This is a genomic window from Asaia bogorensis NBRC 16594 (assembly GCF_001547995.1).
GTDB classification, from domain to species: Bacteria; Pseudomonadota; Alphaproteobacteria; order Acetobacterales; family Acetobacteraceae; genus Asaia; species Asaia bogorensis.
In genome coordinates this window covers 645,172-702,842 of record NZ_AP014690.1, presented here as the reverse complement: position 1 = coordinate 702,842, position 57,671 = coordinate 645,172, and the positions used below count along the sequence as shown (strand labels likewise).

General features: G+C 60.0%; 44 protein-coding genes and 1 tRNA gene (2 of these 45 only partly in view). 21 read left to right on the top strand and 24 right to left on the bottom strand.

The window, feature by feature from the left end; all coding sequences use genetic code 11:
- The 7 genes from Asbog_RS03090 to Asbog_RS03060 form a co-directional block, all read right to left on the bottom strand.
- Positions 1-481 carry the start of a glycosyltransferase gene (locus Asbog_RS03090; RefSeq protein ID WP_062165682.1) on the bottom strand. 743 nt of this gene lie to the left of the window's left edge, so the window shows 481 of its 1,224 coding nt (coding positions 1-481); its start codon is at positions 479-481; its stop codon lies beyond the left edge, outside the window.
- 164 nt (positions 482-645) lie between these two features.
- Positions 646-1,575 (bottom strand): hypothetical protein, encoded by a 930-nt coding sequence (locus Asbog_RS03085; RefSeq protein ID WP_062164055.1) that lies wholly within the window; start codon positions 1,573-1,575, stop codon positions 646-648.
- 114 nt (positions 1,576-1,689) lie between these two features.
- Positions 1,690-4,629 carry a glycosyltransferase gene (locus tag Asbog_RS03080; RefSeq protein WP_062164054.1) on the bottom strand — a complete coding sequence of 980 codons (2,940 nt, stop codon included), beginning with the start codon at positions 4,627-4,629 and terminating at the stop codon, positions 1,690-1,692.
- Positions 4,622-6,379: a tetratricopeptide repeat protein gene (locus Asbog_RS03075; protein ID WP_062164053.1), complete on the bottom strand. Its 1,758-nt coding sequence runs from the start codon at positions 6,377-6,379 to the stop codon at positions 4,622-4,624. Before Asbog_RS03075 ends, Asbog_RS03080 begins: the two co-directional genes overlap by 8 nt.
- Positions 6,380-6,409: 30 nt before the next feature.
- Positions 6,410-7,864 carry an HlyD family type I secretion periplasmic adaptor subunit gene (locus tag Asbog_RS03070; protein ID WP_062164052.1) on the bottom strand — a complete coding sequence of 485 codons (1,455 nt, stop codon included), beginning with the start codon at positions 7,862-7,864 and terminating at the stop codon, positions 6,410-6,412.
- 3 nt (positions 7,865-7,867) lie between these two features.
- Positions 7,868-10,030, bottom strand: a complete 2,163-nt coding sequence (locus Asbog_RS03065) for a peptidase domain-containing ABC transporter (RefSeq protein ID WP_083510926.1) — start codon at positions 10,028-10,030, stop codon at positions 7,868-7,870.
- Positions 10,031-10,302: 272 nt separating this feature from the next.
- Complete coding sequence (locus Asbog_RS03060; RefSeq protein ID WP_062164050.1) at positions 10,303-10,668, bottom strand: hypothetical protein; 366 nt, start codon at positions 10,666-10,668, stop codon at positions 10,303-10,305.
- A gap of 266 nt (positions 10,669-10,934) precedes the next feature.
- Here Asbog_RS03060 and metH point away from each other — a divergent pair, with 266 nt between their 5' ends.
- Both metH and Asbog_RS03050 read left to right on the top strand, forming a co-directional pair.
- Positions 10,935-14,435, top strand: coding sequence for a methionine synthase (gene metH, locus Asbog_RS03055; protein ID WP_371861660.1), 3,501 nt, complete (start codon positions 10,935-10,937; stop codon positions 14,433-14,435).
- A gap of 147 nt (positions 14,436-14,582) precedes the next feature.
- Positions 14,583-15,335 (top strand): YdcF family protein, encoded by a 753-nt coding sequence (locus tag Asbog_RS03050; RefSeq protein ID WP_062164048.1) that lies wholly within the window; start codon positions 14,583-14,585, stop codon positions 15,333-15,335.
- Between the two features lie 51 nt (positions 15,336-15,386).
- On the opposite strand, the gene Asbog_RS03045 is transcribed toward Asbog_RS03050, so the two are convergent.
- Both Asbog_RS03045 and Asbog_RS03040 read right to left on the bottom strand, forming a co-directional pair.
- Positions 15,387-16,259: a hypothetical protein gene (locus Asbog_RS03045; RefSeq protein WP_062164047.1), complete on the bottom strand. Its 873-nt coding sequence runs from the start codon at positions 16,257-16,259 to the stop codon at positions 15,387-15,389.
- Positions 16,260-16,346: 87 nt separating this feature from the next.
- On the bottom strand, positions 16,347-17,426 hold the full coding sequence (locus Asbog_RS03040) for an alkene reductase (RefSeq protein WP_023979120.1): 1,080 nt from the start codon (positions 17,424-17,426) through the stop codon (positions 16,347-16,349).
- Between the two features lie 124 nt (positions 17,427-17,550).
- On the opposite strand from Asbog_RS03040, the gene Asbog_RS03035 reads away from it, so the two are divergent.
- Together Asbog_RS03035 and Asbog_RS03030 are read left to right on the top strand one after the other, a co-directional pair.
- Complete coding sequence (locus tag Asbog_RS03035; protein ID WP_062165681.1) at positions 17,551-17,847, top strand: ArsR/SmtB family transcription factor; 297 nt, start codon at positions 17,551-17,553, stop codon at positions 17,845-17,847.
- Positions 17,848-18,179: 332 nt separating this feature from the next.
- On the top strand, positions 18,180-20,135 hold the full coding sequence (locus tag Asbog_RS03030) for a hypothetical protein (RefSeq protein ID WP_062164046.1): 1,956 nt from the start codon (positions 18,180-18,182) through the stop codon (positions 20,133-20,135).
- A 108-nt stretch (positions 20,136-20,243) separates the two neighbouring features.
- On the opposite strand, the gene Asbog_RS03025 is transcribed toward Asbog_RS03030, so the two are convergent.
- Entirely contained in the window at positions 20,244-20,627 is a 384-nt protein-coding gene (locus tag Asbog_RS03025) for a hypothetical protein (RefSeq protein ID WP_146926466.1), read from the bottom strand.
- 33 nt (positions 20,628-20,660) lie between these two features.
- Between Asbog_RS03025 and Asbog_RS03020 the strand changes: the two genes are divergently transcribed.
- Entirely contained in the window at positions 20,661-21,644 is a 984-nt protein-coding gene (locus tag Asbog_RS03020; protein ID WP_062164044.1) for an RluA family pseudouridine synthase, read from the top strand.
- Positions 21,645-21,956: 312 nt separating this feature from the next.
- The gene (gene rpoH / locus Asbog_RS03015) at positions 21,957-22,871 is read left to right on the top strand and encodes an RNA polymerase sigma factor RpoH (RefSeq protein WP_062164043.1); all 915 of its coding nucleotides are present in this window, start codon (positions 21,957-21,959) and stop codon (positions 22,869-22,871) included.
- Positions 22,872-23,044: 173 nt separating this feature from the next.
- Here the strand turns inward: rpoH and Asbog_RS14475 are convergent, their stop codons facing one another.
- Entirely contained in the window at positions 23,045-23,191 is a 147-nt protein-coding gene (locus tag Asbog_RS14475) for a hypothetical protein (RefSeq protein WP_171840656.1), read from the bottom strand.
- On the opposite strand from Asbog_RS14475, the gene Asbog_RS03010 reads away from it, so the two are divergent.
- Positions 23,190-23,846 (top strand): CPBP family intramembrane glutamic endopeptidase, encoded by a 657-nt coding sequence (locus Asbog_RS03010; RefSeq protein ID WP_062164042.1) that lies wholly within the window; start codon positions 23,190-23,192, stop codon positions 23,844-23,846. The two genes, Asbog_RS14475 and Asbog_RS03010, sit on opposite strands and share 2 nt — an antisense overlap.
- Before the next feature lie 77 nt (positions 23,847-23,923).
- On the opposite strand, the gene Asbog_RS03005 is transcribed toward Asbog_RS03010, so the two are convergent.
- A complete protein-coding gene (locus tag Asbog_RS03005) occupies positions 23,924-24,805 on the bottom strand; it encodes an NAD(P)-dependent oxidoreductase (protein ID WP_062164041.1) in 882 nt (293 codons plus the stop codon).
- A gap of 123 nt (positions 24,806-24,928) precedes the next feature.
- Between Asbog_RS03005 and Asbog_RS03000 the strand changes: the two genes are divergently transcribed.
- On the top strand, positions 24,929-25,711 hold the full coding sequence (locus tag Asbog_RS03000) for an AraC family transcriptional regulator (protein ID WP_062164040.1): 783 nt from the start codon (positions 24,929-24,931) through the stop codon (positions 25,709-25,711).
- 176 nt (positions 25,712-25,887) lie between these two features.
- Here Asbog_RS03000 and Asbog_RS02995 read toward each other — a convergent pair whose 3' ends face one another.
- The 7 genes from Asbog_RS02995 to argC all read right to left on the bottom strand — a co-directional run bounded on the left by Asbog_RS02995 (position 25,888) and on the right by argC (position 36,385).
- Positions 25,888-28,539: a Hint domain-containing protein gene (locus Asbog_RS02995; RefSeq protein ID WP_062164039.1), complete on the bottom strand. Its 2,652-nt coding sequence runs from the start codon at positions 28,537-28,539 to the stop codon at positions 25,888-25,890.
- An 837-nt stretch (positions 28,540-29,376) separates the two neighbouring features.
- Positions 29,377-30,666 (bottom strand): adenylosuccinate synthase, encoded by a 1,290-nt coding sequence (locus tag Asbog_RS02990; RefSeq protein ID WP_023979133.1) that lies wholly within the window; start codon positions 30,664-30,666, stop codon positions 29,377-29,379.
- A 12-nt stretch (positions 30,667-30,678) separates the two neighbouring features.
- Positions 30,679-31,818, bottom strand: a complete 1,140-nt coding sequence (locus Asbog_RS02985) for an ATP phosphoribosyltransferase regulatory subunit (RefSeq protein ID WP_023979134.1) — start codon at positions 31,816-31,818, stop codon at positions 30,679-30,681.
- 2 nt (positions 31,819-31,820) lie between these two features.
- A complete protein-coding gene (locus Asbog_RS02980; protein WP_062164038.1) occupies positions 31,821-32,981 on the bottom strand; it encodes a phosphoserine transaminase in 1,161 nt (386 codons plus the stop codon).
- A 129-nt stretch (positions 32,982-33,110) separates the two neighbouring features.
- Positions 33,111-33,194: transfer RNA gene (locus tag Asbog_RS02975), tRNA-Leu, on the bottom strand.
- Between the two features lie 105 nt (positions 33,195-33,299).
- Entirely contained in the window at positions 33,300-35,273 is a 1,974-nt protein-coding gene (locus tag Asbog_RS02970; RefSeq protein ID WP_062164037.1) for a putative bifunctional diguanylate cyclase/phosphodiesterase, read from the bottom strand.
- A 206-nt stretch (positions 35,274-35,479) separates the two neighbouring features.
- Positions 35,480-36,385: an N-acetyl-gamma-glutamyl-phosphate reductase gene (gene argC, locus Asbog_RS02965; RefSeq protein ID WP_062164036.1), complete on the bottom strand. Its 906-nt coding sequence runs from the start codon at positions 36,383-36,385 to the stop codon at positions 35,480-35,482.
- A gap of 67 nt (positions 36,386-36,452) precedes the next feature.
- Here argC and Asbog_RS02960 point away from each other — a divergent pair, with 67 nt between their 5' ends.
- The 8 genes from Asbog_RS02960 (at position 36,453) to Asbog_RS02925 (ending at position 45,785) form a co-directional block, all read left to right on the top strand.
- Positions 36,453-37,829, top strand: a complete 1,377-nt coding sequence (locus tag Asbog_RS02960) for an amino acid permease (protein WP_231944646.1) — start codon at positions 36,453-36,455, stop codon at positions 37,827-37,829.
- A 101-nt stretch (positions 37,830-37,930) separates the two neighbouring features.
- Entirely contained in the window at positions 37,931-38,782 is an 852-nt protein-coding gene (locus Asbog_RS02955) for a class I SAM-dependent methyltransferase (protein WP_062164035.1), read from the top strand.
- A gap of 54 nt (positions 38,783-38,836) precedes the next feature.
- A complete protein-coding gene (mazG, locus tag Asbog_RS02950) occupies positions 38,837-39,664 on the top strand; it encodes a nucleoside triphosphate pyrophosphohydrolase (protein ID WP_261763182.1) in 828 nt (275 codons plus the stop codon).
- A 682-nt stretch (positions 39,665-40,346) separates the two neighbouring features.
- On the top strand, positions 40,347-40,973 hold the full coding sequence (locus tag Asbog_RS14160) for a spore coat protein U domain-containing protein (protein WP_083510683.1): 627 nt from the start codon (positions 40,347-40,349) through the stop codon (positions 40,971-40,973).
- Between the two features lie 10 nt (positions 40,974-40,983).
- Positions 40,984-41,514 carry a Csu type fimbrial protein gene (locus tag Asbog_RS02940; RefSeq protein WP_062164033.1) on the top strand — a complete coding sequence of 177 codons (531 nt, stop codon included), beginning with the start codon at positions 40,984-40,986 and terminating at the stop codon, positions 41,512-41,514.
- On the top strand, positions 41,508-42,269 hold the full coding sequence (locus tag Asbog_RS02935) for a fimbrial biogenesis chaperone (RefSeq protein ID WP_062164032.1): 762 nt from the start codon (positions 41,508-41,510) through the stop codon (positions 42,267-42,269). The genes Asbog_RS02940 and Asbog_RS02935 overlap by 7 nt, the downstream gene beginning before the upstream one ends.
- A gap of 229 nt (positions 42,270-42,498) precedes the next feature.
- Entirely contained in the window at positions 42,499-44,805 is a 2,307-nt protein-coding gene (locus Asbog_RS02930) for a fimbria/pilus outer membrane usher protein (RefSeq protein WP_171840654.1), read from the top strand.
- Positions 44,806-44,816: 11 nt separating this feature from the next.
- A complete protein-coding gene (locus Asbog_RS02925; RefSeq protein ID WP_062164030.1) occupies positions 44,817-45,785 on the top strand; it encodes a Csu type fimbrial protein in 969 nt (322 codons plus the stop codon).
- A 114-nt stretch (positions 45,786-45,899) separates the two neighbouring features.
- On the opposite strand, the gene Asbog_RS02920 is transcribed toward Asbog_RS02925, so the two are convergent.
- Positions 45,900-47,165 carry an autotransporter strand-loop-strand O-heptosyltransferase gene (locus tag Asbog_RS02920; RefSeq protein ID WP_062164029.1) on the bottom strand — a complete coding sequence of 422 codons (1,266 nt, stop codon included), beginning with the start codon at positions 47,163-47,165 and terminating at the stop codon, positions 45,900-45,902.
- Positions 47,166-47,390: 225 nt separating this feature from the next.
- The gene (locus tag Asbog_RS02915; RefSeq protein ID WP_231944645.1) at positions 47,391-48,020 is read right to left on the bottom strand and encodes a TetR/AcrR family transcriptional regulator; all 630 of its coding nucleotides are present in this window, start codon (positions 48,018-48,020) and stop codon (positions 47,391-47,393) included.
- A gap of 183 nt (positions 48,021-48,203) precedes the next feature.
- On the opposite strand from Asbog_RS02915, the gene Asbog_RS02910 reads away from it, so the two are divergent.
- Complete coding sequence (locus Asbog_RS02910) at positions 48,204-48,950, top strand: glucose 1-dehydrogenase (protein WP_062164028.1); 747 nt, start codon at positions 48,204-48,206, stop codon at positions 48,948-48,950.
- A gap of 98 nt (positions 48,951-49,048) precedes the next feature.
- On the opposite strand, the gene Asbog_RS02905 is transcribed toward Asbog_RS02910, so the two are convergent.
- Positions 49,049-50,857 (bottom strand): DUF885 domain-containing protein, encoded by a 1,809-nt coding sequence (locus tag Asbog_RS02905; RefSeq protein ID WP_062164027.1) that lies wholly within the window; start codon positions 50,855-50,857, stop codon positions 49,049-49,051.
- 189 nt (positions 50,858-51,046) lie between these two features.
- Positions 51,047-52,633, bottom strand: a complete 1,587-nt coding sequence (locus Asbog_RS02900) for an FAD-dependent monooxygenase (protein ID WP_062164026.1) — start codon at positions 52,631-52,633, stop codon at positions 51,047-51,049.
- Positions 52,634-52,683: 50 nt separating this feature from the next.
- On the opposite strand from Asbog_RS02900, the gene Asbog_RS02895 reads away from it, so the two are divergent.
- From Asbog_RS02895 to Asbog_RS02880, 4 genes are all read left to right on the top strand, one after another.
- Positions 52,684-53,370 carry a TetR/AcrR family transcriptional regulator gene (locus Asbog_RS02895; protein ID WP_083510679.1) on the top strand — a complete coding sequence of 229 codons (687 nt, stop codon included), beginning with the start codon at positions 52,684-52,686 and terminating at the stop codon, positions 53,368-53,370.
- A gap of 166 nt (positions 53,371-53,536) precedes the next feature.
- Positions 53,537-54,490 carry a metallophosphoesterase family protein gene (locus Asbog_RS02890; protein WP_062164025.1) on the top strand — a complete coding sequence of 318 codons (954 nt, stop codon included), beginning with the start codon at positions 53,537-53,539 and terminating at the stop codon, positions 54,488-54,490.
- 181 nt (positions 54,491-54,671) lie between these two features.
- Entirely contained in the window at positions 54,672-55,949 is a 1,278-nt protein-coding gene (locus Asbog_RS02885) for an anthranilate synthase component I family protein (protein WP_062164024.1), read from the top strand.
- Entirely contained in the window at positions 55,946-56,749 is an 804-nt protein-coding gene (locus tag Asbog_RS02880; RefSeq protein WP_062164023.1) for an aminotransferase class IV, read from the top strand. The genes Asbog_RS02885 and Asbog_RS02880 overlap by 4 nt, the downstream gene beginning before the upstream one ends.
- A 9-nt stretch (positions 56,750-56,758) precedes the next feature.
- Here Asbog_RS02880 and cls read toward each other — a convergent pair whose 3' ends face one another.
- Positions 56,759-57,671: the 3' portion of a cardiolipin synthase gene (gene cls / locus Asbog_RS02875; RefSeq protein ID WP_062165677.1), read on the bottom strand. The gene runs 536 nt beyond the window's last position; only the last 913 of its 1,449 coding nucleotides appear in the window; its start codon lies beyond the right edge, outside the window — the gene reads right to left on this strand; the stop codon is at positions 56,759-56,761.

Here is a 57,671-nt window from a genome sequence, read left to right as displayed (position 1 = left end):
CATGCTGGTTCAGGTTCAGGGCAAGGAGATTGATGGCGTTCTTGACCCGGACATTGGGCGCCAGATCGGGCCGGGGCGGAAATTCCGGATCGAAATCAACGTCATTCTTGTCAGTATGATAGAAGAACTCGAAATAGCCGAGAATGGGCGTTGAGGGATACACATCGACCAGGTTGAGCAGTTCGCCCCAGCCATGATGCCCGATAATGATATCAGGGGTGTATCCAAGACCCTTGAGTGTCTGCGCTGCCCTTGCAACGGCTTCCGCTCGGCTCAGCCCCATCTCAAGTTCGCGTAGCGAAGGATGGGTATGAGGCGATACCACACGTTCCTGACGATAGAGAACGCGCCTGACCCCCGGCAGATATCCTTCATTGGCCTCGGAAATGAAAACGATCTCGTGGCCTCCCTGCTCATGAAGATGCCTGACCAGATGAAGAAACTGACCCGGGAAATTCTGGTGCACGAACAGGAAACGCAAGACGACAAAGCCTTCTGGCTGGCAGGGACACAGGGAACGGCAGGGCAGCATCCGCGCGCATCGGTGCGGGACGCCGTTTCAGCCATTCGTCAGATCTGAGAGTGACAGGAAATCACGGCAAAAAAACAGCCCCGATACCGACCGGTACCGGGGCTGGCCCAAACTCAGGCGTCGCTTGTCTTGCGACGCGAGACGGGCTTTTTAGCAGGTTTGGCGGCTCGCTCTTCCTTGGCAGCAGGGGCCACCGCACCGTTACGAGGCAGGATTTCAAGATGGAATGCCTCGAGCGGTGCAAGAGACTCGGCTTCCAGCGTTACGCCACCCGCGACCGGCCCGATGCGCGTGCCATCCGTGAAGGTCGCGCTGATCGCGATATCGTATTTTTCCTCGGCACCATTCTTGAGACGTACGCATAGGCCCAGAATCGGCAGGGCCATGCCGCGCGATCCGCAATATTGACCGGCCTCGGCCCAGGGGGAGAGCCACCCCTTACCAAGAACAGCCTGATACTCGATATCCTCAGGTGCAACGAGAGATTGCGGCGCAATGCCAAAACCCTCAATCCAGTTCTGGCTGCCCGGCTCACCCATCCACTCCCCGATCTGGGCCAGTACGTCGCCACGACGCTGCACATGGGCGGCAAGTTCAGGCTTGAAATCAGGGTTGCTCGCAGCAGCAGGTGCAGCTTGGGCAGGCTGGGCAGCGGGCGCAGCAGCCGGCGCGGCGGCTGCCGGATCGCCCGAGAGACGCGCCACCTGGATGCCAGGGGCAGGCAGCGAGCTGTCAGGGGCCTGGTATGTCGTCACCATAACCTGAGCAGGACCACGCGCGACACGAACAAGCGCTGCACCGGCACCTGCGCCGTGGCTGCTGCTGATCACACCATCATCTTCGAAGGTTTTGATCGTCACAATGCCGTTGGGCATGTTCGGCGCCTGCGTGACGGTCACCGCGGGATAGCCGTTAACGCTCTGGACCGCGTATTCCGGCGGCAGGAACACACAAAAAAGACCGGCGTCAAAGGTCATCAGAGAAGCATGAACCTTGAGCTGAACAACCTGCTCCGTCCCTGAAGAACTCGCGGAATTAGACATCTATATCGACCCATCTTTGATTTAGGTGTGCATTTGGGAATTTTGCACAATGTGGCTACAGAACTCTCCAAAGGAATAATCGGATGTATAGCACTACATACTACCCAGTAAAAGCTATATCATTTGATGTGAAAAGTGTAGCAACACATTACTCAATAGCGACACAGGCATACCGAGCGGCACCACAGACCCCCTGCCCTCACGCTGTATTCGCTCCGATTGCGCGCCAAGGTCGAAACTTACGGCGCGTAGCCGGGCATTCCAGAGATTGGAGAGCGCGAAACACCAGGTTTCCGGCCATATGGAGGGAATGAGGCCCAGATCGCAGTCAAACGACTCGATAACGCTGACAGCCTCGTCTTCGCGATACTCACCGGATATCTGGACATGACCCGTTGCCATGAGACGGTCATCGTCGATGGTATAACCCGCGATAATATAATCGAGAGGCAGATTACGCTTTGCCGCATCCTCGGCCAGTTGCAGCACAATATCATAGCCCTTCTCCCGGCCGATCGCGCCAGGCACGCAGATACGCCGCCTTCCGCCATCCAGCGCGCGAGCGGGCTTTAAAGGCGGATAGTTACCGGCCTCCAGCGGTTCGAGCGTAACGTCCAGCCCGGCAAAATGCCGCCTGAAGCGTCTCTGTAGATCGAGCGATCCGGCCACAACCTTGTTGGCCTGCCGCAGACTCTGCTCGGATTGCGCCACGAGTTCCGCCACTGAGAGGCGCTCGTCAATCAGCGAGCCCTGCTGCGCTACGCACGCTTCGCATCCGGCCAGAGCAGGCTCTCCACAATAATGGTCATTCGGACCAACCAGGCAGATACGCGGGCAGAACCAGATATAATCGTGCAGGACGACATCCCATTTCATGCCCAGCGCACCCGCAAGATCATGCATGACCGGCGCGTGACCGAGCAGATGGTGCCATTCGATACGATCAGCTTTCATGCGGCGCAGGATCGATACGAAATCCAGCCATTCCTGCGGCAAATCAAAAACGAGATTGACCGTATCCCCGCCGCAATCCTCAATGCGACACCCCCGTTCGTGGGGACGCAGGATCAGAACCTGCTCCTTCCTCGCCTCTGCCTGCTGACGCCGGTGACTGATCACCCGCTCAACCCCTCCGCCGGAATCATGCGTTACCATGATCAGACAGGACGCCGCTGATTTGCGCCTTGCGATCATTCGCACAAGCCCGGCATTGCGTCGTATCAGACGCAGGGGGTCTTCAGCGATGAACACAGCGACCTGCTCATCATAACCAGGATGCAGCATGTTGAGCATGCGCAGATTGCGTTCCAGAAGCAGGCTGCGTGTCCGACCGAACGAGACCGAGCCGACATGCCTGACAAAAAGATCCGTTGCTGCCACATGACGCCACCCGAGGGCTGAGGCACGGCAACAGAAGTCATTCTCCTCACCGTAGCCCTGCGCGAAGATATCGACATTCAGCAGCCCGGTTTCCTCGAGACAATCCCCGCGTATTGCCATGCAGAATCCGTTACCGGTCGGCAGATCGATAAGCGCAGTTTTTGGAAGAGAGGCGAACACCTTGTCCAGCGACAGGGCTGTACGCCGATCCGGCACAGGGTTCGGCCGCGTCACACAGGGATAGGACAGAATGCTCGCATCGTTGGAGAAAGGGGTAACCGTGCCAACACGATCTGCGCGATCAAGCCATGCCCGCAGACGGGCAACTCCCCCTTTGGGCAGCAGGGCGTCACTATTGAGCAGGATCACGTCGCGCCCTTGTGCGCAGGCCAGCCCGGCATTGGCGCTGGCCGTGAAGCCACGATTCTCTTCCTGAACGATAAGTGTTATCGCGCCCTTTGCAGCAAATTCTGCGAGCATGCTGCGCAAAGCTGGCTCAGGAGAGCAATCATCGACGACCAGGCATTCCAGATCGTCGCTCTTGTCGGTCAGCACAGCCTCAATACAGCGTCGGGTCAGACCATGATCGCGATAAGCAGGTATGACCACAAGGCATCCCGGCACACGGCGTTTCATTGGAGGACGGCGCGGCCGGTTGGTAACGACGACTTCATCCTCAGGCGCCTGAAAGGCGTGCGTCGTACCAGCATGATCGAGAAGTGCCATCGCCGCGGGCGCAAGCGGACTACCCGTCAGGGATTGACCGTAACGATCCCGCAGGTGAACCACCCCCTTGGGCAAGGTGTCGAGCGCAAGCGCGAAATGGCGTGGCCGTGCGAGCGGTTTTTCAAGCAATGTCGCCTGTTCGAGCTGCGACGCGGTGAGATCGAAATGGCTGTCGCCGGCCTCGACGAAGACATGCGGCGTGAAATCGGGATCTGCCGGATACCAGATCCAACCGTCTAGCGCATGGCGACGCACTGACACAAAACCCTGCATATGGCGTATGGCCGTCAAATCGATCGGAGCGCCATAAAGCAGCTTGCCGCCGCACTGCGCGCTCAACATCGATGCCTTCATCCACCTCTCGGGCAGAACAAAGGGAAGCGCGACATCAGTGGCAACGATCTCGCCATCGAGGCTGATCGTGACCAGCCCCTGCGCTTCGCCGCGCATGACCCCCTCATTGCTCGTCGCGCACCACCCAGGGCAGCCCGACCGGGCAGAAAAATGCCGCGTCCAGGGCAGCACCTCATCGGCGGGGGCATAATGCGCCAGCATACGACCGAAGATACCGACGGCTTCATCCATGCGGCCGAGATGAGACAAGGCGATGGCTTGGCCCACCAGCGCCTTTCGCATGACAAAGCGCTTGGCGATCCACGCGAAACGCGTGACCGCCTCTTCCCACCGCGAGGCCGAAAGCAGCGCCATGCCATAGGCAAAGATCACATTGGGATCATGATGCGCCATGCGGGCTGCGCGCCCGAGCCAATAAAGAGCCGCCTGTGCGTCGCCGTTATTCGAGGCATCCGTGCCGCGGCGATAAGCATCCTGCGCCCGGGCGTCGTGCCACCTTTGCCAGTCGGCCCGGTCTCTGGCTGTCACCACATGGCCATAGCCCGACTGGACCGGAGGTGGCCGGCGGGTTGAGGGCTTGCGCCCTTCAGCCATGTCCACCCAGACGGCGTTCGAGCTTCGCAAGTTCTACCGCAGCATCATTCACGCCCTGAGCCTGGGCACGCTCAAGCCATATACGGGCCTCGACCGGATTGACCTCACCAGCAAGACCCCGCTTCAGATAACGGCCCAGCATCAGTTGACCAAGCGCATGGCCACGTTCGGCCGCGCACCTGAACCAGTGCTGCGCCTCGCGGCGGTCAACCGCGACATCGTGGCCGCCACCCAGCATGGCACCGGCAGAGAACATGGCATCGACATATCCCTGCTCGGCAGCCTGCCGATACAGGGCAAGCGCGCGCTGATGATCTTTCCCCTCAGGCGCCCGACCCGAAACCAGGATCTGCGCGAGCAGGGTCATGGCTTCAGACATGCGCGCCTGCGCCGCCCGATCGAGCCATCGCAAGGCGAGATCCATGTCATGCGGGACACCCCGCCCCTCGAGATACATGCGCCCGAGCCAGTATTGCGCATTCACGACGCCATCGGCTGCGCGCTGCATCCAGTATGCAGCCTGAGTGTCATCGCGGTCGATCCCGACCCCCTCGGCATAGCACACGCCGAGATTGAACGCGCCCACGAGGTCGCCCTTCTCGGCCGCCTGAAGGAAGCGCTTGCGCATGGCATCACGGTCCTGCTCGGAACCGACACCGGTCAGTGCAAGATTGCCTAGATCGGCATCGGCCACCCGGTCGCCGCACTCCGCAGAAACACGAAACCACTTTGCAGCTTCATCCGGGTCCCGCTGCACCCCTGTGCCAGTCAGATAGAGCAGCCCCAGCCCTCGTGCAGCAGCCCCATGACCCAGTTCGGCAGCAATCTGGTACCAGGTTGCTGCCTCCAGATAATTCGGGGCCATTTCCTCACCCCGAATATGCAGATCGCCCAAAAGCGCCGCAGCCTCGGCGTCCCCCCCCATCGCAGCGCGGCGAAGCCAGGTCTCCGCACGGTCCAGCCTGCGCCGAACGCCCTTGCCTTGCAGAAGATAGAGCGCATAGCGCGTTTGTGCCTGAGCGACACCGCGTTCAGCAGCCTTTTCGAAATAGCCGGCGGCTGCAGTGAAGTCAGCCTCCTGCCCGATGCCTTGCTCGTTGATCCAGGCGAGGAAATAAAAAGCCGTCGCAAGCCCTGCCTGAGCGGCGAGTTTTAACTCGGCGGTGCCTCGTGCCAGATCATTGTCTGCGGTCGGGTTGGTATGAAGAGCCATACCCAGACCGAGATGCCCCTGGGCCGAACCCGCAGCCGCAGCTTTTTCGTACCACTCCCGCGCCTGTGCAGGATCGCGCAGATCTTCGGGGCCGTTTGTCAGTATATAGCCAAGTAGCGCCTGAGCATCGGGCTGGCCTTCATCGGCCGCCAGACGACTCCAATGCGCCGCCTGATGAAAGTCAGGAATCCGCTTGTGTTCACGGTTGTCGATCAGGATTGCCGGGCGGTTTTCGTCGAAACCTTCGGGAAAGCCCATGAGATAGAGTGTGCCCAGCATGAGCCGGGCCTGCACATGACCGCCTTGGGCAGCCTTGCGCATCCATTTCGTGCCATCTTCAAGACTGGGGGGGGTTCCCCAGCCTTCCAGATAAGCCTTGCCGATACGATACTGTGCCTCGACGCTCCCCTGCGTCGCGAGCGGGCCGAGCAGGGCAAAACCCTGAACGGCGTTTTCGCCAGATTCGATCTGGGTGATCGCATAATTGAGTCTCGCATCACGCGAGACCATTGATGCGAGACGGGATTTTAAAGCCACCCTGCTCTCCTCTGGAGAAATCGTCTTCGGTTAGTTTGGCTCGCGCATACCATTCGACATGGCGGGAATGACCTTGCTGAACAGCCACTGGATCATCGTGCGTTTGCCCACCTGAATATCGGCCGATACAGACATGCCTGGCGTCGGATGGAAGAAGCTCGGCACGCCATGAAGCGTATAACGGTCGATACGTAGGCGAACACGGTAATAACCACTCTGCGAAGGATCTTCGTCACCAGCCGCCATCTGCCCCATCGCAGCGTTCTTCGCATCAGATGCGGTGAATGCGTCTGCACTGATCAGGCGCACCGTACCCTCAGCTCCGCCATACTGCGTATAGGGGAAGGTCGCGAACTTCAGCAGCGCATGATCACCCAGCTTCACGAAGCCTGCGTCATTGCCCTTCAGAACAGCTTCGACTTCGAGTGCGGCGCCTGTGGGCACGATCGACATCAGAACCTGGGCAGGCGAAATCACGGAACCCACGGAGAGTTTCGCGATGTTCAGCACCACGCCTTCATCGGGCGACTTGAGCAGAACCAGCTTGTTCCGCAACGCGGCTTTCTCGTAATCCCCGACAGATTCATCAAGGCGATGCTGAACTTCGGTGATCTGCGTATAGACCTGCGCCTTCCAGCTCTCGATATAACCGTCGCGCTCCGCCTGGATCGCGGCAAGCTTGGACTTTGTTGACGCTGCCGTCTGCTGAGCCTCAATCTGCGCTCTTTCCGCATCCATCAGCTCGCTCTGCGCTGCAAGGGTAGAAAGCTTGCTCCCCACCTGATCAGCTTGGAGACGACGACGCATCTGCAGCACTTCATTCGCAACACGACCACGACTCTGATGCATGGCCGCGCTGGCGAGAGAGCCGTTGATCTGGCTCTGCAAAGACGCGATCTCCTGATCGAACTGATTCACCTTTGCCGTGTACTCGGCTTTGCGACGGGCATATGAAGCCGCCTCGCGAACCGAATAACTGTCGTTAAGATCCGGCGTGAATGTCTTCCCCTCGGCCTCGGCATGAAGACGATTGATCGTCGCCTGGTAGGAATCACGCTGGGCCTTGAGATTGACGATATCGGCTTTAGTGATCGTCGGATCGAGATGGGCGAGCACCTGTCCTTTCTTCACATACTGACCTAGCTCGACATCGATCGAACGAATGATCGACATTTCCATCGGCTGGATGACGAGGTTGTTGTTCACAGCCACCAGTCGACCCGGCGTGCTCACCACCTTGTTCAGCGGGAACACCGACGCCGCGATAAGGCTCGAGAAGAACAGGGCACCGACCAGCCAGATGATGTAACGCGCTGACGCTGTAGGCGGCAAATTGACAAGAGCCGCACTCGGGGAGTGAAACTCCAGCAGCGCCAGAGGCAGCCCCTGGGGAGAGAACGGATCATCAGCCGCCCGCGGGACGTGCTGCTGGACTTCAGTGACTTCCTGGTTCCCGTCTTCGGGAACAATATCCTTGTTGCTCATGGCTTATTCCTCATCCATCAGCATGGGATCATCATTCTGATCGGTGTTCTTGTTATGGGCGGAATGCTCGTGACGATTCTGCTGCATCCAAAGCATGCGATAGATCTCGCAGCGTTCAAGCAGCACACTATGGGGCGCCACATCGACCACCTTGCCCTTGTCCATGACACAGATCTGATGGCAATCGACCAGGGAGGACAGACGGTGGGAGACGATCACCATCGTACGGCCCTTGCCGATACGCTGCAGATTGGCATTCACCAACGCTTCACTCTCGGGGTCGAGCGCCGAGGTGGCCTCATCAAGAATCATCAGTTTCGGGTCGCTGATCACGGCGCGTGCGATGGCCAGGCGCTGCCTCTGACCGCCCGAGATATTGGTAGAACCTTCCTCGATCGGGGTATCATAGCCGGCGGGCATGCGATCGATGAATTCCTCTGCCCCCGCCAGACGCGCGGCGCGGATCACGTCGTCCATCGTGTAGCCCGGACGTCCTGCAGTGATATTGTCGCGCACTGTGCCACGGAACAGGAAGTTATCCTGGAGCACGACACCGAATGAGCGGCGCAGATGGCTGAGATTGATCTCACGCAGTTCCACGCCATCGAGACGCAGATAACCCGTATAATTTCGGCTGACACCCTGAAGCAGACGGGTGACGGTCGATTTGCCCGAACCCGAGCGCCCGACCAGCCCCAACATGGTGCCAGCAGGGATTTCGAAATTGACGTTGTTGAGGGCCTTCATGGTCGAGCCGGGATAACTGAAGTCGACCTGGGCAAAAGACAGCGCGCCCTTGATTGGCGGACGCAGACCGGAGGTCAGCGCCTTTGTTTCGGTCGGCTGATTGAGCACAAGTCCGGCTTCACCAAGCGACGTCATGACTTCGTTCACGTCTTCAAGGATCTTGGCCAGTCCGACGAGCGGCGCCGCCACACGACCACCAAGCATCATGAAGGCCATCAGGGCACCTGGCTGGATGCTGCTCGATCCGGTCAGGATCAGATAGGCGCCAGCAAGGATGATGCCGCGATTGATGAACATGTCGAGCGGCATGACCAGTGTGCTCGGCCAGTTCTGCATACGCCCTGCAGCCAGTTTCCAGCGAATAACTTCAGCGGTGGTCTCATCCCATTTCTCACGACGTGTCGGCTCCAGCGCCAGTGTCTTGACGGTACGGATACCTGCTACAGTCTCATAAAGGATCGAGCTACGCTCCATCTCGGCGCGGATCATCTTGTTATAGACGCGTGTCATCGGGCCCAGGAAGATCACGATGATCAGGCCGATAAGACCCGCACAGGCAACTGTCATCCAGGCCAGTGTCGAGCTCATCCAGAACAGGATGGGCAGGATGACGAGGAGTGTGAACATATCCAGGAAGGTGGACATGAGCTTGCCGGTAAGGAAGTCACGCACCCTGTAGATGGACATGTAACGCCCGAGAATTCGGCCGGTCTGTTCACGCTCGTAAAATTCGAGTGGCAAGGCGAGCAGCCGGTTGAACGCATGCAGCGAGATACGGGTATCGACACGCGTCGTCATGACCAGAGTCAGCTCGCGCCGGCCATAGGTCAGCAAGGTCTCATAGAAGCTGAGGATCAACACAATTGCCGTGATGGATACCAGAGTCGACATCGAGTGATAATTCACCACACGATCGAGCACCTGCATGACGATCATGGCAGGGAAGATCTGAAGTACCGACAATACCATCGAAGCAAAAAGGATGTCGCGTAATGACTGCTTTTCGCGCATCACGACGCGGACGAACCACATCAGATCGAAAGGGGCATCAGCCTCGGACAGGTCGCGGCGACGCTTGACCAGAAGGATATCACCCGTCCAGACCTGCGTCAGTCTGAGCTCGTCCACTGCCACCGGCACACTGCCTTCATCACCCAGCGGGTCACGAAGCCAGACGATATTCTTTTCCGGATCGGCACGCACCATAAGCGCCGCAGAGCCGTCGCGGAACATCAGCACAATGGGCGGCGTGTTCTGCATGCGAACAAGATAGCGCCACTTGATGCGCATCCCCTTCGCCACGGCGCCGTTCTCGTTCAACCATCGTGCCAACGCCGCTGGTGAGGGCGAGTCCTCGCCCGGCTCGGCAGCGAAATCACGCATGTCGAGGTCCAGCCCATGGAACTTGGCAGCAGCCATGGCGGCGCGTAGTCGGATATAGACGGGATTCTGGTTTTCGCTGTCCGCAGCGACGCCATCACGATGCTTCACGAAGCTTCCTCTTGTGTTTCACTAAGCCGCTCAGACTTCAGGCTGCCCGAATAGCGCGAATACCCCTCCCCCTGTCGAGCGAGAATCTTCGATTTTTACCATAAGTCATAGAAATCACTGAACTTGGCGTGAGGTCACTACATATTCCGTCAAAGTTACTATGTAAATTCCAAACCAACCGGCCAAAAAATACATAGAATTTAAATTCGGTAACGTGATCTGACCATTGCATCTTGTTGCAGCAACTCCGCCATATCCCGCACGCGACACGCCTGACAGGTGAGGATTACGAAAGCAAAGTATCGGGACGTCCCGCGTATCCTGTCGAGAAAGAGCTGGTCGAGGGCAGAGGCAACAGGGCTGCGCCCGGCACAGCATGCGCAAAACCGGGCATGAACCCGCCCAGGCAATGCGTTTGCGGCGATGCGCCGATAGACTGCCCAGCCGCCAGGCCGCTCGGTATCAACGGCCAGGCAAGCACCTTCACCCTGAATCCGGACCAGTTCCTGCGGCATCGCATCGCGCTCACTCAGTATATAGAGAGGGATGCGTCCATCACCTGACATGGCTGTCTCTTCCTTTGCTGGGGCGAGCCGGCGACTATGAAGCCCCTTTCGAGTGCGCCGAACAAGCTCTGAAGGGCTGCTCCTCGAGGCGCCAATCGGCCTCAGGCTTATTCTGTCTCCTCCCGCTTCGTCACAGCCGCTTGAGGATCAAGCCTCGCATCATACTGGACAGACGCCGTAGCCTCTGAAAAAAGGCAGGCAGCCGTAGCGCCCAGTCGCGGCTTCGCCCCTGCCGCCTGACCCATACAGCGAGACTGACCGCCATCATGACACGTCCTCATCTTCTCGACGCCCTGCGTGAACATGTCCTGCTTTGCGACGGCGGGATGGGGTCACGCATCCAGATGCTCGATCTGGAAGTGGAACGCGATTACTGGGGGCAGGAAAACTGCACCGAGATCCTGACGCTGTCGCGACCCGAACTGATCCGCGAGATTCACCGCGGGTATTTCGAGGTCGGCGCGGATATGGTCGAGACCAATACGTTCGGTGGCTCGATCGTCACCCTTGCCGAATTCGGCTTGCAGGACCGCGCCCGCGAGATCAACCGCAGATCTGCCGAGCTGGCGCGCGAGGCCGCCGAGACCTTCAGTGACGGGCGTCACCGTTATGTTGTGGGCTCCATCGGCCCGGGCACCAAGCTGCCCAGCCTCGCCAATATCGATTACGATACCCTCGAGGCCGGGATCATCGAGCAATGCCGCGGCCTGATCGATGGCGGGGTCGATGCGTTTCTGATCGAGACCTGCCAGGACACGCTCCAGATCAAGGCCGCCGTGAACGCCGCCAAGGCCGCAAAGCGAGAACTGGGCTCGGATGCCCCGATCTTCGTGCAGGTGACGGTCGAGACCACCGGTACACTTCTTGTTGGCCCCGATATCGCCGCGGCAGCCACCACCATTCATGCGCTGGACGTGCCTCTCATCGGCATGAATTGCGCCACCGGCCCGCAGGAAATGGCGGAGCATGTGAAATGGCTGTCCGAGAACTGGCCCGGCCTGATTTCCATCCAGCCCAATGCAGGCCTTCCCGAACTGGTTAACGGCACGACGCATTACCCCCTCACCCCTGGTGAAATGGCAAGCTGGGTCGAGCGCTTCATTGTGGAAGACGGGCTCAATCTGGTGGGCGGATGCTGCGGCACCTCCACCCCGCATATCCAGGCGCTGGACGGGATGCTCCGCAAGCGTGGCGGGACCAGTCATCGCCCCGCCCCGGTCCAGCGCATCCATCACTGGGTGCCGTCTGTCGCAAGCCTCTATACCCAGACCCCGCTACGTCAGGAGAACTCCTATTTCTCCATTGGCGAGCGCTGCAACGCCAATGGCTCCAAGAAATGGCGCGAGTTGCAGGAAGCTGGCGACTGGGATGGCTGCGTTGCCGTTGGGCGCGAGCAGGCCGCCGAGGGCTCCAATGCGCTCGATCTCTGCACCGCCTTTGTCGGACGCAACGAAATTGCCGAGATGAATGAGGTCGTCACGCGCTTCACGTCTTCAGTGAACGCGCCCCTGGTGATCGACTCAACCGAGACCCCGGTCATCGAGGCCGCGCTCAAGCTGCATGGCGGCAAACCCATCATCAACTCGATCAATTTCGAGGACGGTGAAGGCCATGCCGAAGACCGCATGATCCTGGCGCGCAAATTCGGCGCCGCGGTGATTGCGCTCACGATCGATGAAGTGGGCATGGCCAAGACGCCGGAAGACAAGCTGCGTATTGCCGAGCGTCTGGTCGATTTTGCCTGCACCAAGCATGGTCTGCCGCAATCCGATCTGATGATCGATCCGCTGACCTTCACCATTGCCACAGGTGTGGAAGATGACCGCAAGCTGGGTGTCTGGACGCTGGAAGGCATCCGGATGATCCGCGAGCGCTTCCCCGAGATCCAGATCATTCTAGGCCTGTCAAACATCTCCTTCGGCCTCAACCCGGCGGCGCGCGCCGTGCTGAACTCGGTCTTTCTCGATCATGCGGTCAAGGCCGGCATGACCGGCGCCATCGTGCATGTGAGCAAGATCCGCCCGCTGCATCTGATCGCCGCCGAGGAGGTGAAGGTCGCCGAGGATCTGATCTTCGACCGACGCAGCGAGGACTACGATCCGCTCCAGAAACTGCTGGAACTCTTTGCAGGCCGGAAGGCGGCTGATGCCGTTCAGAAGCGTCGCGCCGAGACACCGGCCGAACGTCTGAAGGATCGTATCGTTGATGGCGACCGCAAGGGCATCGAGGATGATCTTGCTGCGGCAATGGAAGAGATGCCCCCGCTCGACATCATCAACACCGTGCTTCTGGATGGCATGAAGGTGGTGGGCGAGCTGTTCGGCGCAGGGAAGATGCAGCTCCCCTTCGTGCTGCAATCGGCAGAAACCATGAAGACCGCCGTGGCGTGGCTCGAGCCGTATATGGAGCGTGTCGAGGGTCAGGCACGGGGTACAATGGTCCTTGCCACCGTCAAGGGCGACGTCCACGATATCGGCAAGAACCTTGTCGATATCATTCTGACCAATAACGGCTATCGGGTCATCAATCTGGGCATCAAGGTGCCCCTGGCTGACATGATCACCGCTGCACGAGAGCACAACGCTCAGGCTATCGGCATGTCGGGCCTGCTTGTGAAATCCACCGTGATCATGCGCGAAAACCTCGAGGAGATGGCGCGTCAGGGTATCGATATTCCTGTCTTTCTCGGTGGCGCGGCACTGACGCGCAACTATGTAGAAGATGAATGTGCCCGCTCCTACGGGATCGAGACCGCAGGGCGCGTCGCCTATGCGCGCGATGCCTTTGACGGGCTGTCGCTCATGGACAAGGTGGTGAACAACCAGTTTGACGACTACCTAAGCGCCATCCAGACGCGTCGGGCGGGCAAGCAACGCAAGGTCGAACGGGCGCCCGAGCTGGCCGAGACACGTGGCTTCGCGCCTATCGACAAGGAAGCGGCGCGCGCTCGTCGTGCCCGCGTGGCCGGAACGCAACCTGTGCCTGTGCCGCCCTTCTGGGGCGCCCGCGTGGTCGAGGCCGCACCCGCTGCTGTGCTGCCCTTCCTGAATGAGCGCTCGCTCTATCAGTTCCAGTGGGGTTTCCGTAAGCAGGGGCGCTCGCTCGAAGAGTTCATGACCTACGCCAAGCAGGAACTGCGCCCGGTGCTCAAGCGTATGCTGGCACTTTGTGCGGAAGAAGTCATTCTCAAGCCTCAGGCCATCTATGGTTACTGGAAGGCCGCGGGCGAAGGAAATGACCTCGTGCTCTTCCATGAAGATGGCGTGACCGAGGCCGCACGCTTCGCCCTTCCCCGCCAGCCCCGTGAAGATGGCGAGTGTATCGCTGACTTCGTGCGGGATATCGATGATGCCGAGCGCGACGTGGTGGGCCTTCAGGTCGTGACAGTGGGCCAGAAAGCGTCCGATCTGGCGCGGGACTGGTTCGAGGCCAATCGCTATCAGGATTATCTGTATCTGCACGGGCTTTCGGTCGAAATGGCCGAAGCCATGGCAGAATACACGCACAAGCGCATCCGTGCCGAACTCGGTTTTGCGGGTGAGGATGATCGCGACATGGAAAAGATGCTGGCGCAATCCTATCGCGGCTCGCGCTACTCCTTCGGCTACCCGGCCTGCCCGCGTCTGGAAGATCAGGAACCCATTCTGAAGCTGCTCGATGCCGAGCGCATCGGGGTTTCGCTATCGGATGGCTATCAGCTTCACCCCGAGCAATCGACTTCTGCGCTCGTCATGCTCAACCCTCGGGCCAAGTATTTCACGGTCTGACCCGAGTGTGATGCCGCGTTTTCCCAAGCGCGAGAGCATACTTACCGGGAATTGAAATTGGCCCCGCATCTCTTCAGGAGCTGCGGCGCTACCCTGGCCGGCCACTCCCTTGACCGGTGAAGGGAGAGAGAAGGCGTTGGGACAGAGATGACACATCCGGATTTTTCCGCTTTGGAACAACCCGAGATCAGAGGAGCCGCCGATCGCATCGCTGGCTATCTGGCTCTGACAAGTGTCGATGATGCGCCAAACCGGATCGACCTCATCTGTCTTGCGGGCAATGGCGTGCTTGCCTGTGTTGATCATGCCACGAGCCTGGCGCGCCAGCACGACTGCCTGTTGCTGATCACAGGTGGTATCGGGCATTCGACCCCGCCGCTTGTGGCAGCTCTTGCCTCGCGCCTCGACTGCGCACCCTCTGCCCTCGCCGATCTTTCGGAAGCCGAATTGATCTCTCGGCTGATTGCAGCGGATTCCCTCATCGCACGTGACCAGATCATTCTGGAGACCCGCTCGACGAATACTGGCGAGAACGCGGCTTTTACACGCGACACACTCGACGAGCTTGGGCTGAAGCCGCATCATGTCGTTCTGGTGCAGGACCCGCTTTTGCAACGCCGCACGGATGCGACATTCCACCATGTCTGGCGCGAACAACCGACCCTGTTCTTTTCGTCCCCGCCTTTCACGCCCCACCTTGGAGAGGCGGTAACGTCAGAGTCCTGGACGGAGGCGCGCTACCTGTCCCTGCTTCTCGGGGAAATTCCCCGGCTACAGGATACGGCTACGGGTTATGGCCCAAAGGGACGCGGCTTTATCGGACATGTTGATATCCCCCGGATGATCCTTGAGGATCACGCGCGGCTTACGGCTCTCTTCACGACGCAAGCCGCGCGCTGATCTGATAACCCGGCATGAGGAGACATTCCTGTGCCGGATTACCCTGCCGCCTCAATACGCGTAGGCGAGACCTGCACGCAGGGTCAGGCCGTTCTGGATGCCGCTTGAGGTCCAGCGTCCCGAGACCTGCCCCTCGCTCATGTTCTGGTAGGCATAGCGGTATGTGTCATGGCCATAGGATGTATAGGCGTAGTCTCCGCCGGCCGTCAGATGCCAGTGGCGGGTCATGCGGTAATCCGCCCCAAGACTGCCCTCCCAGCGCGGCCGCGTCGAGGCACCATTCACGCGATAGGTCCCTGTGTCGAGAATCTCGGCCCAGCCGAACCGACCGCGCAGAACCAGACGATCGGTCAGCGCATAATCCGCATTCAGGCCGAGCCCAACAAAAAAGGCATTCTGCCCACCGAAGCTATTGTAGCCATAGCTGTCATATCCCCCCTGGACGAAGGGGGTGATGAGTGCCTTGTCATGCAGAACTAGGAAACCCTTGCCGATTTCGCCACGGCTATAGGTCGAGTTGGCACTCTCCCCACCGTTGGTCTGCCACGCGTCGCTGCCATAGGACGAGCTGTAGCTGCTCGCATATTTGTTATTGCGTGTTCCCGAGCCGAGCCGGAAAAGCGCGGAGGCATACAGGTTTTCTATCCGCCCCAGAGAGACCATGGTCGAGGCGTCCACCTGAAACCCCGGGACCCAGCCGATACGGCGGGAGCGTGATTGCGACGCGGAGTGATAGGGGCGGTACCACTGACCACCCGTCGTCTGATACTGGTCGCCATAGCCCCCCACGAGATTATCAAAGATCCCGGCCATTGAGAGACCGATCTCCCGGTTGACAGCGACCACAGGTAGCGGGCCGGCAAGAGCCGTAGACACAGTGAGAGCTGAGAGGAAGGCTGCGGCGAAAAGAGACGTGATGCGCATCGGGGTTCCAGAAAGAAACGAAATGTATCTTCCTGAAACCCGAACACGTCACGAGGTCAACACACCTCGGCAGGCTTTATGGCAAAGTCACGATTCGTTATAAAAAGGGTAATCGATGTATCCCTCGTCCCCACGACTGTACCATGTCTTGATGTCGTCTGACTGAAGCGGAAGATCCTCAGACAAACGGCGTGGAAGATCAGGGTTGGCAATGAATTTACGGCCAAATGCGATGGCATCGGCCGTCCCGTTGGCGACGGTTTCAAGAGCCTCCTCACGTGTGTAGTCCTGATTCAGAACCAGAGGATTCCGGAATACTTCACGAATCGGGCCATGCAGCTTGGGTTGGTCAGTCTTGCCAAACGTCCCGTTCGTGCCGGGTTCACGCAGCTCGAGGAAGCCTATGCCGAGGTCATTGAGCAGCTTTGCTGCTGGCACGAACACGGTCTCGGGCGCGCTATCGATGCAACCCTGCGTATCGCCATTCGGTGAGAGACGCACGGATGTCCGTTCTGCCCCGATGGTGGCGATGACGCGTTCTGTCACTTCACGCAGGAAGCGGATGCGGTTTTCAGGCGATCCGCCATACTCATCCTCGCGATGATTGGTGCCGTCACGCAGGAATTCATCAATCAGATAGCCATTGGCGGCGTGGATCTGCACGCCATCGAACCCGGCTGCGATGGCATTGCGGGCAGCAACCTCGTACTCGCCCAGAATACGCGTGATATCGGCCTTGGTGAGTGCGCGTGCCTGCTCCGGCTCCTGCTTGCCATCATAAGTATGCAGCGGCGCTGGTGCAGAGGTGGGCGAGCTGGAGACCGGCTGCTGACCCGTTACGCTGGAATGTACCATGCGCCCCATATGCCAGAGCTGGACGACGATCTTGCCGCCCTTGTCGTGCACCGCCCTGGTGATCGGCTTCCAGGCCTCGACCTGTTCCTGCGACCAGATACCGGGTGCGTAGGGCCAACCCAGTCCCTCGCGGCTGATACCGGTTGCCTCAGAGATGATCAGTCCGGCGCTGGCGCGCTGGGCATAGTATTCTGCCATGACCGGCGTCGGCACATGCTCACGTGTGCCACGGCCACGTGTGAGCGGTGACATCAGGATCCGGTTCTTCGCGTCGATGGCGCCAAGCTGGATCGGATCGAACAGAGTTGTCATAATGCTAAGTCCTCATGAACCCGTGGGGGTTTAATTCGATTTTTGTCGAACAATATCAGGAATGGGGATGCGTCGTCGTGACGACAACCCCTCCCCTCCTGTTTTTTGGAACCGGACAGCCCAGATGCCTGACTACGATCACCCCCCTGTGGAGAGCCTCACCCTGCTGGGAGTCCTGCGAGGGCTGGCAGATCCGATCCGTCTTGAAATCGTTCAGCACCTCGGTTCGGTTCCCGAAGCGAGTTGCGCCGCACTGCTTGGTGATCGGCCACGCTCAAGTATGTCTCACCATTTTCAGGTACTGCGTGAGAGCGGGCTGCTCCATACGCGCATACAGGGCGTGCAGCATTTCAACTCACTCCGCAGAGACGATCTCGATGCGCGTTTTCCCGGATTGATGCAGGCCGTCCTCGCGGGGTAGATCGCCCGGAACTCTTGAGGGCCTTGATGCCAAACATGCTGCGCGACAACGCTGCAACACGAAGAACAGAACGAGGCTGCTGCACAACCCGGCGCCAGGAGATCTTTCACCTATGGCCATGATCCTGCTCACCTGGCATGGCGCCGTTGTATGTTCTGAAGGCGGCCGCCTGTTTCCCGCTCCCATCGCGGACGTGCTGTCCGGGAATGCCTTGCCCCTCGATCCCGGATACCGGGCGCGTTCTGAATCCGCGCCCCTTCCGTTCGAGGTTGTGATCATAGCCCCTGCACCGGGCATGACCATGGACGATACGCCCGGTCATAGCACCATTGTTGCCCTGCGGGGGGGGGGCGCTCACAATCAGCTGTCGCGAGGGAGAGACATTCCGTGCCGTCGGCCACTGCGCGGAATGGGAGCATTTTCTCGCCCTGGACGCCGGGCATCTGAGCGTCCTGCATGCCGCGCTTTCACGGGACTGGAAACTCGACAACGGCGAGACGATCCGCCCCGGACGAGACGGCTTCAGCCTGACCCTTGGGCCAACCCGTTTGGGCCTGAGTGACCTCTCCCTGACGGAAAACGGACAAACCCTCTGTCAGGCCGATAAGCCGGTTGCCACGGCTTGGCCCAATGCTGCCTTTCATCGCGCCATAGAGGCTGCGACACAGGCCATGCAGGATTTGCAGACGAATGCTGTCGGGGGTCGCTCACCCTGGGGCGAGCCTGACGATTTTCCCCGGCAGCTTCTTCTGACCATCACAGACTATAACGAGCCCCGTCATATGATGTTTCTGGCGCGGCTCTGCCTCCTCATCGGGCTGGATGACGTCGCCCTGCTCTGCCTCGATGTGCTCGAAAACAGCGTCCTCCGGACAGACGCCCTGATCCTACGGGCCATCCTCGCACGCCTGCAGCATGACGAGCCCGCCTGCCAGGAAGCCCTGATTGCGGCCATCACGGGTGCACTGCCAGAGGATGCTCAGACCCCTGTCGTGATCGATCGGTTTCGGGCGCGCCTTGCCAAGCCCGAAACCTTTCTAACGCTTTGGCCCACGCTTGAGCGTGCGATAGGACGGCCGCTCGATCCGTCATACGAGGATCTGCTCATCCCGGGCTGGCTTCCTGCTGACGGAGGCTTTGCCGAACAGACGCCTTATTACCATCGCCTCGAGGAAAAATGGACACAATGTCCGGCAGAACGGCGACAGATTTTCCTCAACGAGGAGCGACGCCTCAATGGTCCTTCTCATGCCCTCGCCATACTGGAAGGCCACAAACACTGGCTCGATGGCGAGCAGGAGGAAGCCAATGCCCTGTATGACACGGCACGCAGCCTCTCGCTGCAAAACCAGCGCTATTTCATTCACTTCAACGGTGGGGTCTATACATGGCAAGGCCACGCCACGCGTCCGGCTGACCCGCACCCACTCAGTATTGACGCATGGCGATGGGCGGGACTACCCGATGAGGAAGAGGGCGCGGGCGGCTCAAGGCCGGAACTCACCCTGATCGCAGGCGGAGACAGGCGCTATTTTGCCTTCATCCCTGGACTGATCGCCTCACTAATCCAGGCCTGCGATGGCGCTGAGGCGCCAGGACATGTGAGGCTGGTTCTCGGCGTCGCCCATGCCTCGGACGAGCAGGTTGCGTTCCTGCAGGACGTCGCTTCGGCCCTGCGCAGAGAAAAAAGCATGGTCTCGCTGGTCTTTGCCTATGGCAGCCTGTCGCATTCCGATGGCGCGAGCTTTTCCTGCATCCGCTATCTGATGATGCCGCGGATCGCCCGTCTCGCTGACGGGCCGATCATGACAATCGACATGGATGCCATGATCCCGGTCGATTTCCTGTCTCTCGCACGCGACATGCTTGGGAATTATGACTACGGCTTCAGACTTTATGCCTATGATCGCGACGGTCGACAGTGCGGTGGTGAGCCGTGGGGGTTCGGCGCTGGCGTATCCTATTTTGGCGAGAAGCCTCTTTTGCCCGTCATCGCACAGGCGCTGAGCGACTACATCATCAGTGCCTATCATGGCGCCAATCCCACCAACTGGTGCATCGACCAGTGTGCGCTCTCGGCCGTCTATCACCGGCATATCGCACCGCGTTGGGCGACATTACGCATCAAATTCATGGATGATCCGCCACCGCTCGTGGTGATGCCGCACCATCTGGGCATGGACAAGAAAAGCTTCAGCCACTGGACGGGACTTGTCGAGATGGGGCCGGTCTATGAGCGCCTTGGCCTCGAGGCGGGGCGTGCCGAAGCTCTCGTCGTACTGACCTGACCAGAACCGGCGGGACGTTTGGGGCGCGTCGTATCGCGTGCGAGACCACACTCCGGAGCACCCATTTTGGTGTCTCCCCCAGGCTCCCGGCGCGGGAGGAAGATCATCTCAGGGACTGAGAGCGAAGCGCGCCATCACACGATTGGACTCAGGGCTCCAGATGACAATCTGCTCGCCTTCGGGGGTTGCGATCAGCAGTGACAGGCTGCCATCGGGGCGCACGATCTGTGAGAGCACATGCCCGCCACCGTGAAGGGTGAACACCGCGGCCCCATCCCCCCGTTTCTGACTGGCCCCGGATTCCACGATGTTGCCTTGCCCCGGCATTGGGGAAGCAGAAACCTGTCTCTCCTGCAGGATCGCCTGATGGGGATGCATGGCACGATGGACCACAACGCCAATCAGCCCGGCCGTGCCGATGACGATCATCACGCCCATGCCGATAACCGCAGCCATCAGAACACGTGAAACAGGGGGCGGCGGCGTAGTCATGGCGGCGAGTGATCCTAATTGCTAAAGGGGCGCATGACCGATGCCCATGTCCCCGATGAAAACCGATTCGAGTTTGTTGTCACGCCAGAGCAGGCAGGGCAGCGGCTCGACCGCTTTCTGGCCGATTCTATCGGCACGCTCTCCCGTTCACGCGTCAAATCCCTGATCGAGGCCGGGCAGGTTTTCTGCGACGGCGCCATCATACGCGAGCCTTCGGAAACCACCAGAGCCGCGCGACGCCTCGTGCTGGTCGTGCCGCCAGCCACCCCTGCCCGCCCGCAGGCCGAGGATCACGCCCTTCCGATCCTGTTCGAGGATCGCGACCTGATCGTGCTCGACAAGCCAGCTGGGCTGGTGGTGCATCCGGCGCCGGGTAACGAGACAGGCACATTGGTCAACGCCTTGTTGGGTCATTGCGGTGAGGATCTGGAAGGAATCGGCGGCGAAAAGCGCCCCGGTATCGTGCATCGTCTCGACAAGGATACGTCGGGGCTGATGGTCGTCGCCAAGACGCCGCTCGCGCATAATGCGCTTTCCGATGCCTTCGCCGCGCGTGATATTGATCGAGCCTACAAGGCGTTGGCTTGGGGGCTTCTGCCAGCCACCATCAGTTATGATGGTGCGATCGGGCGGGACAAGCGCGACCGCAAACGCATGACAGTCGTCACCCAGGGGGGCAAGCACGCCCTGACCCATGTGCGCTGCCTCGAAGCCTTCGACGCCTCCGTAAGCCTGATCGAATGCAAGCTCGCGACGGGTCGTACTCACCAGATACGCGTGCATCTCTCTCAGGCTGGCCATCCGCTGCTTGGCGATCCGGTCTATCTGCGCCGCATCCCCGCGGCCGCACGTGGGTTGCCCGAGGCAGCAAGAAGGACAGCGCTCGACTTCCCTCGTCAGGCTCTGCACGCGGCGCGGCTCGGTTTCACCCATCCCCGGACAGGAGAGAGCCTGCTATTCACCTCAGAGCCGCCAGAGGATTTTCAGTCACTCCTGCGTGCGCTGCGAGGGCGCTGATCAAAGCGCGCTTTCATCCTGCTTCAGGCTGGATAAGGACTTGCGCACCCCGTGAACTATCGTCCGGGTTAAATAGGAGTAATGTGGTACGTTTTCTTGACTCGGAAAAAGCTGTATGATCCACTCATAGCCAATCCGACGAGCTGACGCGCCGCCGGAACGGACGTGCCGCCTGATATCGCTCAATGGGAGGGTATCGTGCGGTGACGTAAGTCCTTCCTTATCCATGCGTCACCCGCCAGCGGGAACCAACAGGGTGAATACCCGTATATCTGGTTCCTTCTCTGTCCGGGCGAAAGGAGTTGCAGCCCAATGGCCTCTTCCGCCGTCATGTCTATCGGCCCTGAAAACAACCTCACACGGTACCTTCAGGAGATCCGTAAATTCCCCATCCTGTCGCCGCAGGAAGAAGTCGAACTTGCCCGCCGCTGGCGTGACACGGAAGACGACGTTGCTGCCCACAAGCTCGTTACTTCCCATCTGCGCCTCGTTGCCAAGATTGCCATGGGCTATCGTGGCTATGGCCTGCCGCTGAACGAACTGATCAGCGAGGGCAATATCGGCATGATGCAGGCCGTTAAACGCTTCGATCCCGACCGTGGCTTCCGCCTAGCTACTTACGCCATGTGGTGGATCCGCGCAGCGATGCAAGAGTACATCCTGCACTCATGGTCGCTCGTGAAAATGGGCACCACCGCATCGCAGAAGAAGTTGTTCTTCAACCTGCGTCGTCTGAAAGGCCAGATGCAGGCCATCGATGATGGTGACCTGAAACCGGAGCAGGTCGACAAGATTGCCACGACGCTTGGTGTACCTGAGCAGGATGTGGTGTCGATGAACCAGCGCCTCTCGGCACCGGATCACAGCCTCAATGCCCCCCTCCGTAGTGACAGCGAAGGCGAGTGGCAGGACTGGCTGGTTGACGATCAGGAAAGCCAGGAGACGACGCTGGGTGAAGCGGAGGAAATGAGCGGACGTCAGGCCCTGCTGACCGAGGCCATGAAATCGCTGAACGACCGTGAGCGGCATATTCTGACCGAAAGACGCCTCAAGGACGATCCGTCGACACTCGAGGAGCTCTCACACGAATATGGCGTGTCGCGTGAGCGTATCCGCCAGATCGAGGCGCGTGCGTTCGAAAAGCTTCAGAAGGCGATGGCCGCCGAAGTCGAACTGCGCCGCAAACAGGACGAAGGAATCTCCCTGCATCATCATGTGCAGGCCTGATCCGATCCCGCTGGGTTTGCAGTCATCCTGCATCCCCAGCGAGAGAGCCGTTTCTTTCTGTCCAACATACTCAGCGTCGCCCATTACTGGAGCATCGCGTGCGATGTTTCAATGCGCTCATGTCGAGAACCCTTCGCTGCGTTGTCGTTACCCTCTCGCCGGTGGCATGTCAGTCACGGAAGAAGCTGGATAACTGGCGGCGCGTGCCGCGCCCGCGTTGCTCGCAGCATGTCGGGCTCGGCCTGACGCGGCCTACTGCCATTCAATCGGGCGTTTTCATCGCGACGGTAACAGCCTGTCCCGAAAAGGGGTAAAGCCATGACGCCCTCCCACCGTGCCCCCTTAAAGCGTCTCCTGCCTCGGGCGCTGCGTCTGAGCGAATTTCTCGCACTCTACGGGGGTGGCCCGCTTCTTGTGCTGGCCCTGCGTCAGCCGGGAATACTGTTCGCCGGGCTATGGGTTGGCGCGATCATCGCGTGGCGTTCCATACGTGGGCGTCTCCCTGTATCGCATGACGTGCACAGGGAAATACGGGCCGTCTTTATACGCTTCGGGATTTTGGGGAGCGCGCTCACAATTCTGGCCTATTTTCTCTGGCCCACCCATTTCCTGGACCTCCCCCGACACTGCCCGGGCTTCTGGCTGGTCATCATGGGCCTCTATCCCCTGCTTTCCGTCTGGCCGCAGGAGATGCTCTACCGGGGCTTCCTGTTCTATCGCTATCAGTCACTGTTCGTGACCCCAACGCGTCGGATACTGGCCAGCGCAATCACCTTTGCCTTCGCTCATGTCATCTTCCTCAACTGGATTGCCATAGCCCTCACCTTTGCTGGCGGCTTTCTGTTTGCCCGCGATTACGAGCGTCACCGCTCGTTGCGCCTCGCCTGTCTGGAACATTCCCTTTATGGCTGCCTGATCTTCACCATCGGTATGGGGCGATTTTTCTACACGGGTGCGGCCTGGCATCACGGCTGAATGGCAGGGCTGCGCATGGCGGACCGGCAGGGGGTGGAAATCCTCTTGCGGGATCGCCTCCCCCTCCACATACCGGCTCAGCCTTGCTTGAGCCCTGCCTTGACCCGCTCCCGCAGAACCACAAAGTCCCGTTCCCCGTCTCCCGCTTCGATGGAAGCCGCAAGACGGTCATGCACGATATCGGCATAAGGCAGGTCCAGGCCGATTTCATGCCCGGCTTGCAGGAACATTTTCACGTCTTTGAGGCCCAATGTGACAGGTGCCCCAGGATAATCATAGGCGCGGTCAACCATAAGCTGACCGTAATTTCTGTGCACCGGGGCATTGCAGAAGCTGTTGGTCATGATCTCGAACACCAGTGCCGGATCTGTCCCCATTTGCTCGTTGAGTGCAAAGACTTCCGCCATCTGCTCAATGGTCGAGTAGATCATGAAGTTGAGACTGAGCTTGACGAGATTCGCCTGCACCGGGTCATCCCCCACCCGGAAAATCCGCTGGCTGAACGCTTCCATGACTGGGGACACGCGATCCAGCACGGCCTGCTCACCGGCGATCATGGCATAGAGTTTTCCAGCCTCGGCGGCGGGCGGCCGACCCAGCACATTGGCGCTGACATAATGCTGACCACGCGCCGCATGACCATCGCGCAGCCGGCGCGCCTGATCGAGTGAGAGCGTGCTGCAACAGACATGAACGGCGCCTTCACGCATGGCTTGCGCAAGTCCATCTGGTCCAAAACTGGCTTCCTGAGTTGTGGCATCGTCAAACAACATGGAAAATACGACATCTGCCTGCCTCGACACCTCGGCAGGTGTGTCGGCCACCACGGCGCCGTGCGCGACGAGGGCGTCGGCCTTTGAGCGGGTGCGATTATAGACCACCAGATCATGCCCAGCCTCAAGCAATCTCATGGCCATAGCATGCCCCATAGCACCAAGGCCGATAAAACCTGTCTTCATAAGCGTGTCTCCCGAATGATCACCTCATGACACCCAAAGGCGAATGAACTGAGCCTAGCGGCTTATTTGCTGGCGTTCCTGCGCCTATGCGCCATAAATCAGTGCATGGACGCCAAATGCAGCATGGTCCCGCACGAAGTCACAGCGCATGACGCCCCCTGGATTCTCGGGGGCCATATGGAACAGGGCGAGCGCCGTGAGGCCCGTCCGCATGTCCATGAACGCGGGCAGATTTTCGGTATTGCGCGTGGCGTCATGGCGCTGCGCACGCAGGCAGCTCAGTGGTTGATCGGCCCTGGGCAGCTATTATGGCTCCCGCCATCCCTGACTCACGAGGCTCGCTCCCACGGCGCGGTCATGGGCTGGAGCCTCTATGTCCATCCTGAGCGATGTCAGGCCCTGCCAGCCTATCCATTTTTGTCGCGCGGGAGCGATCTGCTCAATGCACAGGCCGTGCGCCTCGCCCGTCAGGCCCGCAATCCGCTATGGACACCGGTGGTGGCACGACTGGCGGAGAGCTTCTGGGATGAATTCCTTTCCCTGCCGCAAGACACGGGAGCCCTTCCTTTCCCGCAGGATGCACGGCTCAGGCGTGTGGCGCAGGCTTTGACAGACAACCCGTCGGACCGTCGAAGCCAGCCAGAATGGGCACGACTGGCCAATATGTCGCAACGCTCTTTCGTCCGTCATTTTGCAGGAGATACGGGCCTGAGCTTCTCGGCATGGCGGCAACGCCTGCGCATCGCGCATGCCTATGAGAAGCTTGCCCAAGGAGAAAGCGTCGCCAGCGCGGCGATGAGTGCAGGTTATGAAAGCTTCGCTGCCTTCTCGAAAGCCTTCATCCGTCTTACCGGCGTGCTTCCGTCAGGCGTCAGAGGCGAGGCCCCTCCAAGAGGTCCTCGCTGAAACCGCCCCGAACGGTACGGGTCCGGGACACTGGGGAAGGGCGATGCGTGAGGGGGGCACTGCAAAGAAGAATTCCAGCGCAAAGACCGCCGCGCCATACCCAGAAGCATCTTTCTAAGTCTGAAGCGCTGAGATCAGGATGCTCGATAAACGAGCCTCCCGACTTCAGCCTTTTTTCAGCCCGCGATTGAGGCCATCCCAGCCTCGTATGGCTCGGACACATACGGACCTGCCGCGATCACCTCAACGCACAGGATAACCGAATTCGTTACTCCACCCTCATCCGTCAGTGGCAGCCAGCCGAACCCGTCTGTCCAGCGGTACCCCCCCTCTCCCGGATACCATCCCGAGACAGCCTCGGCGGTCAGATGAGAGGTCACGGCCATCTGGCCATCGCAGGAAAAGCCTGTGATTGCACCAATCAACACGCCGAGGCGACGGCGATCATCAACATAAGGTCCGATGCTGTCGCAGGGGCGCGATGCCCGTGAGGCGATATGAACCCCAGACGTGCCGGGCGGAACCTGGAACACATATTTCGTACCGTCGCGGCGCACGGGACGGATCTCACGCCCTGCCGCATCGACAAGGCGCAGGTCCGGCTCATCGGTGACAATCGGCGTTTCGACGCCCGCCGTCTTACGGGCAAAACGCTCGTGAAGCGGCTGTGCATAGGCACGATCAACGCATAGAGGCAGGGCATAACGCGGCGCCGGCTCAGGACGCAGCGCGACGACATTGCCAGACTCCCTGAAAATATGCCTGTTCCCGGTGTCGGGATAGCTTTCGGTCGGGGTATTCTCAGCGAGGATGATCGAATGCTCCGATAGCTCGATATGGAAATATTCGTAGCTCTGGATTGCGGTGTCATAGCGTATGCTCCTGCCGTTCACGAGCATACGGATCGGCAGCATCCGCCCTTCAAATGCAAAACAGTGTTCTGGGGTCACGAGAAGATCGCGCGAGGGTATGCCGGGCTCGAAGGCATTAGCCTCGATCCGCACCGGATAGCCCGCCAGATCGACAGGCTGCCAGGGTTCGAGGCGGTTGAACCGGCTACCAATCCAGATAATCGGACGAAAGACCGTCTGACCGTTCACCAGACACGCAACAGCCTCACCAAGCTGGAGCGCCTCGACAGGGATCTCGCCACGGGCTGTCAGGATATGCGTCCCCTTGAGGAAGCAGACTTCAGTCGCGGCCTTGTCAACCACAAGATACCCGCCATTTCCCACCGAAGGATCCTGAACAACGGAGCCCGACACAGCAGAGAGGATACCCCCTGACCCGACTTGACCGCCAATCAGCGAGCCGCCAGCCTGAACAAGCGTGATGTTCTTGTCATAGCCACTGTTATAGAAAATATCGTTGACGGAGCTGCCCCCTCCAGCAATCGTCACCGGGTCCGAGTTGAACTGGTTGCCGCTCGTGATACCACCCGACGAAACAAAGACAGAGCCATTGGCAAGATAGGATCCAGCGAGCGTCCCACCACTTTGAACATAGACGGCGTTTGCATAGCCCGAGAGGCCGCTGGCCGTCGCACCGCTCGTAACCCAGAGCACCGCCCCGTTTCCGAGCGTGGCAGGAGCCTGCACGAATGTCACACCGCTTTTATAGACCGTGACTCCGCCGGAATTGACGGCACTCCAGGTGCCGGTCAGGACCGTCCCTGAAGGGGGCGCGGGCGTTGATGGCACCGTAACCGTACCGCCGATCGGCGTGTATGTGGCCAGATAGGTCCCGGCATCGGAATGAAATCCCGACAGATCGACATCTGCTGCGATGACGGCAGACCCGCCAGAAGCCACATGAACGCCGTTCAGGGTTGCTCCCGTGGCCGCGCTGATGGTCGTGTTGCTGGTGACATTCGCATTGGTGATGGTGGCACCGCTGGCCACCTTGACGCTCTGCACGGCGAAACCATACCAGGAATAGGTATCGTCGGTTGAACGCGCGCCCGTGCTGAGCGTGACATCGCAACCATCAAGCTGATTATCGCTGAGAACACCTCCATTATCCACGCGCACATAGGTACGGGTGATATGGGAGTCGAGCACGGTACCGCCCGAGTATATGCTGATCGTCGGGATCGTGTTGGAGATACAGGTGAGACCAGAAACTATCGCACCGCTTGCTACATAAAGTGTGGCCCCGTTGAGAATCACAGGATCACTGACTGTCGTCGTGGCGTTCTGGTAAACCGTCTTGCCGTTGACGTTGACCGCCGACCATACCCCGTTCAGGATTGCGCCAGTTGAGACCGTGGTTCCATTGCCGGCATAGCCGGAAAAGACCATCGTCCCTGACTGAAGATAGCCGCCATTGACTGCATGAAATCCGTTGGTTGTCCCCGCGGCAAGAGAGGCGGACCCGCCATCGGCGGCAGTGATGTTCGATCCGGTGGCGCCTGCCTGCAATTGCAGATATCCGCCACTCCCCACGGTTGCGCCTGTCACGGTCGCACCGTTGAGGGCGTAGGACCACGTACCCCCTGCCGCGCCCTTCAGATAAGTATCGTTGATGGACTGGGCACCAGAACTCAGGGTGGTCGCGACACCGCTCAGAATATTCCCGCTCAATATGCCGCCGCTGGCAACTCTTAGTGTACCGGCTGTCAGGGTGGCGTCGGTGACGACACCGCCCGCCTGCACCGTTATCGTCAGTGACGTTCCCGAGAGCGATGTAACGGTTGCGCCGTTCGTAACCGTAATGGATGCATTGGCAGCGAATGACGCAGGCTGTCCTACGGTTGTCGTACCGCTTTGGTAAACTGTCTGACCGCTAATGTTCACCGCCGACCACGTGCCGGACAAAGTTGTCGCCATGACAGCGTTCCTTATGCTTTGGCGCCCAATCGCTGAACCCGAATGGCACCTGGGCTGAAAAAGGGCATTTCTCGAAATGCATGTGCATCGCTGGGTGAGGAGCACCCGGGACAGATCAATGCCGTGAGGCATAAACCTAAATTTTTTGAGAACCTTAATAAACACTCAATATATATCAAAGTTATTGATAGAAAAATCACGAAACAATGTAATATAATCTATGATTATTATGATTTGAATCAGAATCAACATATAAAAAAAATACTGCTTCTTATTCATTCCGTACTGTGTCGATACATGTATTATCAGATAAAAACTCACGCCATCCATGTCGACGGGAAGGGAATTTCAATCACCCGATGACATCACTGATTGGCACCCGTGTAGCAATCTCCATGAGCTTCACCGGAGAGATCGAAAAGATACGCACGGAACGCGTATGTGCACGGCTTCTGCCTCTGCATCCTGTAGCGAAAGCGCGGTGGGCGGTGGGCAGCGCTTACCCAATAACAGAGGGTTCATATCATCGCGGCGGAATGAAAAGGCCCAACACGAAGCGGGAGGCGACACGACCAGGGCGGCCACGCTGTGTGCCAGATGTCGCGAGGCAGATTGCACCGGGACGATTGCAGCGGAGCTATCGTCGTGCTCCGTCACGGTCCTGAAGGACCGTGGGGATCTGATCATGGCGAGCGTCATGGCAATGACGCTCTGGCCAAGCGTCTGTTCAAGTGTCGGCCCTCCTATGAGAAGAGTTGACTGCGGGATCATGGCGACGGAGCCAATGACCCGCTTTGTACCGGATGGCTACGGGCCTGCCGGCCCGCGCCGGTAGGCTCAATCCTCGAAAGGATCGCGCATCAGAATGGTGTCATCGCGCTCGGGGCTGGTGGAAAGCAGCGTTACCGGTGCTTCAATCAGTTCCTCGATACGGCGAATATACTTGATGGCTGCCGCAGGCAGATCGGCCCAGCTACGCGCCCCGAAGGTCGTTTCCTGCCAGCCCGGCATGGATTCCAGAACGGGCTTCAGCCTTGCCTGAGCGGCAGGGCTGGACGGGAAGGAGGTAATCACCTTGCCATCAAGCTCGTAACCCACACAGATCTTCACTTCCTCGAAGCCGTCCAGAACGTCGAGCTTGGTCAGGGCGATACCGCTGACACCGCCCACACGGGCAGCGCGGCGCACCAGTACAGCATCGAACCAGCCGCAACGACGGGCACGCCCGGTGACCGTGCCGAATTCACGACCGCGTTCGCCAAGATCCTGCCCGACCTGATCGAACAGCTCGGACGGGAACGGCCCCTCGCCCACACGGGTGGTGTAAGCCTTGGCAATGCCGAGCACGAAACCCACCGTGCCGGGGCCGACACCACTGCCACTGGCCGCGACAGCCGCAACCGTGTTGGAGCTGGTCACGAAAGGATAGGTGCCATGATCGACATCGAGCATGACAGCCTGCGCCCCTTCAAACAGGATACGACGGCCTGCACGACGGGCCTCGTCCAGACGCTCCCAGACCGAACAGGCGAAGGGCAGCACGCGCGGGGCCAGCTTCGCCAGATGATCCAGGATTTCCTGCTTCGTGAAAGTCGGCGCGCCGAGACCAGCAAGGAGCGTGTTGTGATGAAGCAGCAGCTCGTCCAGCTTCCAGTCCAGCGTCTCGGGCTCGGAGAGGTCGCACAGGCGGATGGCACGACGGGCCACCTTGTCCTCATAGGCCGGTCCGATGCCACGCCCCGTGGTCCCGATCTTGCGGTCGCCGCGTGCGGCTTCACGCGCGCGGTCGGTTGCAACATGCAGCGGCAGGATGAGCGGCACGTTGTCGGCCACCCAGAGGGTCTCGGGATTGACCACCAGCCCCTGCGCGGACACGCGGTCGATTTCGGCAAGCAGCGCCTCGGGGTCGACTACCACGCCATTGCCGATCACACCGGTCTTGCCGCGCACGAGGCCGGAAGGCAGCAGGGAGAGCTTGTAGACCTGATCGCCCACCACCAGCGTATGACCGGCATTGTGACCGCCCTGAAAGCGGACGACGATATCCGCACGGCTGGCCAGCCAGTCCACGATCTTTCCCTTGCCTTCGTCACCCCACTGGGTGCCGATGACGGTGACGTTGGACATGCTCTTTTCCTTTTACAGCGTGATGAGTTCGTCAGCGACGAAAACAAAGGGGCAGTTCAGACGACGCGCTTCAGCAGCCAGATCCTCGACGCTGTCGAGACCGGCAACCGTGGCATAGCCCTCCCTGCGCAGTCGTGCCGCTCCCTCGGAATCCTGCGATTCCGGTGCGATATAAACCCGCGGACGGAGTGTGATCGGTCGGGCCGCCCGCAGCAGGACCTCCGGGCGGAATGTCAGACCGCAGGCAGGTTCCTCACCCTGCGCCTGGTAACGCCCGCCACGGCCCAGCTCTTCGCGCTGGCTCCGGGCAAACACGGTCATGCAGACACCGGTGTGATACTGCCAGCCACGGAATTCAGCCGGGTCGACGGTCAGGCGCAGCCCCGGTGCACGGGCATGAATGGCGCGTACCACAGCCATCAGACGCTCGGCATGGACCCTGATCTCGGGCGGCAATTCGAGCTTTTCCAGAATAGCCAGCGCCGCATCGGACGGGCCGCAGGCCTCGACCAGTGCCGTCAGCACAGCAGCGACCGGGCCGCCCAGCTCCGCAACGGCGGCCATATCCTTGCGATCGAGCGCATGAACGAGTGCGGCGCGCCGTGTGCCGGTATAGCCCGAGAGCTGGACAAGCGCCTGAACAAGGGCGGGGCAGGAAAGATCGAAGGAGTAATCCGCAATACCCAGTCGTTCGAGCGCTTCGGCGGCAATCAGCACGATCTCGCAATCGGCCTCGACGGAATCGACCCCGATCAGCTCGATCCCCGCCTGGCTGATCTGACGCTCGCCCTCTCGCCCGGGCGTACCGACCAGAATACAGGCCCCAGCATAGGACAGACGCAGCGGGCGCGCCGTTCCGGCAAGGCGTGTGGCCGCAATGCGGGCAATCTGGGTCGTCATGTCAGGGCGCAGGGCCATCATGCGACGGGACTCTGGGTCCATCAGGCGAAAGCTCTGCTCCTCAAGCGCCTGACCGGCACCGTGGAGCAGGGATGTCTCGAATTCGAGCAAAGGCGGTCTGACGCGCTCATAGCCATGAGCGGCAAACACATCCATCACGGATTCAATACCCTGCGCTTCGGCCTCGGCCTCGTGCTGGAGAAGGTCGATAAACCCCGAGGGCAAAAGAGCGGTATCAGGCTCGTCAGTCATTTTCATGCGGCGTATTCCATGCTGACCGTCTCATAGGCCCAGTCGAGCCACGGTAGAAGAGCCTCGATATCGGCGGCGTCGATCGTAGCGCCCCCCCAAATGCGCAGCCCCGGCGGTGCATCGCGATAGGAGGCAAGGTCAAAGCCTGCACCGGCTTCAGCCACGAGGCCCGTCAGCGCCTTGACGATCTTGTGCTGGGCTTCGACCGGTTGTGCGGCAAACCAGGGCGCGACAATACGCAGGCAGATGGAGGTGCTTGAACGCCGCGCCGGATCAGCTGCCAGAAACGCCACCCAGTCGGTGCGCTCGACCCATTGGGATACAATATCGAGATTGGCACGCGAGCGGGCCTTCAGCGCCGGCAGCCCGCCGATGGACTGAGCCCATTTGAGGCTGTCGAGCGCATCCTCGACGCAAAGCATGGAGGGCGTATTGATGGTATCGCCCGAGAAAATAGCGTCGATCAGCCCCTTGCTGTTGGTCAGGCGAAAGATCTTGGGCAGTGCGCGGGGCGTTGCAGCCTCAAGGCGGGCCACCGCACGGGGGCTGAGGGCCACCATGCCATGCGCGGCCTCACCGCCAAGGGCCTTCTGCCACGACCATGTCACGACATCCAGCCGATCCCAGGGCAGATCCATGGCAAACGCCGCCGAGGTAGCATCGCAGATGACCAGCCCCTCATGCACTGCCGGAACAGCCTCGCCACCCGGCAGGCAGACGCCCGAGGTTGTGCCGTTCCAGGTCAGCACCACATCATGCGACCAGTCGATGCGCGTCAGGTCGGGCAGTTCCCCGTAAGGGGCCTCATGCACGACAAGATCATCAAGTTTCAGCACATCGCGCAGGTCCTGCGCCCAAAGTCCCGAAAAACTTTCGAAAGACAGCACCTCGATCGGCCTGTCACCCGCCAGCGCCCAGAGGATCATCTCCACGGCACCGGTATCGGAAGCCGGCACGATACCGATCTTCCAGTCTGAAGGTGCACCCAGCACCTCATGCGAGCGGTCAATGACGTCCTTGAGCCGTGCACGCCCCTCCGGAGCACGATGGGACCGGCCAAGCAGCGCGCCATCAAGCGCGTTCAGCGTCCAGCCCGGACGTTTCGCGCAGGGGCCCGATGAGAAGAAAGGGCGGGCGGGTTTTCTGTCAGGGCGTTGGGGCATGATCGGTCCGGTAAACTGGCAGGCAGGCAAACTGAAAGAAAGTTTGCGAGATATGCCGGACCCGGACAGCAAGGCGCAAGTCACGGCCCGGTCAATAGCCTGTTTTCAGCCTGTTTTCGGTGAAAAATCTGGTACGAGAGGGGGGATTCGAACCCCCATGCCTTGCGGCGGTCGATTTTGAGCCGACTACGTCTACCGTTCCGTCACTCTCGCCTGATGGCCGGATTGTTAGCGAGTATCCGGACAAAAGGCAATCTATACCCTCCTTCGTCATGCGTTACCCGACCGAGCCCCAAGACACGTCGTGGCGAAGGAAGGTCACGGTATCAGCGAGCGCCCCTCAGAGAGCAGTCGCGCAAAGCCGCTTGATGCCACGGGTGGGGAAAACAGATATCCCTGCCCGATGGGACAGCCGATGCGCTGGAGAATAGCCAGCTGGTCAGCGGTCTCGATGCCCTCAGCCACAACCTCGACCGAAACGGCCTCGCCGAAGCGAATGATCGCTTCCACAATGACCTCCATTGAGGGCTCTGTGCAGATCTGACGGACAAAGCTGCGGTCGATCTTGATCGACGAGATCGGGAAATCACGCAGGAAACTGAGCGAGGAATAGCCTGTTCCGAAATCATCCAGCGTGATGCGCATCCCTGCGCGGCGCAGCACAGTCAGGGCGCGATGCAGATAATGCTCACTGTTCTGATAGAGAACATGTTCGGTCAGTTCGAGCTCGATCAGCCGGGCCGAGAGACCGAACCTGTCCAGACGGGCAAGCAGTTTCTCGGCATAGTCATCCTGCATGAACTCGACGGGGGCGACATTGATCGAGATATGGGGTGGCTCAAGGCCTGTCCTGCGCCACAGGGCGATGTCCTGGAACACCCGCTCCTGCACCCTGGCCGACACACGCGTTGCAAGATCATAGGAGCGGAAGATTTCAGGGAAGGATTCCGGCCCGCAATCCACCACACCGTCGCGGTACCAGCGCATCAGGGCCTCGGCCCCGACAATATGCCCGTCAATCAGACTGACCTTGGCCTGATAGGCGGGGTAGATCAGGTCATCGCGCAACATGCCCCGGATCAGGTTTGATTGGGCGGTCACACCATCGCCGAGCCTGATCATGGACGGATCGAAAAGCCGGTATCCGCCGCGTCCACGGGCCTTGACGTCATTGACCGCCAGCAGGGCGTGGTGCTGAAGCCGCCCAAGTGTGTCGCCATCGCGAGGGTAGAGCGAGGCGCCGATGCTGAGCCCGAAGGTGATCTGTTGCGTCCCGATACGCACGGGCAGATCAACGAAACTCAGGAGCGCCTGAGCATGAGCGGCAAGTGTGGCCGCATCGACGCTACCTGTCACAAGAACCGAAAACTCGTCATCGCCACTGCGGGTAATCAACCCCTCGCCAGCCGTCAGCAAGGTCAGGCGGTCAGCGACCAGCCTGAGAACGAGATCACCGATATCACGCCCGTACAGATCGTTGAGATCGCCGAGATAATCGATATCGACCAGCAGGAAACCGAGGTTCTCCCCGGAACCGGCCGCGTGCTCGAAGTGCCTGCCTGCCTCCCTCTCGAAATGACGCCATGTGGGAAGGCCGGTCAGCACATCATGCGTAGCCCCCTCGTGCCGACCTTCGGCAGAAAGCCCTGTGACGGTGCCAGTAGAACGATCCTCTCCAGCCGCGTCACCCGATGGAGACCGCATCAGCCGGTGCGTTGCCGTCGCCCGCCGCTGAGCGTCGAGAATATCGGGGGATGAAAGAGGCAGGGTAAGCCCGCCAGGATCGCTGCCAGCACTGCTGTCAGAGGCGAGACCCGATGCCGCGAGACCTGCATGACCGGCAGGCAGGTGAGCGCCACGAACCTGGGTACGAGGATTCTCTGCCGCCCCGGTTTCCGGCGCGGTGGTGCGAGGTGAGAAAGCATTGAGCAGAGGGAAATCTGCCTCGGGATGACCAAAAAGAAGCCAGCCCCCTCCTTCGTTCATGCCCAGCTTTTGCCAATGCAGATCCGTCTGAACGGGCGCACCATCATGGTGCCGAAGAGTGACATGGCGCTGAACGCAGTATTCCGTCTTGTCCGGACAGCGACAGGGAAGCGACTGCTCCGAACTGTCGATCAGATCGGTCCAAAGAAATGGGGCAACACGCCCTTCAAAACCCGAAAACCGTGACCAGTTCCTGTTGAGATAGGACACACGTCCATCAGGATCGACATGACATGCCAGAAGCGGCAGCCAGTCGAGCACATGACCTCCGGGTTGGATTACAGTGTTTGCCGTTGTGTCGCTCATGCACCACCCATCATGCCGCACAGGGTCATTCGCATGACGTACCCCGCGCGGACAATGGCACCCGGGCATCGTTCTCTCACGATGCGGTCACGATTTCTGCGCTCGATGGGGGGTGGGAGCATAGGGATATCATGCCTTAATCGAGATCAAACGCGCAGCCACGGTCTAGGGTTTAACGCCTATTATCGGGATCATTAGTGGATAGTTCAGCCCCCCAGCCCGCACATGATAGAAATATTTTGTAACGCCGCTCCGGCAGCCCCCTTGCCCAGATTATCGAGACGCGCCGTCAACACCACATGACGCCAGGTTTCGCTGCCATGGACGCGCAGTTCCATCGTGTCCTGATCAGCAAGCGCAGCGGCGTCGAGACGCGCCACATCGGCTGATTCGACACTGATCTGACGCGACCCGGCGTAGTGATTGCGCAGACAAGCCTCGATATCGGATATGCGCACATAACCGGGCAAATCAGCCAGTTGCAGGGGAATCGAGACGATCATTCCTTGGGCGAAATGCCCAATGGACGGCACAAAAAGCGGTCGCCGGGTCAGGCCGGCATAATGCATGATCTCTGGCACGTGTTTGTGTTCAAGTCCCAGCCCGTAAAGCTCGAATGCGGGCCCGCCATTCTGTTCATGGGCCTCGATCTCGGAGCGCCCTCCGCCACTATAGCCACTGACAGCGTTGATGGTGATGGGGTGATCGGCCGGCATCAGGCCTGCATCGATCAGGGGGCGCAGCAATCCGATTGCACCGGTCGGATAGCATCCCGGATTCGCGACGTGACGCGCCGTAGCGATGCGCGCCGTCTGCCCGCCATCGAGTTCTGGGAAACCATATTCCCAATGCGGGGCGATACGATGCGCGGTGCTGGCATCGAGGATGCGTACGGTATCCAGAGTCGCCGCGAGGGACACAGCCTCACGGGCCGCATCATCTGGCAGGCACAGAATCACAAGATCGGCACCCTGCATCATTTCCAGTCGTGCCTGCGGGTCCTTGCGTTTGGCAGGATCGATCGAGAGAACCTCGACAGGCAGGCCGCGCAGGCGATCCCTGATGCCCAGTCCTGTCGTTCCAGCCTCACCGTCGATGAAGACCCGTGTCATCAATTCATTCCTTCTTTAAAATATTCCATCTGGACGAAGTAAGCATTTACATGGCTTTGTCCAACATATGATGGAAAAAGATAATCTTTCACACCATGGATTTTCGCGCGAGGGTGAGCCGCCTCTTTTGCATGGCGGCAAGCTGAAAGACCGACATATTGCCATGATCGCCCTTGGTGGCGTGATTGGCGCAGGGCTGTTTATCGGCAGTTCAGCCGCCATCGCCGCGGCAGGTCCGGCTATCCTGCTGACCTATATCGGCACCGGCCTCCTCGTCGTCATCGTCATCCGCATGCTGGGCGAGATGCTGCTTGCCAGACCCGGAATCGGTACGTTCATCGACTGCATCCGCACAGCCCACGGGAACTGGGCAGGGTTTCTTTCGGGCTGGCTCTACTGGCTGTTCTGGGTCGTCACCATTGGCGCCGAAGCCATTGGCGGTGCCATTGCCATGCAGGACTGGGTAGCACTCCCCGTCTGGGTACTGGCACCTGCCCTCATCATAGCGGTCAATCTCATCAATCTTGTCTCGGTGCGTGTTTTTGGCGAATGCGAGTTCTGGCTTTCGCTCATCAAGGTCGCGACCATCATTGCCTTCTGTGCCCTCGGGATACTCAGCCTGAGCCATTTCGTCGGCCCGCATCCACGCATCGTGCATAACGTGTTCAGCCATGACGGCTTTTTCCCGCATGGCTGGGGTGCCATTCTGGCAACCGTTCCCACCGTACTTTTCTCCATGATTGGTTCAGAGTCCGCCACTGTGGCAGCAGCGGAATCGGAAAACGCCGAAGAAAATCTGGCCCGTGTAACGCGCACCATCGGTGTGCGAGTCACCCTTTTCTATATCCTGTCGGTTATCCTGATCCTGACGCTTGTACCCTGGACAGCCATCGAGCCGGGTTATTCCCCGTTCGTGACCGTCATGCGTCACATCGGCGTTCCGGGTGCGGCGACCCTGATGCAGATCGTGGTTTTCACAGCCATTCTCTCCTGCCTGAATTCAAGCATTTACATCACGTCGCGCACCCTGCGCGGCCTTGCGGAGCTGAATGACGCACCCACCTGGTTTGCCATGCTTTCCAAAAGCCACGTTCCCCAGCGTGCCGTCACCTTTTCCAGCATTATCGGTCTGGTCGTGGCCTTCTGCTCGATCCTGTCGCCCAAGCTAATCTTTGCCTTTCTGCTGGGCGCGACGGGCGCTGTCATGCTGCTTATCTACGGGCTGATCGTTTCGTCGCATCGCATCCTGCGTCTTGAGGACCCGACCAACAGGGCTTTCACCCTGCCTTTCGGCTCGGTCCTCAATCTCGGCACGCTTGGCGCGATCGGGCTGGTTGTGCTCGCCATGATGGCGCAGGCCGCGCAACGCCAGACCATTCTTGCGAGCCTCGCCAGTGTCGTAGTGATCCTCGGTCTCTATGCCTTGTGCAGACGGGGCAGATAAGACAAGCTTCACCCTCTTCGCATTCCGCGTCTCCGGCGTGGGCTTGGCAGATTTTCCGCTCCCCTGCCCCGCGCCCGGACTTCACTGACAGGATTATACCCATGAAGGTTTCCCCTCTGCGACGTGGTGCCTTCAGGGCATCAATCATTATCCTGGGGAGCGTGCTTGCGTCAGGCGCCCAGTCATTGGGCACCCCTGTGCTGGGTGGCATGGCCCTTGCCGCTGAATCGTCAGGCCGGGGACAGGTCGCCCTGCAGAAGCCTGACGCAGGGCTGCTTGCCTCACCGGCGCGCCCCGATACAGATCGTGCACGCGACGCACTGCGTAAGCCGCTCGACCTGCTGGCGCTCGTTCCATTGCCCAAAGGGGCCGCCGTTGCTGACCTCATGCCCGGCAGTGGCTATTTCACCCGTCTGCTGAGCCTCGACATCGGTGCGTCTGGCCATGTCTTTGCTGTCATTCCTGCTGAAATGGCCGCGCGTCATCCTCAGCTTTCCCAGACAGCGCAAGCCATCGCTACCAACCCCGCCTTCAGCAATGTCTCGGTCGTCGTTACGCCGATCGTGGATTTCCACGTTTCGCAACCGCTCGATCTGGTCTGGACATCGCAGAACTATCACGATGTGTATGGTGGCATGGGTCCCGAGACAGCCTTGCGCATGGATCAGGCCATCTTTCTGGCGCTCAAGCCGGGCGGATATTATGTCGTAATCGACCATGTTGCCTTGACTGGCACCGGCATCGTGGCGCCGACGACACTGCATCGCATCGACCCTGCCCTGATCACGAAGCAGGTCGAGACAGCCGGTTTCCGTCTTGTCTCCAGCAGCCCTGTCCTGCGCAACCCGACCGATGATCACACCCTGCCTGTGTTCGACAAGACCATCCGTGGTCATACGGATCAGGTCACGCTCATCTTTCAGAAACCCTCGGCCAAGGGTGATGGAAACTGAGCCAGCCGGGCCCTATGATCCGGTGAGCCATTTCACCGGACTGGAGCCTCCCCTTTGAGTACCCCTCTTCCACCCCACCAGGTCGCCAGCCAGACAGCCGCAGCGGAACTCGATCGACTGATCGCCATCATGGAACGGCTGCGCGATCCACATACCGGCTGCGCCTGGGACAGGGTCCAGACTCATGAAACGATTGCTCCCTTCGCCATAGAAGAAGCCTATGAAGTGATGGACACGATCGCCCGCGAGGACTGGGAGGCACTGCCAGACGAGCTGGGCGATCTGCTGCTCCAGGTGGTTTACCAGGCGCGCATCGCCCAGGAGGCAGGGCGTTTCGATTTTGCCGATGTCGCGCGGCTGATCAGCGACAAGATGGTGCGTCGCCATCCCCATGTCTTTGCTAACCAGACGCTCGACCCCGATCTGTGGGAGCGCAACAAACAGGCCGAGCGTACCGCCAAAGCCGAATATGGGTTGCTGGCAGGCATCGCCCCTGCCCTGCCTGCCTTGATACGCGCCGAAAAGCTGGGCAAACGCGCAGCGCGGGTCGGCTTTGACTGGGACAGGCCGGAACAGGTTCTCGAAAAAATCGAGGAAGAACTCGACGAAGTCAGGGCCGAACTCGCCGGAGGCGACAAGGCCCGCCTTGAGGACGAGATTGGTGACGTACTGTTCACTGTCGCGAGTCTGGCACGCAAGCTCGGGCTCGACCCGGAAGCCTGCCTCCGGCACGGCAATGCCAAATTCACGCGTCGCATCGAGACAATGGAGTCCGTACTAGCTGAAACAGGCAGCACACTGGCCGATCTCGATTTGCCAGCTCAGGAAGCCCTGTGGGGTGAGGTGAAGATCCGCCTGGCCACATCGCCCTCGCGCCGCTGAGCCAGTCGACAAGGAAAGCTGAACGCCGCGCAGGGGGACGGGCGATCTTCCTGACTCCTCGGCGCCTCATTGCAGGCCAAGCAGCCGAGGAAAGTGGCGTCGCCGGGCGGAACAGGCCGTTTACGTTTACCCCTGCCGGGGGGGGAAAACCCTTCGACATGCGCGCATCGCCGCCCTGCCGCCGGGACCAGGCGAATGCCTCGTCAATTCATCATGCCGTACCCAATCAGACTGGAATCACGAACATGATGATTCCGCCAGAGATAGTCGCGGAGCGGGCTAGAGCTGCATAAGGCGACGGGACAACCGGAAATGGGCGGCGGCACTATCCTGCTTCGCACCCCTCCCAAAAAGCTGCCCCAGATAGCGTAATGATCGGAACAGTCACGACGCACCGTGACAATTGACACCTGCACACCCGCCCTATGGCCGTTAACGAACAATAACGATTATTCGTTTATTTACTGAATTTAACGAATCTGTCGATAACGTGTTTACGGTATAAAACGATTTATTGACGAATATCAGGTTAGGTGGAAAAAGGCTCACACATTGCCTGAGGCGTCGCGCTGAACCAAAGCGAATCACGATCCTCAAGGTCCATGCAGTTGATACATGCAGGACGATTGTTAACGGTTATCCGTTACAACGCTGATCATCCTGTACTGGCAAAGAGGATGATATGACGCAGAATAATTCCGGGGTTATTACAGCCACACGGTCATCTTCCAGCCTGTCCGCACGGCCTGTCGCATTATCCGCCCGGTACGCGCTCCTTGCTCTGGGTTTGTTCGGCTTCTGCCTGTCATCGCCATGCAGGGCAGAAAGCGAGACCTACACCGGTACGATTGGTGTCTCGCTGCACCTGGACTCTGCCTGTCAAATTGGAGGGACAACCCCTACAGGCAATACCGCAATGGGGCTCTTGGCTTTCGATACCCAAACGACATTTTTCAAGCAGGTAGCGAACCGGGTGCTTGCTGCGGGCTCGAATAGTGGCGACGACATTACCGTCACCTGCTCGCCCGGTATCACACCAATGCTCACTGTAATCAGCGGCACCCACGACGCCCAGAAGAGTGGCGGCCATAATCATGCGTTGGCCAACGGCTCATCCTATATTGCCTATGACCTGTACACCGATTCCAGTTTTGCCACGGTAGTGCAGAACAATACCCCGATTTCTCTCACCGCCCACGACTCCACCTTTACGGTTGGACTATTCGGGCGGGCTTTCGGCGCAGACGCCACATCCCCCCTGCAGGCGGGTGACTATGCTGACACGATCAACGTAACCATCTCGTTCTGAGCCCACAGACATGCGCATTCGCAGCATGTTTTGCCTGTCTGTCATCGTTATGGGGCAGATCCCGTGCGCCAGCGGAGCGACAACAACCTCCATGTCGGTCAGTGCCCAGATCATTGGAGGCTGCACCATCGATGGTGCTGTTCCTGCGTCGGCCGGCGCGGTCGGTTCGTTCGGCACACTCGATTTCGGCTCGGCCTCATCGCTCTCACGCGTTGACTTGCGCGCCCATCTCGACAGCGCCTCGGCCATCAGCCTGAGCTGCACGCCCGGCATAACAGTCATGATGAGTCTCGATAATGGCCAGCACCCGCTCAACGGCAGTCGCGCCATGATGCGCAATGGCGGAACGGAACGTGTGACGTACAGCCTGTACCGCGACAGCAGCTACAGCATTGCCCTGCTACCCGGCACCCCTTTCACCCTCGATACGAGCCACTCCCCCGCCCCCCTGAACTTTCCGGTCTACGGGCGCGCTACCCCGGATGGCACCACGCCGCCCGGCCAGTATTCGGACATAGTGACGGTAACGATCCAATGGTAACTCTCCTGCGCAAGACCTGTGCTCTTGGCTTTCTCGCTGCCCTGATAGTGCATCAGGCGCCGGCTTTCGCGGCCTCGTCCGTCACCATCTGGCCGGTCAATCCGGTACTTGGTCGTGATAGCGAGGCCAGCGCCTTGTGGCTCGAGAACAACGACCGCAAGCCGGTGCTACTGCAGATACGGGTGTTCCGCTGGACCCAGGCGCAAGGCGACGACCGCTACGACGAGCAGTCAGACATTATCGCAAGCCCACCGATGGCGACGGTGCAACCCGGAACGCGCCAACTCATCAGACTGATGCGCACCGGCGGAAATAACCACGACAGCGAGGCCGCCTATCGTGTCCTGATTGACGAAATTCCAACACCGGATGCCCAGCCGAATGCGGTTGCAGGTGCCTCTCAGATCGCGATCCAGCTGCGCTATTCGATTCCGCTTTTCGTCTATGGCGCCAACGCGCCTGCCGATGCTGCCAACCCGTCCATGTCGAGTGATCTGAAGGAAAAACCTCATCTTATCGCGCGTCTCGAACATCGTAATGGCCATACGATGCTGGTGGTAAGCAACACTGGCAGCATCCATGCCAAGCTGAGCCGGGTGTCGCTCGGCCACACCCAGATGGCCACCGGGCTTCTAGGGTATGTTCTGCCGGGCTGTGAAATGGCCTGGCCCCTTCCGGCGGGCGCCGCGTCCGGCGCCTTGCAGGCCTTCATTAATGATTCGCGCATGAGCGAGACCATCCCGCTTCGCCTGTGAAATGCCAGCGCAACGTAAACATGCTCTGCCTTCAACCCGGCTTTCACAATACCTGCCGCCCCTGCCCTCCCTACGCAGGGCTCACCCGGGCAGGGGCACTTCAGACAGGCATTTCCACACTCGTCCAGGGTTGTGCGCCATGCTGATACTGGCCTTGTACCCGAGAAATGCGAGAGCCGCTCTTCCCCCACCGCCGCGGCCGGCCGATCTAGCCAGTCTGGCCGCGAAGATGACGCTATATCTCGCCCCCGTTCTCAACGGGCATGATACTGGCCTCGTGATACCGGTTACCATGCAGAAGGCGCGTTATCTGATCAGCCACGCGGCACTGCGTCGCCTCGGTCTTGGCGATCATATCCCCCAGCATACCCCCGACCCGACCGATCCGTTGAAAATCGGCGCTCTCGCTGTCCGCTACGAACCCGCAACACAGCGCCTGATCCTCGATGTGCCGCCACAATGGCTTCCCCGGCAAATCCTGACGCGTAAAGACCAACAACGACGCGAGGCAAAGGCACGGGCCAGTCTGGGCGCCATTATCAACTACGACGCCTATGTGTCCCAGGCTGCCCATCTCTCCAGCTTTTCGCTGTGGAGCGAACAAAGAGTTTTCGGCCATTTTGGCACCTTGTCGAATACGGGGGTGACGCAGTTCGGCGCTTCAGGTGGATTTTTTCGTGCAGGCAACGATGTAACCTATCGTCGTTACGACACCACATGGAGCTATTCCGATCAGACGCATGTTCTGACAGCCCAGGCGGGCGACATTCTGACCAAGGCGCTTGCGTGGTCGAACACGATGAGGCTGGGTGGTCTGCAGATCTCACGCAATTTCGCGGTACGCCCGGATATCATCACCTATCCCCTGCCGCAGTTCTCGGGGCAGGCATCGGTGCCGACAAGCGTCGATCTGCTGATCAACGGCGTGCAGACCATGCATAACAACGTCCAGCCCGGCCCGTACAGCCTGACCAATATTCCCTATATCAATGGCGCCGGTGAGGCGACGGTCGTTACAACCGATGCGCTGGGCCGCAAGACGGAATCCAGTGTGCCGTTCTATGTCGCAAGCACCCTGCTACGGCCCGGATTCAGCGATTACACCGTCTCACTCGGTGCCCAGCGCAAACGCTACGGGCTGCGCGATATGGATTACGGCCCCCTGAACCTCGACGCCTCGTACCGACGCGGCATCCTGTCTGACCTGACACTCGAATCCCATATCGAGGGAGCCCCGCATCTTGCACTGGGTGGGCTTGGCCTGCTTGCACGGCTTGGCCCACGTTTCGGTGTGCTCAACCTGGCCGCAAGCCTCAGTCACAGACCCGGCCACACCGACACCCCGGATACAGAGCGCCTGCCTGAAGAAGGGCATCAGTTCGTCGCCGGGTATCAATATACACAGGGCCATATCACGATTTCCGCGCAGAAAATCTGGCGCAGTCAGGGCTTTGCCGATCTTTCGACCTACGAGCCTGACTTCACGCGTCTTCCGCGCAAAAGCCTGCAGGCCAATGCCAGCCTCCTCCTCCCACATTTCGGCTCGTTCAGCGTCGGATATTTCGATGTTACCCCGTCCACAGGGGCAAGAACCCGCTTCGCTACGCTGGGTGACACGCTTCCACTCTGGCGAAGCGTCAGCCTCTCGCTCATGGCCAATCGTTATCTTGGCGGTCACGACGCTCACGAGGGTGGATGGGCCGGTTACGCCCAGATCGTCATACCTTTCGGCAATTACGGAACGGCCAGCGCCGGCTGGAGCCGACAGCCCGGCGGTGGCAGTATCGCGCAGCTCTCGGCAAGCCGGTCTGTCTCTCCAGGCGGGGGTATCGGCTGGAATGCCAATTATCAGCATGCCGGCCCGGGAAATCAGACATCCGCACCGGGGTCCATGCAGGCCTCGCTGACATGGCGCAACCGCGTAACCCAATTGCAAGGGGGACTTTATGGCCCGCTGAACGACACCACACGCTGGGCCGAGGCGCAGGGATCGCTTGCCGTCATGGATCATGCGGTTTTCGCTGGCAATCGGGTGTCGGATGCCTTCGCGGTCATCAGTACGGACGGTGTGCCCAATATCCCGGTGCGTTACGAGAACCAGGTCGTCGGCAGGACCGACAAGGATGGCCACCTTCTCGTTCCTTATGCAATTTCCTATTATCCCGCCAAATACGAGATCGACACCCTCTCTCTTTCGCCCGATCTGCAAGCACGCCAGGTCGAACAGCGCGTGGCCATACAATATGGCAGCGGCTATCTGATGCATTTTCCGGTCAGGCATACAAGCGCAGCGCTGTTCCGCCTCAATGACGGAAAGGGTACGCCTCTGCCCGTCGGTACGCGCGTCAAGGCTGGCCACGACATGATCTATGTTGGCTGGGGTGGGTTGACTTACGTGCCTGACCTGACGGGTGTGGATCGCCTGACAGCGTTTCTGGCCTCGGGCAAGACCTGTGCAGTCAAGATCAGCCCGTCGCCCACTGTCACAAAGGGGATGCGACGGCCCACCCCTCTTTTCTGCAGGCAGAAATCATGAGGGTAGGAACCATGAGAGCACTCGCCATTCTGACCATCGGCCTGTGTTGCGGACTCATCACCCCCGCCGCCAGAAGTGCCTGCGCCGTGACACAACCCGGCACAACGTCTCTGGGGGCACTTTCATCGCTCTCGCTCAGCACACAGGGCAACACAACACTGGTCGCCTCGGGATTTGCCTGTACGGGCGGATTACTCTCCGTGGCCTATACCCAGGAAGTCGCGGCAAGTATCCAGTCCATCACGGCATTGACAAATGAAAAGGGCGATACCCTACCCCTGCAGATCTGTGACTCAGCCAGTTGCGCCTCCCCCTATGCGGCGGGGCAGGTGATTTCCTGGCGCGCCACCAGTCTGATCGGACTGCTTGGGCTGTTCAATGGCGTGGGCGGAACGCTGCCGCTTTATCTGCGCATTCCCTCTGGCCCCTATAACGTGAGTGCCGGTACCTATCACGGATCGATAACCATCGGCTGGACGTGGGATGTCTGCTGGGGACTTGGCGTACTTGGCTTGTGCATCGGGCAGGACATCCAGCGAACACCTGTCCCGGTCACCATACCGGTCGAGTTCACTGTCACCGCCGATTGTCGTCTTACCGCGCCCAATGTGGTGTTCACGCCGAGCCCGTTCGTTGCAAGCTTTGGTGACGTGCATCAGTCCCTCAGCGTGGGGTGCACAAGAGGCCAGAGCTATACGGTAGGTATCAGCCCCGGCAATCACGCAGACGGCACAAGCCGGGCCATGAGCAGCAGCGCTGGCGCGTTGCTGCGCTACGACATTTACAAAAAGTCAGGGAGCGAGGTCTGGGGTGCCACTGGATCGGCCCGTCGCAGCAGCGCGACAGCCGAAACCAACGCCGACAAACTGGACGGCATCGCCGTGCAGAGTTTTGCCTACACAGCGCATATACTCACCGATCAGGCGACCCCCGCGACGGGGAATTACAGCGACAATCTCGTTATCGATGTACAGTTCTGAGCACGACTAGCGTTCGGACGTGCGGCGTGACAGCGAGGGCGCCAGCAATATCCATGTCCCTGTGCTCACCGTGGCGAGAAAGGGGGAACGCCTTCCCCCGTTCAGATGAAATGCTCAGGCGTCCAGAGCGAGCGCAATATTCTTGGTCACCACGTCAGTCGATATCAGCTTGGAGCATTCGAACTGCCGATCGGTATTGGCGTGACGGGGGCACCACAAGAAGTCGTTGTGATTGAACTGATGCCGGGGGTCGTTCCAGCATGAGTTGCAGGCATGCCATGAGATGACGCGCCAGGGCGTGTAGAATTCGTTGTTCGGATGCGTGAAGCCCGAGATCATCAGAGTCTTTGTCCCTGCTGCCCAGGCAAGCCAGGACAGACCCGAGCTCACGCCGATGAACAGATCGGCATGCTTGAGCCAGCGCGCCCGTTCGGCGAGCGGCCTGTTGCCCGTCTCGTCCTCGGCTCCGTTCGGAATCTGGTTCCAGACGATACCAGCCCCGCTGAAAGGCTTCTGATCAATACAGATGACGCGATATCCCCGCTTTTTGAGAAAAGCGATCACACCGAGCCAGCCCCCGGGATTGTTCCAGTATTTGCACTGGGCCGAAGCCTGCGTGGCGATACAGACATAAGGCTCTTCGATCGGACGCGTATCGTCCTCGAGGACGAGTTTGGGCGCTTCCTCGGTGGGATCGACCCCTAGGATATAGCCTGCGGTGCGATGCAGCCCTACATACCGGAAATCGCAAGGTTGATAGATATTGTCGGTATCATCAAAAAACAGGCCGATATTATAGGTCGCATAAACCTGCGAGCGCAGCGGACTGGCCTCGAAATCCTCTTTCGTCGTCAGCTGGATGTTGGGATATGCGTCGGCAAAGAGCGGAATAAACACTTTCGCCAGGCAGCAGATGACCCTCGCGCCACTCTGCTCGGCAAAACGTGCTACATAGGGAAACCACCCGAGCGTATCGCCCAGCGTACCAACCGGCAGCTGCACCAGAACCAGCTTGTCACGCGCATCATATTCATGACGAAGCACCTTCGTCTCGGTGCCATCAGTCGCGATGCGCACCACATCCACAGCAAAGCGGATGAAGAATTTCTTGGTGGAGGACAGATGCCCTTCCTCCACATCGCCCTGGAAGATGATCGTCGAATTATCGAGATCCGTCAGCGTTGCGCGCCAACGCCCATCGGGCCTCTTGGGCAACAGGACGCGTGCCCCCCAGTTGAAATCGAAATGGATGCCCTGACCGGCATCATTGGTCGGCAGCTCGGGCGGCGTGACGTAAGGATTGGGCGCGGGCGCGGGCTGAGGCGGGGCAACAGGCGCGATCTCACCTTCGGGGGTTGTGGCTGAACTGTCAGTGGACATGGGCCGCGTCGTCACCTTTCAATGAAGTCTATGAAATACATTAGAAGCAAGACAAGCCCCAGCCTGACGCCTGAGACATTCTGTAAAGATTATCGCGCTCGCTATAGACCGATATTTAAAACCCGAAAGGCGATCATTCAATGCGTGATTGGCTCTGTTCCCTTTCAAATAGTATCGGACACTTAACAAAGCTCGATCTTGACTGATCCTTGATGAAAGTTTGTCTCAAATCGCGTCATTCGGCAGTATATTCAGAGCCATTCTGCCCACCGCACGCAGCTTCTCGCGCGAGGCCCCATCGCGGGCCTGAATCCCCATGCCCCCCAGAACCGCTCCGAAACATGCCGCCATCGCACCGGCATCGATGGAATGAGGCAAATCGCCCTCCTCCACTCCCTGCTCCAGCCGGGCATGAATGGCCTGTTCGGCCAGATGACGCTGATTGATCATCAGGTCACGCAGCCGAAGCTGGGCCGGTGAACATTGAGTCGCGGCCACGGCAATCATGCAGCCAGCCGGTGCATCTTCACGGGTAAACGCTGTCGCTGCCGCATCGAACATGGCGGCAAAGGCCTGGCGGCTGGTCCCCCTTTTCGACAAGGCCTCGACAAACCAGGCCCCCTGCTCTTCCGCATAGGCTTCGATCGCCTCGACATAGAGCGCCTCTTTGCTGGCAAAGCTGTTGTAAAAGCTCGACGCGCTGATCCCCATCGCTGTGATCAGATCATCAAAGCTCGTCCCCTCGTAACCCCGGTCCCAGAACAGTTTCACCGCCTTGGAAAGGGCCGTGGCACGGTCAAAGGCCGGGGGGCGGCCTCGGGGTCGACAAGGGCCTTCACTTTTTTTTGGTGTCATCGCTCCATAAATCCTTGAAACCGGGCTGCGCCCTATCATATGCATGATGTTGGAGCGATTGCTCCACAATTAAAGTTCCAACGCCTCCACTCCCTCCCATTTTATCCGTCACCTGTGCTGCCCGTATCGATCCCCCCCACGGGGCACTGGCAGCCGTGACCGAACCGGACAGGTCAGAAGATCATGAGCAAACTTGCAGGAAAAGTCGCTGTTGTGACCGGCGCCTCGAAGGGTATTGGTGCTGGCATTGCCAAGGCACTGGCCGAGGCAGGTGCGTCGGTCGTCGTCAATTATGCTTCAAGCCGCGAAGGCGCTGACAAGGTGGTTGCGGCCATTACCGCATCCGGCGGCAAGGCCGTGGCCGTGCAGGGCGATGTGTCACACAAGGAAGAGGCCGCGGCCATTATCGCGAAGGCCATCGAGAGCTACGGGCGTCTCGATATCGTGGTCAACAATTCCGGCGTCTATGAATTTGCCGGGATCGATGAGATCACAGACACGCATTTCCACCGCCTGTTCAATATCAATGTGCTCGGCCCGCTCTTCGTCACCCAGGCAGCCAGCCCGCATCTGGAGGCAGGGGCCAGCATCATCAATATCAGCTCGATCGTGACACGCGTCACCCCGGCTCACGCTTCTGTCTATAGCGGCACCAAGGGTGCACTGGATGCCATTACCGGCTCGCTCGCCAAGGAACTTGGCCCGCGTCAGATCCGGGTGAACGCCATCAATCCGGGTCTGGTCAAGACAGAGGGGACGAATACGGCCAGCGTCATTGGCTCGGAAATGGAACAGGCCATCATTGCCCAGACACCGCTCGGGCGCACGGGCGAGGTGCAGGATATCGCACCGCTTGCCGTTTTCCTGGCCTCGGATGATTCACGCTGGCTGACTGGCGAGATCCTGCTCGCCTCGGGCGGCCTGCACTGAGGGATCTTCTGGCGCAGCACGCCTTTGTGCTGCGCCAGAGAACTGACGGCGTTATCGCAGCCGGGACAGGCCGGTTGCGATAAAGCAATGTGACGCGCTCAGGGTTTTGCGTGGCGGTTTTCTGCAATCCAGTCCTGCACGCGCTGGCGCAGCAGATCGAGCGGCATCGCGCCCTCATCCAGCACCAGATCATGAAAGCGCCGTTCATCGAAGCCGGTACCCTGTGCTTTCTCTGCCTGATGACGCAAATCGAGAATGGTCATCTCGCCAATCTTGTAGCCCAGAGCCTGACCCGGCCATGAGATATAGCGATTGGTCTCGTTCTGGATATTTTTCTCGGCAAGGGCGGTGTTGTCACGCAGGCAGGAAAGCGCCTGGTCTCGCGTCCAGTTCTTCCAGTGTATGCCAACATCCATGACCAGACGGCAGGCGCGCCACATCTCCATGGAAAGCTGCCCAAAACGCTCATAGGGCGTCGGGTAGAGCCCGATCTCGCTTACCATCTGTTCGGAATACAAAGCCCAGCCTTCGACGAAGGCGGTCGTGGCATAATCACGACGAAAACCCGGCAGATCGGTCATTTCCTGCGCCAGGGCGATCTGGATATGATGGCCGGGCACCCCCTCATGCGCCACCAGTGAGGGCAATTCGTATAGCGGCCGCTGGTCCAGATGGGAGGTGTTGATCATCAGCCCACCCGAAATGCCAAGCGCCGGACTGCCCGGATCGTAGCGCCCTGTCGTATAGCCCTCTTCAATAGCGCGGGGCACTTCACGCACGCCATAGGTCAGCCGAGGCAGCTTGCCGATCAGGCGGGGTAGTTCGTTGTCGATCTTCTTGGACAGAAAACTCGCCTTTTCCAGCAGGGCCAGCCGTGTCGTGACATAGAACTGCGGGTCTGCCTTGATGTGAGCCACAAAGGCCTTGAAATCGCCCTTGAACCCCACGGCATCCATCTGGCGCTGCATCTCGCGATGGATACGGGCAATTTCGGATTGCCCCAGCGCAAAGATCTGGTCCGGGCTCAGGGTGGTGGTGGTCTCCTGTCGCACCAGATAGGCGTAATAGGCGCGTCCGTCAGGCAAGGACGATGCCCCCAGGGTCGATCGGCTGGCAGGCAGATATTCCTTTGCGAAAAATGTCGCCAGCGCCTTCTCCGAAGGCTTGATACGCTCATGGACGATGCGCTCTCCCTGCGCACGCAGTTCGTGACGTGTGGCTTCCGGCATCGTGGAGGGGAGTGAGTCGAAAGGCCGCAGGGCCGGGTTTTCAGGCTCGGGCAGATCGGCTTGGGCCTGCACGGTATGGGCGGCGATATCCGCAATCAGCCTCGGCTGAACAAAGCCGGTGCGGATGCCGCGCCGCATATTGGCAATCTGCTGCTCATTGAAATCAGGGATACGGTTCATGCGCACCAGCCAGTGGCGCGCATCTGCCTCGCTGCGCAGGGGCGTGTTATCGGCGGCGTAGCCGACTTCCTGATAAAAACCTTCATCACTGGTGAATGGCATGCGCGAAGGGTCGAATTTCTGGCTCTCGATCGCCAGATCATTCTCCCAGATCATCAGGCGGGCATTGAGCAGATCCTCACCATGCAGCGCCTTCTGATCGAGCGCCGCCAGTCGGTCCCTGAACGCCTGACGTTGCGCAAGCCGCGTCTGCTCGGCCTTCGGGCTGTCATCAGGCCAGAGTTCGGCGGCAGCTTGATCACCACGCGAGGCAGCAGAAACAGGGTCGAGCGTGGTGGTAAAGGCATCGTAATCACGGACAATATGACCAATATCATCGGCCAATGCCGCGCCGGGAACGTCCAGAAGGACCATGCTCCCAAGGGCCACGCCCCCAAGAACCACACTCTTGAGCCGGGCTAGCCTGCCCCTTGCCGAGATCCCGTTCTGATTGCGCATGATGCCTCCTGAAAAACCGGTTCGCCCGCATAACGAACCGATCATCCGCATCCGTCAACGCCTCCCGGAGGCATGAGACGACGGAGGACCGGACGATACCCTGCCGTCCGCCCTCTGGCGCAGCGGTCTGGATAACGGTTGGAGGGTGCGCGGCGTGCAGGCGCACGAATTGTCAAAAAGCCGCCCGCATCATCTCTGGGCCGATGATAAACCGAACCAGCGTGACAAGGCGCGGGTCAGAGCGGGGGTGGCCTCGCGACCCCGCCAGGCGAGGCAGCCATCCGGGCGGTATAACGCGCTGTACTCCTCAAGCGTGTCTGCAAGGACCAGATTGGGGGGCAGAATGGATAGACTAGCCCCCTGCCGCATGGCGGGAGAGAGCACGAATACCCCAGCCCCATGCTGCATCAGACCATAAAGCGTCTGACCGTTGGCCAGAGTCCTGTCCCCCGCGAGGCCCCCAAGGGAATCATCGTCACACGCCATACCCTTCTCCGGTGCGTCTTCATCCAGCGCATAGCGCATGGAAAACCCTTTCATGTCCGCGCTCAATTCAGCGGCGATATCCGCATTGTCCAGCATAGTCGCCATGACATCACGCAAGGCGCGTGACCGTGGATCGGGCCTCATGAGGGCGGCCTGCGCCAGCGTGTTGGCCAGCACGGATTCAGCCACCGGGCGCCGTTCTGTCTCATAGCTTTCAAGCAGGGCTTCGGCCTCGGCACCCGTTACAATTCCCCGCACCACTGCGGCGAGTTTCCAGCCCAGATTGGCCGCGTCGACCAGCCCAAGCCCAAGCCCCTGCCCACCGAAAGGGGCGTGGATATGCGCCGCATCACCGGCCAGAAACAATCGACCCTTGCGGTAGCGATCTGCCAGACGGGTATGGTCGGCCCAGCAGCGCCCACCGTGATAAGCGGCCAGAGGCACAGCCCGACCACAGATGCGCGCAAGGGCCGCCTCGACATCGGCACGGTCGGGGATTTCCTGTCCCGCCTCCGGAGGGCCGGAAAAATCGATCATGAAGAGCCTGCCGGGAACGGGACCATAGGCCGTGACGCCACCCGGCTGCATCTGCCAGCCAGAGGGAAACGCGCTTTCAGACGCGGCAAACGTGACCGAAACCTGATAGAATTTCAGACTGGGAGGCGTGCCATCGAAGGTGAAACCACCCTTCTTGCGCAGCGTACTGCGGCCACCGTCGCACCCAACGGCATAGCGTGCCGCGATCTGTGCCGGTCGTTCCCCGCCGCGCCCGTGGACTGCGAGAGTGACGCGCTCACTGCCGTTCTGCACATCGCACACTGTACAACCACGGCGAATGACAATGCCGCGGGAAGACGCCTCGGTTTCGAGCGCCTGTTGCAGATAGCGTTGGTCAATCAGCCGTGTCGGGCGACGTGCATCGACAGGCTGGGCAGGCAGCGGGATGCTGCCGAAATGCCCGGCAAACCGCTTCTTCCGCGGCCGCATGTCCGCAGGCGCATCATTAGCCTCGCGGGAGAAAGCGCCCTGCGCCCAGCCACCACGGTTTTCGGCAAGGAAAGAGGCAACCAAGGCCTTCGTCTGCGCCTCCGCAGCATCGAGCGCCTGACTCATCCCTCGTCGCATCAGGGCTTCGGCGCCTAGCGGACCGATGGACAAGGCCTTCTGCACGTCCTCGGCAGTGTCACGGGCCTCGAGCACCACGCAACCGACCCCTGCTACCGAAAGCTCGATGGCCAGGAGCAACCCGACAGGCCCTGCGCCTACGATGACGACATCGACATGTTCCATAGACCGAATCCATAATTGTACCGGGTATAGTTTTCGGATATGAAGGCGGTATGTCAACATCCATCACTCGGCAAGGCCGAAAACGTCAGGCCACGCGTCAGCGCATCTCCGATATCGCCACGGCGCTCTTCGCCACCCATGGCTTTGATCACGTGACGATCGATGCCATTGCCGAGGCTGCGGATGTGGGCCGGATGACGGTTTTCAATCATTTCGCCCGCAAGGAAGATCTGTTTTTCGATCGTGAAGACGAAATCAGGCAGATCATACGCGATGCGCTCACGGGGCCGCTTTCAGGCCACCCCCTCGACGTGCTGCGCCAGCTGGCTCATGAGATGGTCTCTAAAAACGCGCCTTTTCTGCGCTTTGCCCCCCAGACCCAGGGCTTCATCGACACGCTGACAGCCAGCGAAACCCTGAAATCACGCGCACGCGCCCTGCGCGATATCATGACGGATGACCTGCGCGAGGCATTCTCTGCTGCCCTGCCCTGCCCGCCCGATAATCCTTCATTGCATCTGGCTGCGGCGCTCCTTGTCACGGGCTGGACGACAGCCTTCATCGAGGCGCAGCGTCTCTATCGACGCGAAAACGACAGCCGATCAGCCCAGAACCTGTTCCTGTCACTCGTCGATACCAGCACCGTCTCGGCGTTCTATGCCCTGCGCCAGATCGACACCTCGCCCCAGACAAACCGGGCGTCGCCACACGCCGGAAAGACGGGGGCACCTGACTGAAATCAGGCCCGTTCAACACGCGATGATGGGACACACTGTCACCAAAACTTAACCCTGCCTCCTTGCAAGGCGGGCTATGGCTGCCGGTCTGTTATCCCGTGCGCGTCAGATTTCGCTTCGCTGCATCCTGTCACGCGCCTCATCCTGATTGTGCAAGGGGCTTTCGATGCTGCTACCCAGACGCCGGTTTCTCCGTTCCGCCGCCCTGACCGGCCTCGCAGCGGGCACTTTCGGCCTGACGGATCGGGCTCTTGCGCTCGCACCGCAGCGCCCGGCCATGCTCGGGCATGATGATTTCTCGTTCGTGTTCCTGACCGACACGCATATCCAGCCTGAGCTCGATGCCTCGAAGGGTTGTCTCGACTGTTTTCGTCAGGTGCGCAGCGCCAATGCCGATTTTACCCTGCAAGGCGGCGACCACGTTTTCGATGCCCTTGGCGTTCCCAAGTCACGCGCCCTGAGCCTGATGGATTTGTACAAGCAGACGGCCGACACACTGGGCCATCAGGTTTATAATACGATGGGCAATCACGACGTGATGGGCATCTATACCAAGAGCGGCATCGAGCCGAGCGACCCGCTCTATGGCAAGAAATACTACACCGATAATTTTGGCGCCCCCTATTACGCCTTCAACCACAAGGGTGTGCATTTTGTGGTGCTGGACTCGATCGGCATTACGGCTGATCGTTCTTATGAAGGGTTTATCGATCAGGCGCAGATCGACTGGCTCAGCCGCGATCTCGCGGCCATGCCAGCGGGTATGCCGGTTATCGTGTCCACGCATATTCCGCTCGTCACCGCCGTCGAGGATTACGCTCCGCCACCGGGCAAGGCCCCGGCCCATCAGGGCACACGCGTCAGGAATGCGTGGCAGGTGCTGGAGCTTTTTGACCATTACAACGTGATCGGCGTGTTTCAGGGTCACACCCATGTGCTCGAAACCGTCACATGGCATGGCGTCCCCTATATCACGGGCGGCGCAGTCTCGGGCAACTGGTGGCACGGGACAAGCCTTGGCACGCCAGAAGGCTATCTGGTGGTGCGTGTCGAGAAGGGCCGCGTCATCCCCGATTATGTCACCTATGGTTTCAGGACCATCGACCCGAAAAACACCTGATCAATCTGCTGCATCGGCCAGCCTCGGTTTTGAGGAACCAGCCGCACCAGCATGGTTCTGCCCAATTTCTGGACGGGATCATTCAGGCGCGGTAAGGCCGATTGATGCGGCATTTCACCCACCCGTCCTGTGTCCCTGGTGCTTCTCCCTTTGCGAGACGGCATCCGCAGGGATTCATGTGATGCTGGAGCAGGAACTCCCATGGCGCTCGCCCGACTCATTCATCGCCCGTTATGGCGATGAGGCCTGGGCGGTCATGCTCGATAGCGGCGGTCCCGCAGGCGCACGCAGCCGCTGGAGCTTTTTCTGCTGCCGGCCTGTCACGACGCTCACCACGGATGACAGTGCAGCCTGGGCGAAGCTCGATGCGCTGCTTCCCTCTGTCCCGCCGCTGGGCACCCTGCCTTTTTCAGGCGGTATTATTGGTCTGGCGAGCTATGAGGCCGGGCTCGCGCTCGAAAATATTGTCTCGCGTCATAAACCCTTCATCCCCGGTGTCAGCGCAGGGCTCTATGAGGGCGCGTTCGTCTTTGATCGTCAGGAAAAACGGCTCTGGTGGAGCAGCTATTGCGATGCGGCCATGCCAGTCCCCCTGCCCCAGTGTTCGACACCGCCCGTGCCCCTGCCGAAACTCGACTTCGTGGCCGATGCCGACCGCGAAACCTATTGCGAAGGCGTGCGCCGGATCATCGCGCGCATCAATCGCGGAGAGCTTTTTCAGGCTAACCTCACCACGCAGTTTCGCGCACGATGCGCTTCCCCGCTTGCCGCAGGGGCTGTCTATCGCAAGCTGAGGCGGGCCTCTCCCGCGCCATTCGGAGCGCTGTTCACCCTGCCCGGCTTCTCGCTGCTCAGCGCCTCGGTCGAGCGCTTTCTGAGCATGGACCGTGAGGGCCGTATCGAAACCCGCCCGATCAAGGGTACCGCAGCCCCTGGTCGCGATGCGGCAGAAGATGCCGCCATTGCCGACGCTCTGGCTCGTGACGAAAAGGAATATGCCGAGAACCTGATGATCACCGATTTGATGCGTAATGATATCGGGCGTGTGTCACAGATCGGTTCCGTGGATGTGCCCGTGCTGTGCGAGGTCGAGCGCTTCGCCCATGTGCATCATCTCGTCTCCTCGGTCACGGCACGTCTGGCACCGCATATGACGGCGCTCGATCTGCTGCGTGCCACGCTTCCCCCCGGTTCGGTCACGGGAGCCCCAAAGCACCATGCGCTCAAGGTGATTGACCAGACGGAACACGCTGCCCGTGGTGCCTATTGTGGAACGCTGTTTCGCATCGGTGCAGATGGTGCGCTCGACAGCAACGTGATTATTCGCAGCCTCGTACTCAAACCAGACACCATAAGCCTCGGTGCCGGATGCGGCATAACCACCCTGTCGGATCCGGAACGGGAATATGACGAGCTCTGCCTTAAGGCAGCTCCCCTGCTCGGGCTTTTCGGCGCATGATACAGGCCTGGCTGAACGGGCGTCTGTGCCCCGTGGCGCAGCTTCAGATTGATCCTGCCGACCGGGGCTTCACGCTGGGTGACGGGCTGTTCGAAACCATGAACCTGCATCAGGGCCGGGTGCTTCGCCTGCACGCGCATCTGTCGCGTCTGGCAGAAGGGGCTGCGTTGCTTCACTTGCCGATGCCAGGTGAACCCGCAATTCGCCACGCACTGACCAGCCTGATCACGGCCAATGGTGAAACAGAGGGCGCCCTACGCCTTACCCTCACACGCGGTGCCGGACCACGCGGCATCATACCGCCTGCCAACCCGCAACCGACCCTGCTGATCACCCAGGCGCCGCGTGCGGCGGCGCTGCCGCCCTGCGCCCTTCATATCAGCCGCTATCGGCGCGACGGGGCCTCGCCGCTCTCGCGTGTCAAACATCTCAACTACCTGCCGCAGATCCTCTCTCGCATCGAAGCGCAGGAGGCCGGCGCTGACGATGCCCTCCTCCTGTCATCGGATAATCTGCACATTGCCGAAGCGAGCGCGGCCAGCCTGATCGTCCTGCAAGACGAGCGCCTGCTCACGCCGCCCCTGATGGATGGCGCCCTGCCCGGCACGGTACGCGCGGCTCTGATAGCAGCTGGCTTGTGCCACGAATTCCGCCTGACAACCGCATCCCTCATGGGCGCCGAAGCGGCATGGCTGGTCAGCAGCCTGTCCATCCGTGAGGTCGAATTCGTCGAGGGCCATGCACTGCCGCTGCGCCCAGAGTGGACAGCGCGACTCAACGCGACGCTATTTACAGATTGACGCAGTCTCTTAAAGAACCGGGCCAATCATCGCGAGGGTGTTGTGCCAGAGCTGCCGGTACCACGGCCAGGCACATACATCGTCCAGCGTGATTTCGACCGCAGCATCCAGATAGCTTTGCTGACGCTCGCGTATCTGGCGGGTGAAATCAGGGTCGGCCAGCAGGATGTTATTCTCGAAATTGAGGTCGAAACTGCGTCGGTCGAGATTGGCCGAGCCAATGAGCGCCATGGCGCCATCAAGCGTCAGGGCCTTGGTATGAAGCAGACCGAGCGGATATTCGAAAATACGCACCCCGGCCTCAAGCAGCTCCTTGTAATAGCTGCGGCTTGCACCGGCGACGATCCATGAATCGTTTCGCGTCGGTACTGTCATGGTCACCTTCACACCCCGTCGGGCTGACGCGCAGAGCGCGGCCTGAATGGGTTCGTCGGGCACGTAATAGGGCGTCGTGATGGTCAGCTCATCTGCCGCAGCATTCATGAGCGAGACGAATATCTCGGGCATGGCCGCATAGCGCAGGGCGGCACTCGTGCCGATCACCTGCGCCACAAACCCCTCACCCTCGATCAAAGGGGCAGAGGCCAGAAGCGGACCGAGATCCTCATCCGTATGCGCCATCCAGTCCGTCGCAAAGAGATGCTGGTTCTGCAGCACGACCGGACCTTCGAACCGCGTCATCAGATCGACCCAGGGCGCGAATTTCGCCTTCACACGAAATTCCGGATCGGCGCAGTTCTGGCTGCCGCAATAGGTGACCCGGTTATCGATCACCACGATCTTGCGGTGATTGCGCATGTCCATGCGGCCATGGAGGGGCCAGGTCACGATGTTGCCAAGGGGCATGGCACGCACCAGATGCGCGCCGGCCTGCTTCATGCGTGCCCATGCCTCGTTATGGATCAGGCGACGCGAGCCAAGA

Excerpts from the sequence above, each read along its gene's own strand:
- Asbog_RS03085 (WP_062164055.1), bottom strand. The coding sequence starts at position 1,575 with ATGTCTAATTCCGCGAGTTCTTCAGGGACGGAGCAGGTTGTTCAGCTC.
- Asbog_RS03080 (WP_062164054.1), bottom strand. The coding sequence starts at position 4,629 with ATGGCTGAAGGGCGCAAGCCCTCAACCCGCCGGCCACCTCCGGTCCAG.
- Asbog_RS03070 (WP_062164052.1), bottom strand. The coding sequence starts at position 7,864 with ATGAGCAACAAGGATATTGTTCCCGAAGACGGGAACCAGGAAGTCACT.
- Asbog_RS03065 (WP_083510926.1), bottom strand. The coding sequence starts at position 10,030 with ATGGCTGCTGCCAAGTTCCATGGGCTGGACCTCGACATGCGTGATTTC.
- Asbog_RS03060 (WP_062164050.1), bottom strand. The coding sequence starts at position 10,668 with ATGTCAGGTGATGGACGCATCCCTCTCTATATACTGAGTGAGCGCGAT.
- metH (WP_371861660.1), top strand. The coding sequence starts at position 10,935 with ATGACACGTCCTCATCTTCTCGACGCCCTGCGTGAACATGTCCTGCTT.
- Asbog_RS03050 (WP_062164048.1), top strand. The coding sequence starts at position 14,583 with ATGACACATCCGGATTTTTCCGCTTTGGAACAACCCGAGATCAGAGGA.
- Asbog_RS03045 (WP_062164047.1), bottom strand. The coding sequence starts at position 16,259 with ATGCGCATCACGTCTCTTTTCGCCGCAGCCTTCCTCTCAGCTCTCACT.
- Asbog_RS03040 (WP_023979120.1), bottom strand. The coding sequence starts at position 17,426 with ATGACAACTCTGTTCGATCCGATCCAGCTTGGCGCCATCGACGCGAAG.
- Asbog_RS03035 (WP_062165681.1), top strand. The coding sequence starts at position 17,551 with ATGCCTGACTACGATCACCCCCCTGTGGAGAGCCTCACCCTGCTGGGA.
- Asbog_RS03025 (WP_146926466.1), bottom strand. The coding sequence starts at position 20,627 with ATGACTACGCCGCCGCCCCCTGTTTCACGTGTTCTGATGGCTGCGGTT.
- Asbog_RS03020 (WP_062164044.1), top strand. The coding sequence starts at position 20,661 with ATGACCGATGCCCATGTCCCCGATGAAAACCGATTCGAGTTTGTTGTC.
- rpoH (WP_062164043.1), top strand. The coding sequence starts at position 21,957 with ATGGCCTCTTCCGCCGTCATGTCTATCGGCCCTGAAAACAACCTCACA.
- Asbog_RS03010 (WP_062164042.1), top strand. The coding sequence starts at position 23,190 with ATGACGCCCTCCCACCGTGCCCCCTTAAAGCGTCTCCTGCCTCGGGCG.
- Asbog_RS14475 (WP_171840656.1), bottom strand. The coding sequence starts at position 23,191 with ATGGCTTTACCCCTTTTCGGGACAGGCTGTTACCGTCGCGATGAAAAC.
- Asbog_RS03005 (WP_062164041.1), bottom strand. The coding sequence starts at position 24,805 with ATGAAGACAGGTTTTATCGGCCTTGGTGCTATGGGGCATGCTATGGCC.
- Asbog_RS03000 (WP_062164040.1), top strand. The coding sequence starts at position 24,929 with ATGGTCCCGCACGAAGTCACAGCGCATGACGCCCCCTGGATTCTCGGG.
- Asbog_RS02995 (WP_062164039.1), bottom strand. The coding sequence starts at position 28,539 with ATGGCGACAACTTTGTCCGGCACGTGGTCGGCGGTGAACATTAGCGGT.
- Asbog_RS02990 (WP_023979133.1), bottom strand. The coding sequence starts at position 30,666 with ATGTCCAACGTCACCGTCATCGGCACCCAGTGGGGTGACGAAGGCAAG.
- Asbog_RS02985 (WP_023979134.1), bottom strand. The coding sequence starts at position 31,818 with ATGACTGACGAGCCTGATACCGCTCTTTTGCCCTCGGGGTTTATCGAC.
- Asbog_RS02980 (WP_062164038.1), bottom strand. The coding sequence starts at position 32,981 with ATGCCCCAACGCCCTGACAGAAAACCCGCCCGCCCTTTCTTCTCATCG.
- Asbog_RS02970 (WP_062164037.1), bottom strand. The coding sequence starts at position 35,273 with ATGAGCGACACAACGGCAAACACTGTAATCCAACCCGGAGGTCATGTG.
- argC (WP_062164036.1), bottom strand. The coding sequence starts at position 36,385 with ATGACACGGGTCTTCATCGACGGTGAGGCTGGAACGACAGGACTGGGC.
- Asbog_RS02960 (WP_231944646.1), top strand. The coding sequence starts at position 36,453 with ATGATGGAAAAAGATAATCTTTCACACCATGGATTTTCGCGCGAGGGT.
- Asbog_RS02955 (WP_062164035.1), top strand. The coding sequence starts at position 37,931 with ATGAAGGTTTCCCCTCTGCGACGTGGTGCCTTCAGGGCATCAATCATT.
- Asbog_RS14160 (WP_083510683.1), top strand. The coding sequence starts at position 40,347 with ATGACGCAGAATAATTCCGGGGTTATTACAGCCACACGGTCATCTTCC.
- Asbog_RS02940 (WP_062164033.1), top strand. The coding sequence starts at position 40,984 with ATGCGCATTCGCAGCATGTTTTGCCTGTCTGTCATCGTTATGGGGCAG.
- Asbog_RS02935 (WP_062164032.1), top strand. The coding sequence starts at position 41,508 with ATGGTAACTCTCCTGCGCAAGACCTGTGCTCTTGGCTTTCTCGCTGCC.
- Asbog_RS02930 (WP_171840654.1), top strand. The coding sequence starts at position 42,499 with ATGACGCTATATCTCGCCCCCGTTCTCAACGGGCATGATACTGGCCTC.
- Asbog_RS02925 (WP_062164030.1), top strand. The coding sequence starts at position 44,817 with ATGAGAGCACTCGCCATTCTGACCATCGGCCTGTGTTGCGGACTCATC.
- Asbog_RS02920 (WP_062164029.1), bottom strand. The coding sequence starts at position 47,165 with ATGTCCACTGACAGTTCAGCCACAACCCCCGAAGGTGAGATCGCGCCT.
- Asbog_RS02915 (WP_231944645.1), bottom strand. The coding sequence starts at position 48,020 with ATGACACCAAAAAAAAGTGAAGGCCCTTGTCGACCCCGAGGCCGCCCC.
- Asbog_RS02910 (WP_062164028.1), top strand. The coding sequence starts at position 48,204 with ATGAGCAAACTTGCAGGAAAAGTCGCTGTTGTGACCGGCGCCTCGAAG.
- Asbog_RS02905 (WP_062164027.1), bottom strand. The coding sequence starts at position 50,857 with ATGCGCAATCAGAACGGGATCTCGGCAAGGGGCAGGCTAGCCCGGCTC.
- Asbog_RS02900 (WP_062164026.1), bottom strand. The coding sequence starts at position 52,633 with ATGGAACATGTCGATGTCGTCATCGTAGGCGCAGGGCCTGTCGGGTTG.
- Asbog_RS02895 (WP_083510679.1), top strand. The coding sequence starts at position 52,684 with ATGTCAACATCCATCACTCGGCAAGGCCGAAAACGTCAGGCCACGCGT.
- Asbog_RS02890 (WP_062164025.1), top strand. The coding sequence starts at position 53,537 with ATGCTGCTACCCAGACGCCGGTTTCTCCGTTCCGCCGCCCTGACCGGC.
- Asbog_RS02885 (WP_062164024.1), top strand. The coding sequence starts at position 54,672 with ATGCTGGAGCAGGAACTCCCATGGCGCTCGCCCGACTCATTCATCGCC.
- Asbog_RS02880 (WP_062164023.1), top strand. The coding sequence starts at position 55,946 with ATGATACAGGCCTGGCTGAACGGGCGTCTGTGCCCCGTGGCGCAGCTT.